Origin of the sequence: Streptosporangium sp. NBC_01639, assembly GCF_045209755.1 — a bacterium.
Taxonomy (GTDB): Bacteria; Actinomycetota; Actinomycetes; order Streptosporangiales; family Streptosporangiaceae; genus Streptosporangium.
In genome coordinates this window covers 1,198,437-1,256,107 of record NZ_CP109272.1, presented here as the reverse complement: position 1 = coordinate 1,256,107, position 57,671 = coordinate 1,198,437, and the positions used below count along the sequence as shown (strand labels likewise).

At 68.9% G+C, this 57,671-nt stretch carries 49 protein-coding genes (2 of these 49 cut by a window edge); 26 read left to right on the top strand and 23 right to left on the bottom strand.

Going from position 1 to position 57,671, the window contains the following annotated elements:
• From OHA77_RS05600 to OHA77_RS05560, 9 genes are all read left to right on the top strand, one after another.
• Nucleotides 1-573, top strand: the final stretch of a protein-coding gene (locus OHA77_RS05600; RefSeq protein WP_406316610.1) for a TOMM precursor leader peptide-binding protein. The gene continues 1,698 nt to the left of window position 1, outside the view; 573 of the gene's 2,271 nt are visible here — the last part of the coding sequence; its start codon lies beyond the left edge, outside the window; it ends in the stop codon at nucleotides 571-573.
• A gap of 464 nt (nucleotides 574-1,037) precedes the next feature.
• Nucleotides 1,038-3,311 (top strand): sensor histidine kinase, encoded by a 2,274-nt coding sequence (locus OHA77_RS05595; protein ID WP_406316609.1) that lies wholly within the window; start codon nucleotides 1,038-1,040, stop codon nucleotides 3,309-3,311.
• Nucleotides 3,312-3,405: 94 nt separating this feature from the next.
• A complete protein-coding gene (locus OHA77_RS05590) occupies nucleotides 3,406-3,813 on the top strand; it encodes a hypothetical protein (RefSeq protein ID WP_406316608.1) in 408 nt (135 codons plus the stop codon).
• Between the two features lie 53 nt (nucleotides 3,814-3,866).
• Nucleotides 3,867-4,505, top strand: a complete 639-nt coding sequence (locus OHA77_RS05585; protein ID WP_406316606.1) for a hypothetical protein — start codon at nucleotides 3,867-3,869, stop codon at nucleotides 4,503-4,505.
• A gap of 153 nt (nucleotides 4,506-4,658) precedes the next feature.
• Nucleotides 4,659-5,264 carry a response regulator transcription factor gene (locus OHA77_RS05580; RefSeq protein WP_326821737.1) on the top strand — a complete coding sequence of 202 codons (606 nt, stop codon included), beginning with the start codon at nucleotides 4,659-4,661 and terminating at the stop codon, nucleotides 5,262-5,264.
• A 51-nt stretch (nucleotides 5,265-5,315) separates the two neighbouring features.
• Complete coding sequence (locus OHA77_RS05575; protein WP_326821738.1) at nucleotides 5,316-5,876, top strand: DUF5987 family protein; 561 nt, start codon at nucleotides 5,316-5,318, stop codon at nucleotides 5,874-5,876.
• A complete protein-coding gene (locus OHA77_RS05570; protein ID WP_406316604.1) occupies nucleotides 5,873-7,531 on the top strand; it encodes an FAD-dependent oxidoreductase in 1,659 nt (552 codons plus the stop codon). Before OHA77_RS05575 ends, OHA77_RS05570 begins: the two co-directional genes overlap by 4 nt.
• Nucleotides 7,528-8,565 (top strand): carboxymuconolactone decarboxylase family protein, encoded by a 1,038-nt coding sequence (locus OHA77_RS05565; RefSeq protein ID WP_406316602.1) that lies wholly within the window; start codon nucleotides 7,528-7,530, stop codon nucleotides 8,563-8,565. Before OHA77_RS05570 ends, OHA77_RS05565 begins: the two co-directional genes overlap by 4 nt.
• 21 nt (nucleotides 8,566-8,586) lie before the next feature.
• A complete protein-coding gene (locus tag OHA77_RS05560) occupies nucleotides 8,587-9,390 on the top strand; it encodes a TIGR03084 family metal-binding protein (RefSeq protein ID WP_326821741.1) in 804 nt (267 codons plus the stop codon).
• 369 nt (nucleotides 9,391-9,759) lie between these two features.
• On the opposite strand, the gene OHA77_RS05555 is transcribed toward OHA77_RS05560, so the two are convergent.
• Nucleotides 9,760-10,512, bottom strand: coding sequence for an alpha/beta fold hydrolase (locus tag OHA77_RS05555; RefSeq protein ID WP_406316600.1), 753 nt, complete (start codon nucleotides 10,510-10,512; stop codon nucleotides 9,760-9,762).
• 1,016 nt (nucleotides 10,513-11,528) lie between these two features.
• On the opposite strand from OHA77_RS05555, the gene OHA77_RS05550 reads away from it, so the two are divergent.
• Nucleotides 11,529-11,723, top strand: coding sequence for a hypothetical protein (locus OHA77_RS05550; protein ID WP_406316599.1), 195 nt, complete (start codon nucleotides 11,529-11,531; stop codon nucleotides 11,721-11,723).
• Between the two features lie 82 nt (nucleotides 11,724-11,805).
• Here the strand turns inward: OHA77_RS05550 and OHA77_RS05545 are convergent, their stop codons facing one another.
• From OHA77_RS05545 to OHA77_RS05535, 3 genes are all read right to left on the bottom strand, one after another.
• Entirely contained in the window at nucleotides 11,806-12,159 is a 354-nt protein-coding gene (locus OHA77_RS05545) for a hypothetical protein (RefSeq protein ID WP_406316598.1), read from the bottom strand.
• A 298-nt stretch (nucleotides 12,160-12,457) separates the two neighbouring features.
• Nucleotides 12,458-13,744, bottom strand: coding sequence for an acyltransferase family protein (locus OHA77_RS05540; RefSeq protein ID WP_406316596.1), 1,287 nt, complete (start codon nucleotides 13,742-13,744; stop codon nucleotides 12,458-12,460).
• Between the two features lie 111 nt (nucleotides 13,745-13,855).
• Entirely contained in the window at nucleotides 13,856-15,010 is a 1,155-nt protein-coding gene (locus OHA77_RS05535; protein WP_406316594.1) for an epoxide hydrolase family protein, read from the bottom strand.
• A gap of 191 nt (nucleotides 15,011-15,201) precedes the next feature.
• Here OHA77_RS05535 and cmdF point away from each other — a divergent pair, with 191 nt between their 5' ends.
• The 11 genes from cmdF (at nucleotide 15,202) to OHA77_RS05480 (ending at nucleotide 26,883) form a co-directional block, all read left to right on the top strand.
• Nucleotides 15,202-16,797, top strand: a complete 1,596-nt coding sequence (gene cmdF / locus OHA77_RS05530) for a tyrosine 2,3-aminomutase (RefSeq protein ID WP_406316592.1) — start codon at nucleotides 15,202-15,204, stop codon at nucleotides 16,795-16,797.
• Between the two features lie 29 nt (nucleotides 16,798-16,826).
• The gene (locus OHA77_RS05525; protein ID WP_406316590.1) at nucleotides 16,827-18,197 is read left to right on the top strand and encodes a condensation domain-containing protein; all 1,371 of its coding nucleotides are present in this window, start codon (nucleotides 16,827-16,829) and stop codon (nucleotides 18,195-18,197) included.
• 19 nt (nucleotides 18,198-18,216) lie between these two features.
• Nucleotides 18,217-19,728 carry an FAD-binding protein gene (locus tag OHA77_RS05520; protein ID WP_406316588.1) on the top strand — a complete coding sequence of 504 codons (1,512 nt, stop codon included), beginning with the start codon at nucleotides 18,217-18,219 and terminating at the stop codon, nucleotides 19,726-19,728.
• 128 nt (nucleotides 19,729-19,856) lie between these two features.
• Nucleotides 19,857-20,198: a YciI family protein gene (locus OHA77_RS05515; RefSeq protein ID WP_326821750.1), complete on the top strand. Its 342-nt coding sequence runs from the start codon at nucleotides 19,857-19,859 to the stop codon at nucleotides 20,196-20,198.
• A 504-nt stretch (nucleotides 20,199-20,702) separates the two neighbouring features.
• Nucleotides 20,703-22,286, top strand: coding sequence for a 4-hydroxyphenylacetate 3-hydroxylase N-terminal domain-containing protein (locus tag OHA77_RS05510; RefSeq protein ID WP_326821751.1), 1,584 nt, complete (start codon nucleotides 20,703-20,705; stop codon nucleotides 22,284-22,286).
• 25 nt (nucleotides 22,287-22,311) lie between these two features.
• Complete coding sequence (locus tag OHA77_RS05505; RefSeq protein WP_406316585.1) at nucleotides 22,312-22,596, top strand: phosphopantetheine-binding protein; 285 nt, start codon at nucleotides 22,312-22,314, stop codon at nucleotides 22,594-22,596.
• 46 nt (nucleotides 22,597-22,642) lie between these two features.
• A complete protein-coding gene (locus OHA77_RS05500) occupies nucleotides 22,643-22,771 on the top strand; it encodes a hypothetical protein (protein ID WP_326821753.1) in 129 nt (42 codons plus the stop codon).
• Between the two features lie 42 nt (nucleotides 22,772-22,813).
• Complete coding sequence (locus OHA77_RS05495) at nucleotides 22,814-23,257, top strand: SgcJ/EcaC family oxidoreductase (RefSeq protein WP_326821754.1); 444 nt, start codon at nucleotides 22,814-22,816, stop codon at nucleotides 23,255-23,257.
• 831 nt (nucleotides 23,258-24,088) lie between these two features.
• Nucleotides 24,089-24,520, top strand: a complete 432-nt coding sequence (locus OHA77_RS05490) for a nitroreductase family deazaflavin-dependent oxidoreductase (protein WP_326821755.1) — start codon at nucleotides 24,089-24,091, stop codon at nucleotides 24,518-24,520.
• Nucleotides 24,521-24,656: 136 nt separating this feature from the next.
• A complete protein-coding gene (locus tag OHA77_RS05485; RefSeq protein WP_326821756.1) occupies nucleotides 24,657-25,658 on the top strand; it encodes a methyltransferase in 1,002 nt (333 codons plus the stop codon).
• A 1-nt stretch (nucleotide 25,659) separates the two neighbouring features.
• Nucleotides 25,660-26,883, top strand: coding sequence for a cytochrome P450 (locus OHA77_RS05480; protein WP_406316581.1), 1,224 nt, complete (start codon nucleotides 25,660-25,662; stop codon nucleotides 26,881-26,883).
• A gap of 292 nt (nucleotides 26,884-27,175) precedes the next feature.
• Here the strand turns inward: OHA77_RS05480 and OHA77_RS05475 are convergent, their stop codons facing one another.
• The 10 genes from OHA77_RS05475 to OHA77_RS05430 form a co-directional block, all read right to left on the bottom strand.
• Nucleotides 27,176-27,988: an alpha/beta hydrolase gene (locus OHA77_RS05475; RefSeq protein ID WP_326821758.1), complete on the bottom strand. Its 813-nt coding sequence runs from the start codon at nucleotides 27,986-27,988 to the stop codon at nucleotides 27,176-27,178.
• A gap of 101 nt (nucleotides 27,989-28,089) precedes the next feature.
• Nucleotides 28,090-29,640: a benzoate-CoA ligase family protein gene (locus OHA77_RS05470; protein WP_406316579.1), complete on the bottom strand. Its 1,551-nt coding sequence runs from the start codon at nucleotides 29,638-29,640 to the stop codon at nucleotides 28,090-28,092.
• A 3-nt stretch (nucleotides 29,641-29,643) separates the two neighbouring features.
• Entirely contained in the window at nucleotides 29,644-29,862 is a 219-nt protein-coding gene (locus OHA77_RS05465) for a DUF6052 family protein (RefSeq protein WP_326821760.1), read from the bottom strand.
• Nucleotides 29,849-31,108, bottom strand: coding sequence for a phenylacetate--CoA ligase family protein (locus OHA77_RS05460; protein ID WP_406316576.1), 1,260 nt, complete (start codon nucleotides 31,106-31,108; stop codon nucleotides 29,849-29,851). Before OHA77_RS05460 ends, OHA77_RS05465 begins: the two co-directional genes overlap by 14 nt.
• 109 nt (nucleotides 31,109-31,217) lie before the next feature.
• Nucleotides 31,218-32,975, bottom strand: a complete 1,758-nt coding sequence (locus tag OHA77_RS05455; RefSeq protein WP_406316574.1) for an FAD-dependent monooxygenase — start codon at nucleotides 32,973-32,975, stop codon at nucleotides 31,218-31,220.
• Nucleotides 32,965-33,783 (bottom strand): tryptophan synthase subunit alpha, encoded by an 819-nt coding sequence (locus tag OHA77_RS05450; RefSeq protein ID WP_406316572.1) that lies wholly within the window; start codon nucleotides 33,781-33,783, stop codon nucleotides 32,965-32,967. Before OHA77_RS05450 ends, OHA77_RS05455 begins: the two co-directional genes overlap by 11 nt.
• Nucleotides 33,771-34,484 (bottom strand): alpha-hydroxy-acid oxidizing protein, encoded by a 714-nt coding sequence (locus tag OHA77_RS05445; RefSeq protein ID WP_406316570.1) that lies wholly within the window; start codon nucleotides 34,482-34,484, stop codon nucleotides 33,771-33,773. Before OHA77_RS05445 ends, OHA77_RS05450 begins: the two co-directional genes overlap by 13 nt.
• Before the next feature lie 64 nt (nucleotides 34,485-34,548).
• Entirely contained in the window at nucleotides 34,549-37,782 is a 3,234-nt protein-coding gene (locus tag OHA77_RS05440) for a non-ribosomal peptide synthetase (RefSeq protein WP_406316568.1), read from the bottom strand.
• Between the two features lie 119 nt (nucleotides 37,783-37,901).
• Nucleotides 37,902-39,293 carry an FAD-dependent oxidoreductase gene (locus OHA77_RS05435; protein ID WP_406316566.1) on the bottom strand — a complete coding sequence of 464 codons (1,392 nt, stop codon included), beginning with the start codon at nucleotides 39,291-39,293 and terminating at the stop codon, nucleotides 37,902-37,904.
• The gene (locus OHA77_RS05430) at nucleotides 39,293-40,543 is read right to left on the bottom strand and encodes an acyl-CoA dehydrogenase family protein (RefSeq protein WP_406316564.1); all 1,251 of its coding nucleotides are present in this window, start codon (nucleotides 40,541-40,543) and stop codon (nucleotides 39,293-39,295) included. Before OHA77_RS05430 ends, OHA77_RS05435 begins: the two co-directional genes overlap by 1 nt.
• A 182-nt stretch (nucleotides 40,544-40,725) precedes the next feature.
• Here OHA77_RS05430 and OHA77_RS05425 point away from each other — a divergent pair, with 182 nt between their 5' ends.
• Nucleotides 40,726-42,078 (top strand): extracellular solute-binding protein, encoded by a 1,353-nt coding sequence (locus OHA77_RS05425; protein WP_406316562.1) that lies wholly within the window; start codon nucleotides 40,726-40,728, stop codon nucleotides 42,076-42,078.
• Between the two features lie 80 nt (nucleotides 42,079-42,158).
• Here OHA77_RS05425 and OHA77_RS05420 read toward each other — a convergent pair whose 3' ends face one another.
• From OHA77_RS05420 to OHA77_RS05410, 3 genes are read right to left on the bottom strand one after another with little or no spacing between them, the layout of a single operon-like run.
• Nucleotides 42,159-42,881, bottom strand: coding sequence for a DUF2306 domain-containing protein (locus tag OHA77_RS05420; protein WP_406316560.1), 723 nt, complete (start codon nucleotides 42,879-42,881; stop codon nucleotides 42,159-42,161).
• A gap of 21 nt (nucleotides 42,882-42,902) precedes the next feature.
• Nucleotides 42,903-44,006, bottom strand: coding sequence for a DUF2855 family protein (locus OHA77_RS05415; RefSeq protein WP_406316558.1), 1,104 nt, complete (start codon nucleotides 44,004-44,006; stop codon nucleotides 42,903-42,905).
• A 19-nt stretch (nucleotides 44,007-44,025) separates the two neighbouring features.
• Nucleotides 44,026-44,844: an SAM-dependent methyltransferase gene (locus OHA77_RS05410; RefSeq protein ID WP_406316556.1), complete on the bottom strand. Its 819-nt coding sequence runs from the start codon at nucleotides 44,842-44,844 to the stop codon at nucleotides 44,026-44,028.
• Nucleotides 44,845-45,177: 333 nt separating this feature from the next.
• On the opposite strand from OHA77_RS05410, the gene OHA77_RS05405 reads away from it, so the two are divergent.
• The 3 genes from OHA77_RS05405 to OHA77_RS05395 all read left to right on the top strand — a co-directional run bounded on the left by OHA77_RS05405 (nucleotide 45,178) and on the right by OHA77_RS05395 (nucleotide 49,770).
• A complete protein-coding gene (locus OHA77_RS05405; RefSeq protein ID WP_406316554.1) occupies nucleotides 45,178-46,734 on the top strand; it encodes a methyltransferase domain-containing protein in 1,557 nt (518 codons plus the stop codon).
• A gap of 39 nt (nucleotides 46,735-46,773) precedes the next feature.
• Complete coding sequence (locus OHA77_RS05400; RefSeq protein WP_406316553.1) at nucleotides 46,774-48,021, top strand: cytochrome P450; 1,248 nt, start codon at nucleotides 46,774-46,776, stop codon at nucleotides 48,019-48,021.
• 366 nt (nucleotides 48,022-48,387) lie between these two features.
• Complete coding sequence (locus tag OHA77_RS05395) at nucleotides 48,388-49,770, top strand: FAD-binding oxidoreductase (RefSeq protein WP_326821774.1); 1,383 nt, start codon at nucleotides 48,388-48,390, stop codon at nucleotides 49,768-49,770.
• A gap of 157 nt (nucleotides 49,771-49,927) precedes the next feature.
• On the opposite strand, the gene OHA77_RS05390 is transcribed toward OHA77_RS05395, so the two are convergent.
• Both OHA77_RS05390 and OHA77_RS05385 read right to left on the bottom strand, forming a co-directional pair.
• A complete protein-coding gene (locus tag OHA77_RS05390) occupies nucleotides 49,928-51,109 on the bottom strand; it encodes an acyl-CoA dehydrogenase family protein (protein WP_326821775.1) in 1,182 nt (393 codons plus the stop codon).
• Nucleotides 51,110-51,169: 60 nt separating this feature from the next.
• Nucleotides 51,170-52,048, bottom strand: coding sequence for an LLM class F420-dependent oxidoreductase (locus tag OHA77_RS05385; RefSeq protein WP_326821776.1), 879 nt, complete (start codon nucleotides 52,046-52,048; stop codon nucleotides 51,170-51,172).
• Nucleotides 52,049-52,466: 418 nt separating this feature from the next.
• Here OHA77_RS05385 and OHA77_RS05380 point away from each other — a divergent pair, with 418 nt between their 5' ends.
• Nucleotides 52,467-54,020 carry an MFS transporter gene (locus tag OHA77_RS05380; RefSeq protein WP_406316551.1) on the top strand — a complete coding sequence of 518 codons (1,554 nt, stop codon included), beginning with the start codon at nucleotides 52,467-52,469 and terminating at the stop codon, nucleotides 54,018-54,020.
• Nucleotides 54,021-54,116: 96 nt separating this feature from the next.
• Here OHA77_RS05380 and OHA77_RS05375 read toward each other — a convergent pair whose 3' ends face one another.
• The 4 genes from OHA77_RS05375 to OHA77_RS05360 form a co-directional block, all read right to left on the bottom strand.
• Nucleotides 54,117-55,499, bottom strand: coding sequence for an FAD-binding oxidoreductase (locus tag OHA77_RS05375; RefSeq protein WP_406316550.1), 1,383 nt, complete (start codon nucleotides 55,497-55,499; stop codon nucleotides 54,117-54,119).
• A gap of 385 nt (nucleotides 55,500-55,884) precedes the next feature.
• Nucleotides 55,885-56,463: a flavin reductase family protein gene (locus OHA77_RS05370; protein ID WP_406316549.1), complete on the bottom strand. Its 579-nt coding sequence runs from the start codon at nucleotides 56,461-56,463 to the stop codon at nucleotides 55,885-55,887.
• A gap of 1 nt (nucleotide 56,464) precedes the next feature.
• Nucleotides 56,465-56,950 (bottom strand): acyl-CoA thioesterase, encoded by a 486-nt coding sequence (locus tag OHA77_RS05365; RefSeq protein ID WP_326821780.1) that lies wholly within the window; start codon nucleotides 56,948-56,950, stop codon nucleotides 56,465-56,467.
• Nucleotides 56,947-57,671, bottom strand: the final stretch of a protein-coding gene (locus OHA77_RS05360; protein WP_406316548.1) for an SDR family NAD(P)-dependent oxidoreductase. It continues 5,131 nt past the right edge of the window; 725 of the gene's 5,856 nt are visible here — the last part of the coding sequence; its start codon lies off the right edge, out of view; the stop codon is at nucleotides 56,947-56,949. The genes OHA77_RS05365 and OHA77_RS05360 overlap by 4 nt, the downstream gene beginning before the upstream one ends.

Here is a 57,671-nt window from a genome sequence, read left to right as displayed (position 1 = left end):
CGTCTCTGGGTGCTCGACCTCAGCACCGACCTGGGGATCCCGGCGATGGCGGCGATTTCCCAGCGGGTGGACAAACCGGCCGAGGACATCATGCTCGGGTTCGGAGCCCATTTCGATCCGCGAGTCGCGGTCCGGCGGGCTCTCACCGAACTCGGCCAGCTGCTGCCCGCCGTGGCAGGGGTCAAGGCCGATGGGACCGGGTACGGCGTAGCCGATCCGCATCTCCTGGATTGGTGGCAGTCGGCGACGACGGCGGCGCACACCTACCTTCCGCCCGACCCGCTGCAATCGTCACGGCGCAGGTCCGACTATCAGTACGTGCCCCGCGCCGATCTGCGCGACGACATCGACCATATTCGCAGTGTGGTCAGTCGGATGGGATCCGAGCTTCTCATACTGGACCAGACGCGCCCCGATATCGGCATGCCTGTTGTGAAGGTCATCGTTCCCGGCCTCCGGCACTTCTGGGCGAGATTCGCCGAAGGCAGGCTCTACGATGTGCCGGTCCGTCTCGGCCGCCTCGAGAAGGCGATCCTGTACGACGAGCTCAACCCGATTCCTTTGTTCCTCTGACGGAATTCGCGCCAGGAGCGGTATACATGCCGGCGTCCATGGAGGCGGCATGGTTCGCGCCGTGGTCTTCAGAGGATGTCTTCCTCGAGTTCCAGGATGAAGGGTTGATCCTGCGCAGCCGGTGGAAGGATGTCTCTGTGCCCATGCCAGGGCGGTCCATGATGGGGTGGTAACAGGTCAATCCGCTGCCACGCCTCAGCGGTCAGCTCATGTCTCACCGCTAACGATAATCTGACAACGCCAGTCGTGATCACTTGTCAGAAACGCTCTAGTTCGGTCGATCGGCCTGATATAGCCTGATCTTCGACTGAGGCGGCGCAGATTCGCCAGAGTCGGAGGGGGCGGGAATGGCCAAGAGTCTCGTGGCGCGAGCGCGAGATGTCCGATTAAACCGGGTTTTCTCCTTGGCCTCCCGATTACGGCGAAATGGTGGCTTTACCGTGCCGGCGCCTCGGCTGGCGCTGATGGTCACCGCTGGAGTGCTCTTCGGGTTCGCCTTGAATGCGATCCTGAACACGATCAACGGCGTGGGCCAGGAATCAGAGCAGGTTCCCGGGGTGCTGGCTTTCGGCGCGTGTATGGCAGTGGTGTTCGGGTTGCAGATCGCGCATTCTTTCGGACAGTCCTGGCGCTGGCCGCTGATCGTCCGAATTGCCTCTGTGACGACGCTGGCGGCCGTTGTATTCGCCCCCGCCCTGTGGATCGGTCCGCAGGCCTCCGCCATGGTCCCGCTCCTGGCGGCGTCCGTGCTCCTTGTGGTAACCGCCCCGTACAACTGGTTCTTGTACGCTCTGGTGTGCATCGCCAACCCTGTGCTGTTCTTCATGTACGGGCTGGGCACGATCAACATTGTTTTTGTTTTTGCGTCCACCCTCGTGAACGGCCTGATTTTCTACGGTCTGAGTTTCCTGGCCACGCTCGCAGAGGAGTTGGAAGGCGGCCGCAGCTCGCTGGGCCGGATAGCGGCGGCCGGCGAGCGGGTGCGCATCGCCAGAGATCTGCATGACGTGGTCGGACACGATCTGCTGGCGTTCACTCTGAAGAACGAACTCGCGCACCGGCTGCTGCCGGGCTCGCCGGAACGGGCCAAGGAGGTGATGTGGGAAACCCTGTGGATCGCTCGCCGGGCGACCGCGGCCCTGCGGATGATTCCGATAGGCGACCAGAAGCTGTCGTTGGCAGGAGAGGTCAGATCGATCGAGTCCACGCTGTCGGCGGCGCAGATCGACGTTCGGATGGACGTTCGCTGCCGCGACCTTCCCGAAGCAGTCGATTCGGTGCTGGCCGTCGTGCTGCGGGAAGCGGTGACCAATGTGTTGCGCCACAGCAAGGCGAGGCAGTGCGATATCGAAGGCGGCATGCGTGACGGTCTCGTATGGCTGAGTGTGGCAAACGACGGTGTCGACTCCGACATGGGTTCGTCGGGCGGCAGCGGACTCGACAATCTGACCTCGCGGCTGGCTGAGGTCGCCGGACAGGTCAGGGTGAGCCGGGAGGACGACTGGTTTCGTCTCGTCGCTGAGATCCGGCTGTCCGACGTACCGGCCAAGGCACCGGCTCCGCGACGTGACCTCGGTGGCGGGAACCTCTCCGAGCTCTCCCGGCAGAACTCTGTCAGGTGGGCGCCTGGAGCCGCCAATCTCCTGACATTGGCAGTTTTGCTGGGTTATATCCCTATCTTGATCACGAACATTCTCTGGCGGAACCCCGTAGGTTTCACGTTGGGTGTGGGGATCTGCCTGGCCGCCCTTTTCGTCACCCAGTTCGCGCACACGTTCTTTGGTCCTCGGGCCTGGCCGACCCCTGTCCGTGTGGCGACACTTTCGATCCAGGCGGTGGCGTCGTTCCTCCCGATGATGTGGGTGGGCGCGCTGTGGGGGGCGATGGCGGCCTTCCTCGCCGGGTCGATCCTGCTGGTGCTGCGGGGAAGCCGGCGATGGGGGCTGTACGCGGCTGTGGGGGGAGCCGTCCTGGTCGTCGCCCTGGCCACCGGGGACGAGACGGCGCTGCTGGGATATCTGGTGATCTCGACCCTGCAGACCGGGCTGGCGATCTATGGGCTCACGTCGCTGTCGGCGGTGGTCGCGGAGCTTCAGGCGACAAGGAGCGAGATCGTACGCCTGGCCGTGACGCAAGAACGGTTGGGGGTGGCCCGCAAGGTGAACGACCTGCTGGACCGTGATCTTTTTACGATCATGTGGAACTGCGGTGTGGCCCGCAGCCTCATGCTGACCGAGCCGGGACGTGCGCAGGAGCACATCATGGAAGTTCTGACGGCGGCGCGCCGGCTGGTGGCCGAGGTGCGCTCCACGGCGAGCGGGTATCGGCACGTTTCGTTGGCCGCGGAGGTCGAGTCGACCCGTGCGGCGTTGTCGGCAGCGGGAATCGAGGCGCGGATGAACATCACCTGCGGTCGGCTCGCAGAGGAGTCCGACGTGGCGCTCGCCATGGTGCTCCGTGATGCGATCACCAGCGTGGTACGGCTGAGCGGCGTGCGCCGTTGCGTCGTCGCGGCGACCCGCGACGACGGCGGCGGTGTGCGGCTGCGTGTCTCCCACGACGGCGCAACCCTGACCGAAAGCGACGAGGACGCGTTGGAGCATGTTCGGGTGCGCGTGGAGACTGTCAACGGCAACTTACAGGCGGAGACGGCAGGAGAGTGGTTCTACCTCACCGCTCATTTACCTTTTGCTTCCATGCCCGCTCTGTCAGACTCTTGTGAGACACGGGATACATAATCCTTTTTAATGTTAAGCAGGGCGGGGCAGGACGATCGAGACAGTGACGATGATCCTCGCTGACCAGGCCACCACGGCGGGGCAGGATGGTCGGGTGACCGATGAGCAGCCGGGGCGGCCCAAGCGGCGGGTGTTCGCCAAGGCTTACCAGGCGCGGATCCTCAAGGTCTTCGACGCCCTGCCCGAGGGAAGCGCCAAGCGAGGTGCTCTGCTGCGCGCCGAACGGGTCTGCCACTCCCACGTCGAGCACTGGAGAAAGCAGGCCGGGAACGAAGTGTCGGCCGCTTCGACCGGTAAGCCGAAGAAGGACGCCGGATCGGAGGAACCGGCCCGGCGGCGGACCGGGAAGAAGAAGCTCAAGGCGTCCCCGACCAGATGCCCAGCGCGAAACGACAAGCTCACCGGAAGGCTCGGAAAGACCGGTACCGCTCTGGATATCGCGGGAAAAGCATTCGCGCTGCTGGAGGACATCTCAAGCAGCGCGGACTCCGACAAGGGCTGATTAAGGCCATCGATACATATTTTTCCGATCTGGAAGTCGACGGACCGAACCAGGTGGGGTCCTGGGGCATCACGCAGCTGAAAGGCGTGGCACGCGGCGTCTGCTATTTGCTGTACGCCGTCATCGATATTTTCTCGTGCAAGGCCATATGGTGGGGGATCCGGCCGGCCGAAACCGGCCCCCTTGCCAAGGAGTTCCGCGAGCACGCGATCGAGGCCGACAGAGTCCTTCCCAGGTCGGTCCAGGCCGGCCGGGGTGCCTCGATGACATCGAACACCGTCTCCGGTCTGCGCGCACCGCTGGGAATCGACCCGTCCCATTCGCGGCCACGCGTGTCCAGCGGAAATCCACATCCGAAAGCACAGACCAAGACGCCCGGTATCGGCGTGCGTTTCCTGGGGGCATTCGGATCCATCGAAGACACCGGCGTCTTTTGCGGCCGGTTCTTTCGATATTACAATATCGAGCATCGTCATTCCGGTATCGGAATGCGCACCCCGGCATTGGTGCATGAGCGCTCCGCGGCCGAGATTGATGCCAAGCGGGTCGCCATCGTGAGCGCGGCCGCCCTGTCCCACCTGAACGGTTCCGTGGCCGGCGCCCCTGCCCGCCGTCGATGTCCTCCCGGGTGTGGATCAACAGACCGGCAATCACCCTCCAAGCCGAGATCCCAGCACAAACGCCACAAGTAGTCTGATGTCTCAACAGGTTTGACGCCTCCTCGGCCGGACCTGCGGTCGGTATGTCAACAACCTTCCTTGACTGGCTGGGGCGATACGTAGAACCAACCTGGAGGGCGGCAGGCAATGGAGTGGGGCCGGCCCGGGGGATGATTGGTGGTTTAGATGCTGAAGCTGCTTCTCGCAGAAGACGTGCGGATCGTGCGTGAGGCTCTGGTGGCACTGCTGGAGAGCGAACGCGACCTGAAGGTCGTGGCCGAGGTGGAACGTGGTGACCAGATCGTCCCTGTCGCACTGGAGAAGCGCCCCGATGTGGCGATCATCGACATCGACCTGCCGGGGATCGACGGCCTCACGGCGGCGCACGAGCTCCATCAGCGGTTGCCGACATGCCGTAATTTGATCTTGACAGGACTGGGCCGGCCTGGAACTCTCCGGCGGGCCCTGGCCGCATCGGTGTCCGGGTTCCTGCTGAAGGACACGTCGGCGAACCGTCTGGCCACGGCGGTCAGGGAGGTCGCCGCCGGAGGGCGGGTCATTGATCCACAGCTTGTCCTGACCGCCTGGGAGGCGGGCGAGAACCCGCTGACACAACGCGAAATCCAGGTTCTCCGGCTCGCCGCGAAAGGCGCGGAGCCACCGGAGATAGCAGCCAGCCTCCACATGTCGCCAGGGACCGTACGCAATTACCTTTCAAAGATCGTGGTCAAGCTCAACGCGCGCAACCGCGTGGACGCCATCCGCATCGCCACCGAAGTCGGCTGGTGCTGACCGGGCTCGTAAGGAGATGCGCGACATTCTGGGTGCTCGGACGATGAAGGCATGGATTCGGACGGAACTCATGAGCGCACGCTCACCCTGGAGGCGTTCGCGGACACGGTCGTTCCCGGCGAGAAACGGTTTCCCGGCGACGTGGCCATCGCGGGGGCCTCGGCGGGCGGCGGCGCCGTCGCGGCAGGCGCGCTGACACTGCTGGAATGGGATTCGGCGGGCCTGGACAAGGCGCTCGACGACTACGTAAGGGATCTCAACGCGCACGCGCGGCAGTACGCCGCGGAGCATCGGCTGTCGCTCGATCCGACGCTTCCCCCGTTCACCGCCCTGCCGTTCGAACGGCGTACCGAGCTGGTCACGCTCGTGACCGCGCCCGGTCACCCCGAGAAGGAGCTGTGGGTGCTGCTCGCGCTCTTCTGCTACATGGCCTACGACTCCGCCGCGCACATGCACACGGCCGACGCGATCGCCGCCGGCCATCCCGGGCTCACCTCGATGGGGATCACACCTCCCGATCCCGATGGCCTGTGGCGGTATCCCAAGAATTCGTACGGCCGGCCGCTGGCTCGCCTACACCCGGACACGACAGCATCAGGGAGCCTGCGATGACCAGCGTGGAACGGACCGACGTGCTCGTCGTGGGCAGCGGTTTCGGCGGGGCGATCGCCGCCTATCACCTCGCGGCCGGCGGCGCCGACGTCGTGATCCTCGAACGCGGGCCGTGGTTGGCGGAGGAGGAGTTCGAGCACGACTACAAGCTCGGGTCCTCGTACACGCGGATCTTCGATTTCACCGTGGGCGACGGTATGAACATCCTCGGGGGCAACTGCGTCGGCGGTGGCAGCGTCGTCTACTTCGCCGCCATGCCGCGCGCCCCCCGGTTCATCTTCGAGCGGCACGGCGACATCGGCCGGCGGATGTGGCCGGCGAGCATCGACCGGGACGCGCTCGAACCGTGGTACGACCGCGTCGCGGAGGCACTCCCGGTCAGCACGCAGGGATGGGAGGACGTCTCCTACCCCGGCGGCCTGTGGGCCGCGGCCTGCAACCATTCCGGCCGTACCGCGAACCCGGTGCCGGTCGCGATCGACAACGACACGTGCGTCCAGTGCAACTGGATGATGGCCGGGTGCCGGTTCGGCGCCAAGCGCTCCCTGCTCACCAACTACCTTCCCGCGGCGATCGCGCACGGGGCCGAGGTGCGGCCCCTCCACGAGGTGCAGCGCATCTCGCGGACCGACGACGGCGGCTACCGCGTGCACTACGACATCATGGACGGCGAGGACTACCGGCTCCGCGGTGACTCCGGCACGATCGACGCCAAGATCGTCATTCTCGCGGCCGGCGCCGGCGCCACCCCCGTCATCCTGCAGCGCAGCGAACCGGTTCTCGGCCCGATGCCGCACGCGGTGGGACGCTACTTCTCGGGCAACGGGGAGCGGCTGGTCACCGCCGTGATGAACGAGGAGCGCGTGCGCGACGTCCTCGGGCTGGATCGCGGGGACGGGACGGTGTACGAGGCGTTCCACATCGGCAAGGGACCGTGCGTCGCCAACTGGGACCGGCTGGACGGCTCCCTGCCCGAGTTCAGCCGCTACTCGCTGGAGCAGCTCTACTTCCCTCCGGGCCTCGGCACGATCCTGGCCCAGGTGCCCGGCGGCATGGGGCCGGTACCGGGGCCCTCGTGGTTCGGGTTGTCCAAGAAGGAGATGCTCAAACGCTGGAAGTCCTGGCTGATCATCTTCGAGATGATCGAGGACGCCAACGAGGGCGTCTTCGGGCCTCCTCCGCCCAGCGGCAACGCCGTACGGATCAGCCAGCAGATGCTGGGGCGGGGGACGTTGCGCTACGACCCCAAGCCCAGCACGCTACGGGCCTGGGCGCAGGCGGACGCCGATGCCAAGGAGATCCTCGAACGTGACGGGCTGGCCCACGCCGAGGCGTGGTCCAACGACGTGGTCGGGGCCTACACGGTGCATCCGCTGGCCTCGTGCCGGATCGGAGACGACCCGGCCACGTCGGCGCTCGACGACCGTCACGAGCTGCGCGGTCATCCTGGGATCTTCGTCACCGACGGGTCCGCGGTACCGGGCGCGCTGACGGTCAACCCGGCCATGACGATCGCCGCGCTCGCCGAGCGCGCGATCCCCGGCATCGTCGACGCCGCCCGGGAACGGGGCGTCGAGGTGCAGTACGGCGCGCCCGCTCCTGACGGCGGCACCAGCGGACGGCTTGGCGTCATGAACATCGTGGGCAGACGATGACCGGGCTCTTCGCGCGCTTCACCCGGCGCAGGGGACTGGGACAGATTCAATATGTCGACCCGGTCCCGCCCAGCGCCGCACACGGGCTGGTCGCGGACGTCTACACCCAGGTCGAGCGTGACTTCGGGATGCTCGCGCCGCCGGTCGCGCTGCACTCGCCCGCCCCCGAGTTGCTGGCGGCCGCCTGGGCGATGGTGCGCGAGACCCTGGTGGTCTCGGGGGCCGTGGACCGCGCGGTCAAGGAGGCGGTGGCGACCGCCGTGTCCCAGGAGAACTCGTGTCCGTACTGCGTGGACGTGCACGGCATGATGGCGCACGGGCTCATGACGGAGCGCGATGCCGCCGTCGTGAACGGCGGCAGGACCGAAGAGATCGCCGATGCCGCCATCCGCCGTGCGGTGGCGTGGGCCAGGGGCAACCTCGACGAGGCTCCCGTACCCGCCGAGCAGGCCCCAGAGCTCTGGGGCACCGCCGTGACCTTTCAATATCTGAACCGCATGGTCAACGTGTTCCTGCCGGATGGGCTGTTCCCCGCCGGCGTAGCCGTGCCGCGCCGCCTGATCGGTCTGCTCGCGCGGCCGCTCGCACGCAAGGTGTGCGCGCCGGGTGCGTCGGTACAGCTGCTTCCCCCGGCGCCGCTCCCCGACGACCTGCATTGGGCGTCGGAGAGCGCAGCCGTACGGCAGGCGTTCGCCGCCGCCTATGCGGTGATGGAGGAGGCCGGTGTCAGGGCGGTGCCGGATGACGTGCGCGAGCTGGTGCGTGGCCAGCTCGCGCTGCGCGGTGGGCAGCCGCCCGGCCTCAGCCGGAGCTGGGCGCAGGAGGCCGCCGCGCGGTTGCAGCCCGCCGAGCGCGCCGCCGGCCGGTTGGCGCTGCTGACGGCGATCGCGGCATATCAGGTGGATGCGACGGTGATCGATGACTTCCGCAGGGACGGGGCGGACGATCGAAAGCTCATCGAGCTCACCGCGTGGGCGAGTTACATGGCCGCCCGGCACTGGGCGAGCGCGAGAGCGCAGACGGCGCAGAGGTAACGAGACAGAAAGGGCTGACGCATGAGCGAACTACAGAATGTGATCCAGGATCTCAGCGCGGAGAGCGCGGAGCTGGATCGGCTCCTGGCCGACCTGCCGGCCCCGCGATGGAAGGAACCGACGGCCGCTCCAGGCTGGACGGTCGCTCATCAGGTGGGGCACCTGTCGTTCATATTCCGCATCGCGGGGCTGGCGGCGTCCGACCCTGACGCGTTCCGGGTGATGGCGGAGCCCATCGAGGGCGGTTTCAACGAGGCCGTCAACGCGGCGTTGGCCGAGTACATCGCGCTGCCGCCCGCGGAGCTGCTCGCGCGTTGGCGGGAGGAACGAGCGGCCGGGCTCCGCGCCCTGGCCGCGGTGCCGGATGGGCAGGTGGTCCCATGGCTGGTACGGCCACTGCCGCCCGAGATCCTCGGCTCGGCCGGAATCATGGAGACATTCGCCCACGGCCAGGACATCCTCGACGCGCTGGACATCCCGCGAGAGCCCACCGACCGCCTCCGGTATCTCGTCATCTTCGCCGTGCTGACCTGGGACTTCGGCTACGAGGCACGGGGCATGACCCCACCGGACGTGCAGTTCAGGTATGAACTGACCGCACCGTCCGGTGAGCTGTGGGCGTATGGCCCGGAGACCGCCGATCAGAAGATCGTCGGCTCGGCGCTCGACTTCTGCCTGCTGGTGACCCGGCGCCGGCACCGTGACGACTGTGACGTCACCGCGGTGGGACCCGACGCCGACGCGTGGCTGGACATCGCTCAGGCCTACCGCGGGCCTGCGGGACCGGGCCGCCAGCCCGGTCAGTTCGCGAGAATCCCAGCGTGAATCCGTGAACCGCGGTGGGAGATGCCCCGCACCCGTCGACGACGACATGGTCGAGACGCCGAGCGGGTGCGGTCGTTCTCATAGGGTCAAAGGAGCAGCCGCCGTTTGTGTCCTCCTGTAGCACCGCTCTGCCGGGGCGGGAACGGCCGTGGTGAGACGGCGGCGCCGGCCGTCCCACGTGCGGACCTGATACTCGGTCAGGCCGAGCAGATCCCCGCCGGTCTCGTTGTTCTCCCCGACCTTCCATCGCGGCCCGGCGACACCGGTGAGCTCGGCGACGGGCGGGTCGGCCACGGCCTGGGGCAGGAAGAACGCGACCTCGGCGGGCTCGCTGACGCTCCGGTGGATCGGCCGGCCGGCGACCGGTGTTCAGTCGAACGCCGCCGTGCCGGCGCTGGGCGCTCCCACTCTGCGGTCCACCTCCAGGAGAAGCTCGGAGAGCTCGCCGGGAGCGGAAAGCATCGGCCAGCGACCCGTCTTCAGCGTACGGAAAGTCCATCCTGGTTCGTCGCGCAACCGGCCGATGTCATCGTCGATGCTCCCCGTGAAGTGGTCCTTCTCGCAGACGACGTAAGTCGCCGAGTGAGTCGCCGGCGGCCGCGTGAGGGTTACCGGATCGGATATCGAACGGCAAGGGTGTCCGACGAAGCGATCGAGCAGCCACTGCGCGTCCCGGTGGGACAGATCCTGCCCGGCCGAAATGGCGGCGACGGGCGGTGGGGGGAGCCGCCCGTCGTTGTCGTCGATGAGGCGCAGCTCTTCCGCGCGCAGACTGTCCGGAAAGACGTCGAGCATGGATTTGCCGTCATGGGCGACGAACGCCTCCACGTACACGGTATGGGCCACGCGCTCCGGCGCCCGATCGACCACGCTGCCGGCGACGATGCCACCGTAGTCGTGGGCGACCAGGATCACGTCGTTCAAGCCCTCCTCGATGAGGACCGACAGCACGTCATCGACGTGGTCCGCGAGGGTGATGTTCTTCCTGTCGGCGTCGGAGGGGGACAGGCCGGACAGCGTCACAGCGAGGGTGTGGTGGCCCGCGGCGCGCAACTGCCGCTCGATCTGCTGCCATATCCATGCCCCGGCCCACAAGCCGGGAATGAGTACATAGCTCCTCATGCCGCGCCTTTCGAGAGCATCACCGTGGCTGTATCTCCGGCACGCATCGCATCGTTTCGCCATCGTGACTTCCGGGGCGGACGAAGGGCAGAGGCGGGTCGCATCGGATTCGGGCCCCCGCGTGGAAAGGCTCCGATCCGGGAGCGCCACTCCGCCGCGGCCTCCCGAGGACATGCCGCAATACGGCGATACCCGATCGCGCGGACGATCTCCATAGCGCTGAGATCGGCGCGGAGGACCTCGGTGGGGAGATCCTGGGCGTCCGCCCACCATACGTGGCACTCGTACTCAGCGAGCAATTTGATATCCATGAGTGAATCCCTGATATTTATGAAAGTTAGACGGCTCCGTGTCAAAGGCCGCCGCACTCGGGTGGCTGCGAGTCGGGTCCGTTGGAATTGACGCTATTTTGTCGCGAACTCGATGATCCGCGCTGCCGTTATCTGAATTAATTTTTTCGGCTTTCGTGGAGTTGCTTTGATTGCCTGATATGCCTTGGGCTACGAGGAGAGGCCCGTATGCCAAAGCAATATCCCCCGAATTTCGGCGCAAGGTCCTCGACCTGCTGGAGGTCGGTCGCACCGTGCGACGGCTGTCGATCGATCTGCAGATCAGCGACCAGACGATCAGCAACCGGCGCGAGCAGGAGTCGCCGGATACCGGGCGGAAGCCAGGTCCGACCTCTTCCAATCGTAGGGAGCCGATCGCCGCCTGATGGCGGAGCGTCGAGTTGGCGACCGAGCGAGCCGTCACCAGGTACGCCGCCGAGCCGCGGAGAGAGGCGCTGCCCCCCGGAAAAAGGCGGTTCGAAGCCATCGCGGTGCTGGCCGCCGAATGGCTACCGGTCCAGCTCTGCCGCCAGATCATGGATGTTCCGGAATCCGGCTCTACGCCTGGCGGACTCGTCCGCCCTCGGTGCGCGCGCTGCGGCACGCCCGGTTGACCGGGCAGATCCGGCAGGCGCACGCCGCCTCCGGTGGCGCCTACGGTGGCATGCGGGTGCATACGAACTCATGGTGGGGCGCGATGTCGCGTTCGGGCGTGTGGTGGGCCGGTCCGTCGACGCGACGCAGACCGCCGTCCTGGTCACCAGCGCGCCCGGCATGGCGATCGGCGACCGCACACCGTCGGCCGGAACACTGATCCACTCCGATCACGGGGTGCAGTTCACCTCCTGGGCGCATTCCCAGCGGCCAGGGCATCCAGCCTGATGCCATCCGATGGGGTCGATCGGTGACTGCTACGCAGGCGCCGTCATCGATTCGTTCTGGGGACGAATGTAAACCGGACCGCTCAACGCATGTGAGGGAAGACCCGCATCGAGCCGGCCAGTGCGATCTTCGAATACCTGGAGATCTTCCACGACCGGCAACGACGCCACCGCGCCCTGGTGATACTCATCCCGATCGAATGCGGGATGTTCCATCCGAACATCCGGTCGGTCTGAAAGCCGACCAACCTGACTCCACGGAACACGGGACACATCAGGCGCAGGTAGCGCAGCAGCCGGTCAAGCGCGTCTAGGTCGGCGACGCACGCGTCGGCCGGCTTCGCCGCGGTACGCCGGCCCACGGGGATATGGTCGGCGACGCCGATGTCGTCGCCGCCCGCACCCCCGTCGGCGTGCCCGATCCGGCCATCGACCACAGCCGCTCGGTCGTCCCGTCCCGATCACCGATCATGCCAGCCTCCTCGCCCTACCAAGAATGTGATCATTCTTCCGGCGTTGCGACTGCCGGATCTTCTTCACGATTGCGGAGATGATCAGCCGGCCGTCATGATCCAGCACGCAGATGTACGTGCCGAGGCCGTTTCGAGCGGTGCCATGCCGGTGCCGCTTCCGGATGGATGCTTGCCCGTTGCGGGGAAAACGACGAGCCCGGTAGGGCTGCCGGGTGTGGACAGTCCTACCGGGCTCACGAGTCGACCAGCCGCTCGGGATCGGTCAGAGGGTCGCCGTCGGCACGCCTGACCGGAGGAACCGGTCACCGAGGCGGGCGGCCGGCCGCTCGATGAGATAGAAGCTCAGCGTGGACAGGATGATCGTGATGGCCAGCACCTCGGCGATCAGCTGCCAGAACCCGATCGTGCCGATCACCATGAACATCGGTTGCGGTGGGGTGCCGAACAGGTTGCCCATGCCGAACGCGAAGTACATCGCCGGGAAGTGCCACAGGTAGATGCCGAACGAGATGCGGCCGAGGAACCGCATCGGGGGGTTGCCGAGCAGCGCCTCGATGAACCGCGACCGGGCATCCGGCGCGAACAGCGGGACCGTCAGCAGCACGGCGAACAGCAGGAACAGCACCTGGTCCATCAGCGCCTGGCTCAACGGCGGGTAGTCGCCGTCACCGGCCACCGAGAACGGCTTGACGCAGTTGAGGACGTAGACCCCGAACGCGGCCACCCACCACGACAGAGGCCACTTCGCGGCCAGCCGGTAGATCGCGGGCTCCCGCCCGGTCGCCTCATGGTAGGCCGACAGCGCGGCGAACATCATGCCGATCGCCATCAGGCCGAGGAACCCGGGCGGCCAGAACATCTGGACCGGGTACGGGCCCATGAACGGCAGGTGGACGTACACCTCCCACGCGAGGCCGAGCACCACGATCGGGGACAGCGACCAGAGGATCCGGCGCAACTGCTGCGCCGGGTCGCTGACCCGCCGGGCGTACTTGTTGATCAACCAGGCGGCCACCGGAAGCAGCAGGTAGAAGGTCAACTCGGCATCGACGCTCCAGGTGATCTCCAGACCGGGGATCATGGCGTTCTTGGTGTCGACGAACCACTGCAGCAGCAACATCGGCCGGAGGACATCCCACAGGCTGTCGATCGTTTCGAGGTTGATCAGCAGCAGTGCGGCCAGGGTGACCGTCCAGTAGGCAGGCAGGATGCGCAGCAGGCGCCGTACGAAGAACGGCTTCAACGCCGGCCGCTGCCCTCCGCTGAACGTCGCCCTGACGAACGGGCGGTACAACAGCAGACCCGACAGCAGGAAGAACGGCGCCAGTGACACGGTCAGGCCGACGGACAGCCAGTTGAAGACCGGCCAGCCCTTGTGGTCGCCGACGTCCATGACACCGCCGGCGTAGGTGACGTGCGTGAGCAGCACCGCGAGGGCGGCGAAACCGCGGATGCCGTCGAGTACCGGTACCCGGACCTTCGATTTCGGAACTTTATTCTGCTGCCCTTGGATCCCCTCGTCAGGGGGGCCCGCTAGCTCGGCGACCATCGGCGTGCTCCTTTATGCAAAGGATGGAGAACACGGATTCGTCTGGTCATTCAAGGCGGCGAGCCCCTGTACGGCATCTCCTAAAATGCTCGAATTTTTACGGATCTAGAGTCAAGGAAGCGAGCGGACGAACCCCCGGATGTCGTCAACGAGGAGTTCGGGTTCTTCCAGAGCCGCGAAGTGCCCGCCGCGGTCGAACTCGGTCCAGTGGGTGATGGTGGGAATGTCCCGGTCAGCGAGGCGGCGGAGCGGCAGGAACAGGTCGTGCGGGAAGACGGCGACACCGACCGGGACCGACTGCGGTGGCGGCACGGCCCCCGAGACCGCGCGCCGGACATCCTCGGCACCCTCGTAGTAGAAGTGCGCGGACGACCCCGCGGTGGCGGTCAGCCAGTAGAGCGTCACGAGGGCGAGGATGCGGTCGCGGTCGATCGCGTCCTCGGGCAGCTTCGCCGCCGGGTCGGTCCACTCCTGGAACTTCTCCACGATCCAGGCGAGCTGGCCGACCGGCGAGTCGGTGAGGCCGTAGCCCAGCGTCTGCGGCCGGGTCTGCTGGATCTTCATGTAGCCGGACTGGTCGGCGTCGAACCGGCCCAGCTGCGCCAGCCGCCGCTGGTCGGTCTCACTCAGGTCGGCGAGCTCGGCCGGGTCGCCGGACGGGAAGGTCATCAGCATGTTGACGTGCACACCGAGGACGTGTTCCGGGTCGACGAGACCGAGCACAAGGGAGATCACCGCCCCGGCGTCCCCGCCCTGCGCGACGTACCGGTCGTAGCCCAGCCGGCGCATCAGCTCCGCCCAGGCCCGTGCGATGCGGGGCACGTCCCAGCCGGTGTCGCGCAACGTGGAGAATCCGTAGCCGGGAATGGAGGGGATGACCAGGTGGAACGCGTCCGCAGGGTCGCCGCCGTAGGCAGCCGGGTTGGTCAGCGGCCCGATGACGTCGGCGAACTCCGGGAACCCGCCCGGCCAGCCGTGCGTGAGCAGCAGCGGGGTGGCGTCGGGCTCCGGTGACCGGATATGCAGCAGGTGCACGTACTCGCCGTCGATCTCGGTGCGGAACTGCGGGTACCGGTTGAAGTCCGCTTCGACCGCGCGCCAGTCGAAGGACGTCCGCCAGTACTCCGCCAACTCCTTCAGATAGTTCGGCGGCACACCCCGCTCCCAGCCGAACCCGGCTAGCTCGGGCGGCCACCGGGTGGCCTCCAGCCGACGGTGCAAATCGTCGAGCTGGGCCTTGGGAATGTCAATGCGGAACGGTTCCACGGCGGTTCCTTCCATGCGTGCCGAACGACGAGGAAGAGCGAGCGGGTCTTGTCTGGAAATCATCGCCGGACCGCGGATTTGCGTTCAACTTCTGATGTGCGACCTGAGTGCGCACGCCCAGAGAAGCCGCCCGGAGACCGGCCGGGGCACCATTGGCGCAAGCATTACGGACACCTTGACGGGGGGAAGAAATGGTTGAGGATGACGCAACCGTTGACTTCGACGGCGAGAAGTTGGACATCGAGAGCATCCGACGGGTCGCCGAGGACCGGACGCCCGTGACGCTGGGCCAGTCCACTTTGGACCGGGTGACGACGAGCCGGAATCAGTTCGAGGAAACGGTTCAGCGGGGCGTCCCCGTATACGGGGTCACGACCGGCTACGGCGAGATGATCTACATGATGGTCGGCACGTCCAAAGAGGTCGAACTGCAGACCAACCTGGTGCGCAGCCACAGCGCCGGCGTCGGACCGCTGTTCGCCGAGGAAGAGGCGCGGGCGATCGTCGCGGCGAGGCTGAACGCCTTCGCCAAGGGCTACTCCGCGGTCCGCCCCGAGCTGGTCGAGCGCATCGCCCTCTACCTCAACCTGGGAATCACCCCGGCCATCCCGGAGATCGGCTCGCTCGGCGCGAGCGGTGACCTCGGCCAGCTCTCGCACATCGCGACGGCGCTCATCGGCGAGGGCTACGTCCTCAAGGACGGTCAGCGGACCGAGACCGCCTCAGTGCTGCGCGAGCACGGCATCGAGCCGCTGGAGCTGCGGTTCAAGGAGGGCCTCGCGCTGATCAACGGCACCTCGGCGATGACCGGCCTGGGGTGCCTGGTGCTCGGCCGGGCGCTCAACCAGGTACGCCAGGCCGAGATCGTCACGGCCCTGGTGGTGGAGACGATGCAGGGCTCGATGAGCCCGTTCCAGCCTGAAGGCCACGACATCGCCCGGCCGCACCGCGGCCAGATCGACAGCGCGGCGAACATGCGGGCGCTGCTCGCCGGCACGCGGCTCGCCGTCGAACACGCCGACCTGCGCCGGCAGGCGAAGGAGCAGACGACCGGCGAGATCTCGCGCACCGACGTGTGGATCCAGAAGGCCTACACGCTGCGGGCCATCCCGCAGGTGGTCGGTGCCGTACGGGACACCCTGTACCACGCTGTCGAGACCGTCGAGACCGAACTCAACTCGTCGAACGACAACCCGTTGTTCTTCGAGGGCAAGGAGGTCTTCCACGGCGCCAACTTCCACGGCCAGCCGGTGGCGTTCGTGATGGACTTCACCACCATCGCGCTCACCCAGCTGGGTGTGTTCTCCGAGCGGCGGACCAACCGGCTGCTCAACCGGTACCTGTCCGGGCTGCCCGAGTTCCTCGTCGCGTCCGGCGAACCGGGCCTCAACAGCGGGTTCGCCGGTGCGCAGTACCCGGCGACGGCACTGGTCGCGGAGAACCGGACCATCGGCCCGGCCAGCACGCAGAGCATTCCGTCCAACGGGGACAACCAGGACGTCGTCAGCATGGGCCTCATCTCCGCGCGCAACGCACGGCGGGTGCTGTCGAACAACAACTACATCCTCGCCGTCGAGTATCTCGCCGCCGCGCAGACCGTGGACGTGTCCGGCCGTTACGACGGGCTCAGCCCGGCCGGCAAGGCGACCTACGACATGGTGCGCTCCATGGTGCCCACCCTGGAGCGGGACCGGTACATGGCCGACGACATCGAGCGGGTGGCCGCGGCCCTGTCTCGCGGGGAATTCCTCGACGTCGCCCAGCAGGTCGGCATCGAGCTGCGTTGAACCGCTGATCACGAAAGGCGCTCCCAGCGATGACCAACACAAAGCCACAGCCCGTATCGGCGACGGAGCGGGTCCCGGTGTCCTTCGCCCAGCAGATGCTGTGTGTGTTCGACGCCGGCGACCCGGACTCCGGGCCGTTCGGTCCCCGGCACAACATCACCTGGGGTTGGCGGATCCGCGGCCCGGTCGACACCGGCACGCTGGCGGAGGCGCTCGACGACGTCGTGGCCCGGCACGAGGCACTGCGCACGAGGATCGTGCGCGACGGTGACGACCTGTACCAGACCATCGCACCGCCGAGTTCGGCACAGGTCTCCGAATTGGACCTTTCGGACACTGTTCCGGAAGCGCGGGACCGGCGCGCCGAGGAGCTGATCATCGAGCTTGAGGGCGGCAGGTACGGCATCGAGCCGCTGCCGCTGCTGCGCGCCGTGCTCGGCCGGTTCGACGAGCAGGACGCGGTGCTGGTGCTGATCGCGCACCACGCCGCGGTCGACGGCTGGTCCATGCAGGTGCTGATCGGCGACCTCACCGCCGCGTACGCCCGCCGGCGCGGGCACGCCGTCGCCGATCGCCCCGAGCCCGCGCAGTACCGGGATTACGCGGTCTGGGAGCGGGAATCGGCGACCGAGGCCGCGCCGCCCGCCTCGCGCGCGTACTGGCGCGACAAGCTGCGCGGCGGGCAGATGGTCACGGCACGGATGGACCACCCGCGCTCGGCGAACCTGCCGAAGAACACCTCGGTGCTCCGCTATGCGATAGACGCGGACCTGGCCGCCGCGGTGGCCGCCGTGTCGAAGGACAGCCGCAGCTCGCCGTTCATGGTCCTGCTCGCCGCGTACAACGTGCTGATGGCCAGGCGGAGCGGGACCGGCGACATCGTGGTGCCGACCATCGGGGCCAACCGCAAGCAGACCCGGTTCCAGGACACGGTGGGGAACTTCACCAACTTCATCCCGCTGCGCACCGACCTGACCGGCTGCGCCACCTTCCGCGACGTGCTCGACCGGACCCGCTTGACCTGCATCGAGGCGTACACCCGGGAGATCCCGTTCTTTCTGGTCCTGGGGGAGGCGCCCGAGCTGATGGCCGGGGCGGCCGCCGACGACCAGGCCCTCATCGCCTTCCAGGTGCTGCAGCTGCCGTTCGTGCTGGACGGCGACGCCGTCGGCGACCTGGAGCTGCGCAACATCCCGCGGCGGCTGTCCCAGGAGAGGGCGACCGAGATCCCGGACGGCGCGTTGTGGCAGCTGGACGTTGCGCCGTCCGGCGAGATCAACGCGTACCTGGGGTTCAACAGCCACAAGTTCACCGAGATCACGATGCGCACGCTGGCCGACGAGTTCAGCCAGGTGCTCAAGGACGGGGTCCTCGACCAGCACGCGCCGCTGCGGATCTGACGAAGGACGAGGAGTTGACGTGAACGAATCGGTACAAATCCCGCAGTTCGGGCCGGCCACCATCGCCGCGGACGACCCGCGCTATGAGAGCCTGCTGCGCGGCACCAACCACCGGTTCGTCGCCAAACCGGACCGGGTGTGCGTGGTGACGAGCACCGAGCAGGTGGTCGCGGTGGTCGGCGCCGCCGTCGGGAGTGGTCTCCGGGTCACGGTGCGCAGCGGCGGGCACGGTTTCGAGGGGTTCTTCGCCGCCGAGGGTGGCGTCCTGCTCGACATGTCGGAGATGACCAACGTCTACTACGACCCGTCCCGCACCGCTTTCGCCGTCGAGCCGGGCGCCCTGCTCGGCCACGTCTACCGGGTGCTGTTCAAAGGCTGGAACGTGACGATCCCCGGCGGGGAGTGCACCGAGGTCGGCGTCGGCGGGCACTTCGTCGGCGGCGGCTACGGTCCGTTGTCGCGCCGGCTGGGCGCGGTGGTGGACTACCTGTACGCGGTCGAGGTCGTCGTGGTCGACGCGGACGGCGCCGCGCGCGCGGTGGTGGCCACCTGCGAGCCCGACGACCCGCACCGCGATCTGTGGTGGGCGCACACCGGCGGCGGCGGCGGCAACTTCGGCGTGGTGACCCGCTACTGGGTGCGCTCACCCGGCGTCACCTCGACCGACCCCGCCGAACTGCTGCCGAAGGCGCCCAGTCGCTGGCGCATCGGATTCTGCATGTGGCCGTGGGAGTCGATGACCGAGGAGTCGTTCACGACCCTGCTGCGCAACGTCGGCACCTGGTTCGAGCAGAACAGCGCGCCCGGCTCGCCCCATGCCCGACACTCCGCGTCGTTCTACTCGTCGCACCGCTCCGGCGGGGCGCTGATGCTCCAAGCGATGATCGACGACGAGGTCCCGGACGCCGCGGCGCTGCTGGACACCTACTTCGACACGGTGAGCGAAGGCGTCGGCGTCGAGCCGACCCGCACCCAGGTGGTGCGGCCGTGGCTGTACTTCGCGGCCTACCCGAACTGGGGCGACCCGGGCACCCAGGACATCCGCCGAATCAAGATCAAGGCCGCCTACCTGCGTAGGGGGTACACCGAGCGCCAACTCGCCAGCATCTGGCAGCACCTCACCGGCGAGGAGGGCGTGCAGAACCAGTTGATCCTGATCGGCTACGGCGGCCAGGTGAACACCGTGGCCCCGGACGCCACCGCGACGGCGCAGCGCGACTCGGTGCTGAAGGCGGCCTACATGGCGGTATGGGGTGACGAGGCGGAGGACCACACGCACCTCACCCGGCTGCGCGAGTTCTACCGTGACGTGTACGCCGACACCGGCGGCGTGCCGGTGCCGAACGAGGTCAGCGACGGGTCGTACATCAACTACCCGGACGTCGACCTGGCGGACCCGACCTGGAACACATCGGGAGTGCCCTGGTCCACCTTGTACTACAAGGACAACTATCCACGGCTGCAGCAGGTCAAGCGACGCTACGACCCGCGCAACGAATTCCGCCACGGCCTGTCCGTCGAACTGCCCTGACAGCCGTGTCCGCATGGCGGCGCAATCCAGAAGATGCCAGCCGGCGGCGACCCGGACTAGTAATGTACGGGACCGGCTACCTTCCGCAACAGATCATATGCTGATCGGGAAAAGAAGGAGGGCACAGGATGCCTGAGTTCGCAGTGCTGATTTACGAGAAGGAAATTGCTTTCGAGGATATTCCGCAGGAGGTCCTCGAGGCACACGGGGAGGTTCCCGACAAGATCGAAAAGGCAGGCGGGAAGCTCGCGGCGGGCTTCGCCGCGGACTCCGCGTCGGCCGCCCGTTCGGTTCGGGGCGACACGGTGACCAAGGGCGCGTTCCACGACGCTCCCCAGCAGCTCTCCGGGTTCTTCATCGTCGAGGCACGCGACATCGACCACGCGGTGGAGCTGGCCAAGTTCGTGCCGATCGTCGACGGCGGTGTCGAGGTGCGTCCGCTGCTCGAAGGGCCGCCCGAGGAGGAGTAACCAGGCTCGCGACCCACGTGAGCTGCGGCCAACCCGGTGGAACCGGATGATTGCACCGGGTTGGTCCTTCTTGACCCGATGCCGGGCAGCACGAAGACTCGGCTCGGAACGTCAGATGACAGAGGTCACCAGGAACCGGGCTGGTGCTCTCCGTCCGCAGCGTCGGCCACGGCGCGGCGGGCTTCAGCACCGACGTGTTCTCAGCGAACCGCCGCGGTTCGGGGGAGAAACCCCGGTAACGGTGCAGACCCCGTGACCGCGAGAACGGCGCTGAGCGGCGCCGCCCCCAATTGAGCGGCCCGATGGCGCCCCCGACGTCGACGATGTGGTCGTGTCCGCCGGCCGCCGCCATCGGCGCACCCCGGCCGCGGCGCCCCCCATCTGCCTCACCGGCGCGTCCGGTGCCCCGGCGGCTCTCGCCGTACCCCATCTGTGAAGAACGACGGGAATTTCCTGCTGTCGTAATCGAATTCGCGAGCGAGCGTCTCACCGAAAGGACGTCCGATGGCCGAACAGGAGCACGATCCTGCCGGGGTCGCCGATCAACCGACGGGGCCGCGTCCATTCACCGGTGCCGAATACCTGGAGAGCCTGCAGGACGACCGTGAGATCTACATCTACGGCGACCGCGTCAAGGATGTCACCACGCACCCGGCGTTTCACAATCCGGCCAGGATGGTGGCCCGGCTGTACGACGCGTTGCACGACCCGAAGACCAAGGACACCCTGACCCGCCCGACCGACACCGGAAGCGGCGGGTACACCCACCGGTTCTTCACCACGCCGCACAGCGCCGAAGACCTGGTGGCCGACCAGCAGGCGATCGCCGCGTGGGCGCGGATGAGCTACGGCTGGATGGGGCGCAGCCCCGACTACAAGGCCTCGTTCCTGGGCACGCTCGGCGCGAACGCCGAGTTCTACGCGCCGTACGAGGACAACGCACGGCGCTGGTACCGGGAGTCCCAGGAGAAGGTGCTCTACTGGAACCACGCGATCGTGCACCCGCCGGTGGACCGCAACCGCCCGCCCGACGAGGTGGCCGACGTCTTCGTGCACGTGGAGAAGGAGACCGACGCGGGGCTGATCGTCAGCGGTGCCAAGGTGGTGGCCACCGGGTCGCCGCTGACGCACTACAACTTCGTCGCCCACTACGGTGTTCCGTTCAAGAAGCGCGAGTTCGCGTTGGTGGCGACCGTGCCGATGGCGGCGCCGGGGGTGAAGCTGATCTGCCGCACCTCCTACACCGCCGCGGCCGCCGTGATGGGCAGTCCCTTCGACTACCCGCTCTCGTCGCGGCTCGACGAGAACGACACGATCTTTGTGCTGGACAAGGCACTCATCCCTTGGGAGAACGTGTTCATCTACGGCGACCTGGGCAAGGTGCAGACGTTCACCGGCCGGTCCGGGTTCCCCGAACGGTTCACCTTCCATGGGTGCACGCGGCTGGCGGTGAAGCTGGAGTTCCTGGCCGGCCTGCTGGCCAAGGCACTGGAGATCACCGGCTCGGACGAGTTCCGCGGGGTGCAGGCCCGCCTCGGCGAGGTGCTGGCTTGGCGCAACCTGTTCTGGGCGTTGTCCGACGCGGCCGCGCGCAACCCGGTGGACTGGGTGAACGGCGCGGTGCTGCCCAACCCGGCGTACGGGATGGCCTACCGGTGGTTCATGCAGACCGGCTACCCGCGGATCAAGGAGATCGTCCAGCAGGACGTCGCCAGCGGTCTGATCTATCTCAACTCCAGCGCGGAGGATTTCGCCAACCCGCGGATCCGGCCCTACCTCGACCGGTTCCTACGCGGCTCGAAGGGCACGTCCGCGGTGGAGCGGGTCAAGCTGATGAAGCTGCTGTGGGACGCGGTGGGCACCGAGTTCGGCGGCCGGCACGAGCTCTACGAACGCAACTACGCCGGAAACCACGAGAACGTCCGGACCGAGCTGCTGTTCGCGCAGATCGCCAGTGGTGAGGTCGACGGCTACAAGGCGTTCGTCGATCAGTGTCTGGACGAGTACGACCTGTCCGGCTGGACCGTGCCGGACCTGTCGTCGTTCGACCACCTGCGCGGCGTCCGCAACGGTCTGTTTCACGGCTGACATCGACGGCACAGGAGATCATCGCATGACGAACGAGAACAGAACCGGGCTCGACCAGGCCGAGATCGAACGGCGGGTGACGGGGATCTGGCGGGACGTGCTGGGCGCGCGGCCGGATCAGAACGACGTGACGTTCTTCGAGCTGTCCGGACAGTCCATCGCCGCGGTGCGCATCACGGCGCGGGTCGAGGACGAGGTCGGGGTGCTGGTCGACATCGGCGAGCTGTTCGAAGACCCGGACCTGCCCGCGTTCGTGGCCCTCGTACTGGCCAAGGCGCAGCCGGATGGCCAGCAGAAGTTGCCGGCCTGACCGTTCCGGCGCCGGTCCGAGGGGTGGTCCGCAACGCGGGAGATGTGTGCGGCACCGGTCGGACGACACCATTGAACAGTGGGGCAAGGAATTCGAGGTCCTGACCATCCTCGACAGCAGCGCCGAGCTGATCGCGTGGCTGCGCCGGCCCGGCTCTGGTGCCGTCGCCGGCTGACCCGTCCCGATCCCTTACCGTCATCGCGGCGAAAGGAACACCATGACCACGACCATCCCTTACGAGGCACCGGCCGCCCAGCAGGCGGCAGTTGCGGCGGTCGCCCAGCAGATGATCGCCTCCTGGGCGCACCACGACGCCGACGGTTTCGCCAATCTGTTCACCGAGGACGGCACCATGATCCTGCCCGGTGTGTTCCGGCAGGGTCGTGATGACATCCGCGCCTACTTCAAGGACGCGTTCGACCACACCTACAAGGGCACCCAGGTCACCGGGAAGCCCATCAGCCTGCGGTTCTTCGGCCCCGACGTCGCCCTGCTGCTCTCCTACGGCGGCGTGATCGCGGCGAGCGAGAGCGAGGTCTCCGAGGCGCAGGCCGTCCGGGCGTCCTGGTTCGTCGTGCGAGTCGACGGCAAGTGGCTGCTGGCCGCGTACCAGAACAGCCCGGCGAAGCGGAGCCTGCCGGCACCCGGCACCGATGCCTGACCATCGCATCGATGAGGGCGTACACCGCCGTTCCTGACGGTGCGCTCCCGCGCCCGGGCGGTCGGCACCACCCACCGGTGGAACCGACGGTCTCCCTGCGAAGGGCCACTCCTGAGACGGCCGGACTGAAGTTGACGGGATCTCATCCGACCTTGGCGGTCGAGCGGGATCTTGTCGTTTCGGGGGCCCGCCCGTGCTGGGGGTAGGACGGACCGTCGTCGCTCCGTGACTTCGGCGAAGTCGTCCGGACGGGCCGGGCGGCTGTCGTTCACGATGAACGGCGGCCGGCAGCGGGCCGGCCCGGTGCCGGGCAGGCCGCCGGCCGTGGCGTGTCCATCGCGAAAAGTGGGAATCGCAGAGCGACATCCTTTGTTCCGGCTCGTTCCCGTAATCTCCTCGGCGATATGGCGGCTGGGAACCGCCATCGGAGAAAAGGCGCCGTGACAGGCGGTCGTCGCTGACGATCGAACACCACCGGTGTCCGCTCGGGCGATACCGGCCGGCGACCTGAGCCGGGGCTTCATGGTGCCGTTTTTTCGCCGCCGATCCGCAATGGAGAATGGGTGAGCGAGAGGCTGAGCACTCTTTTTCCAGCCTGATGACCTGGGCGAATATCTGGATTGCCGTCATCGGCGGCCGGTACCCGGTTCGGGTGTTCCGCCGCCGTGGATATGAGCATGGAAGATGAAAATCCGACTATGCCGGTAATCACATGTCGAATGACTTGTCAAGCATTAGTTTTGTCACTGAAAAAAGGAGCTTGAGGCCCCATAAAGCTGGTCATAAGGTAGATCTTGCTCGAGCAAGAACCTTTCGACCGGGATGGTGCAAATGACAAGCAGTGAAGGCGAGTTCGCGGCGTACAACAAGCCGATCATTGAAGAATTCCGAGCCAACAAGGGCATAGTGGGCGGTGCGTACAAGGGGCTGCCCCTCGTGCTGATCACCACGAAAGGAGCCAGGAGCGGCAGGGACCGGTTGAGTCCGGTGTCCTACATCCAGGACGGCACCCGCATCGCGATCGCCGCTACGAACGCCGGTTCTGACAAGCATCCAGCGTGGTACCACAACCTTGTCGCCAACCCGGACCTCACGGTCGAGATCGGGGACGACAAGTACGAGGCGACCGCCGTGGAGGTCAAGGACGAGGAGCGCGACAGGCTGTGGGCGGCGCTGGTCGAGTCCAATCGACGGCTCGGTAAGTACAAGGCCATGACGAGCCGGGAGATCCCCCTCTTCGTCGTCGAGCGTAAAGCCGGCTGACCGACCGGACCACCGGGAACCCCTGGATTCCGGATCGTCCGGTTCCCGACCGGCGCATCCCGCACGATCGGAGATGAGCCGGTCGGGAACGGTGCCGAATAATTGATCTCGAGTTTCCGACGGCGAGGAGGCTGGCATGATAGGCGATCTGGACGGGACGGCCGCGAAGTTGTGGTCGATGGCCGGACTGGGCACTCCCATGGCGATACGGGTGGCGGCCACGCTGCGCGTCGCCGATCACATCGTCGCCGGTCGGCAGACGGCGGCGGAGCTGGCGCAGGCGTGCGACGCCGACCCGGACGCGCTGGACCGGTTGCTGCGCTACCTGGCCGTGCGCGGCGTGTTCGAGCGTGACGAAGCCGGCCGGTACACCCTCACTCCGCTCGGCCGGCCGCTGTGCGACGACCACCCGTCCGGGGTGCGCGCCTGGTTCGACACCGCGGGGATGGGCTGGGGCGAACTGTCCTTCGTGGAGCTGCTGCACAGCATCCGCACCGGTGAGGCGGCGTTCCCGCAGCGCTACGGCCAGCCGTACTGGGAGGCCCTGGCCGCCGACCCGGTGCGTACCGCGTCGTTCAACGACCTGCTCGGTGCCGACGTGGCGGCGCGCGCGCCCGGCATCGTGACCGGCTTCGACTGGGCCGCGCTCGATCACATCGTGGACGTCGGCGGCGGGGACGGTTCGCTGCTGACCGCGATCCTGACCGCGAACCCCGCACTGCGTGGCACGGTGGTCGACCTGGCCGAGGCGACGCAGAGCGCCGAGAAGGCGTTCGCCGTCGCCGGCCTCGACGACCGCGCCGACGCCGTCACCGGCAGTTTCTTCGACCCCCTGCCGTCGGGCGCCGACGCCTACCTGCTGTCCCTGATCCTGCACGACTGGGCCGACGAACCGGCGACCGCGATCCTGCGCCGCTGCGCGGAAGCCGCCGGCGCGACCGGACGGGTGCTGGTGATCGAGTCGATCGGCGAAGGCGAGGAGCGGCACACCGGGATGGACCTGCGCATGCTGTGCCTGTACGGGGCCCGCGAGCGCGGCGTCGCCGAGTTCACCGCACTCGCCGAACGCGTCGGCCTGCGCCGCGTCGCGGTGCACAAGGCCGGCCCGTCGGCGATCATCGAGCTGCGGGCGGCGTGATTTGGAGCCGCTCGCCGCGTTCGAGGTGCTGGGCACCGCCGAAGGCCGGCAGGACCCGTACCCGTACTACGAGGCGATCCGGGCGCACGGCAACCTGGTGCCCCTGAAGAAGGGCAGCCTGATCGCGGTCGGCTACCGCGAGTGCGCTCAGGTCCTGCGGGAACCGGCGCTCCAGGTGCAGGACGGCACCGCGTTCGACCGGGTTTATCCGGACTGGCGCTCCCATTCGTCGGTGCGCGCGTTCACCGACTCCATGCTCTACAGCAACCCGCCGAAGCACGCCCGCCAGCGCGGCACGGTCAACACCGACTTCACACCGCAGCAGGTGGCCTGGCTGCACCCGGTGATCGAGGGCATGACCACGCAGCTGCTGGACCGGATGGCCGATCTCGGCGCCGACGGGTCCGCGGTGGACATCATGGACGAGTTCGCGTCCCGGCTGCCCATCGCCGTGGTCAGCGCCATGCTCGGCTTCGACGCGGACCGCCAGGTGTGGTTCCGCGACATCTCGTCGGCGATCGCGGTGTCCACCGACGGCTTCACCAACCCGGCCGCCCTGGCCACCGCCGACGCCGCCATGGACGAGCTGGCCGACCACTTCGGCGACGTGATCACGCGCAAGCGCGCTTGTCCGGCGGCCGACATCGTCAGTGCGCTCGTGCAACTGCACGACGCCGATCCCGCCAAGCTCAGCCACGACGAGCTGATCGGCAACATGATGCTGCTGCTCACCGCCGGCTTCGAGACGACGGCGTTCCTCATCGGGGAAGGGGTGCGGATGGCCATCGGCAATCCGCACTACGCCACCCGCCTGCGCGCCCAGCAGCCGTTCGCCGCGGCGTACGTGGAGGAGATCCTGCGCTTCGAGCCGCCGGTCCACGTCACCAGCCGCTGGGCCACCGCTGAGGTGACCGTGTTCGGCCGGCACATTCCGGCCGGCTCCCGTGTTGTCGTCGTGCTCGCCGCGGGCAATCGCGACCCCCGTCGCTATCCCGACCCCAACCGGTTCGACCCCGATCGCGCCAACAGCCAACCCCTGAGCTTCGGCGGCGGCGTTCATTTCTGTCTGGGCGCGGCCCTGGCCCGGCTGGAGGCTCAGATCGTCCTGCCCATGCTGGCCCGGCGCTTTCCGCACATCGCGCTCGCGGACACCGCGACCTATCGCGACCGGTGGGTGATCCGTGGCCTGCGCACGCTCCCCGTGGCCACCGGCCGCGCCGCCTGAACAACGCGTTCGGCCGTCTTCACCGTCCGCAGTCGCGTTCGGCCACCCGCGGCCACCCCGGTCGTCTCCTCATCCACCGCTTCGCCGAATGTGACCTCGTCGGCGGTGGCCCGGGCTGACGCGGTACGCATCCCCGCCCGCGCCGGTCATGGCGCGGCCGGTGCGGGCGGGGGATGACATGTCAAGCGTGACCGATTTCGCCGCCTACGTGCGAGTGGCCGGCGAGTTTCGCCCTGCCACCGGCGGCACGGGCACAGGCTCCCCGTAGCCACCGGTCGCGAGCACCGGAGTGTCAGCCGGCGAAGTACTTCTCCACGACCGAGGCGAGCACGCTCGCATCGATCTCGTGGGTCTGGCCTTCGAGGCCCTGGACCTCGGCGGTCGGCAGAAGCTCGTTCAGCGCCTTCGCGCCGTTGTGCACCCACTGCTCGCTCGCGCCACCGTAGAGGACCAGCGTCGGCACGGACAGTGAGCTCCACCGGTCGGTGGGCAGCGGCTTGCCGGACATGAGGCCGTCCATGATCTCGCCGTCGTAGGCCACCGTGTTGCCGACCGCCTCCATCGCCCCGAAGAACGGCTCGGCGCGCATCCCCTCGACCATCTCCGGGGGGAGGAAGACCGTCTTGGTCAGCGCGTGGGCGATCGCGTCGCCCTTGCGGCCGTCCGCGATGATCTCCTTGGCCACGGCGAGGTAGTCGTCCGGGCGGGGCGGGTGGCTGTCGTCCACGATGAACGGCGGCTCGTAGACGGCGAGCTTGGTGATGGGCAGGTCGCTGGCCGCGGCGTCCAGGGCCAGCACCGCGCCCGAGGACAGGCCCACCACGTTCGCGGACCCGCCGGCCTCCTTGATGACCGCCGCGAGGTCCTCGATCTCGCGCGCGATGGCGTACGGTGCGGCGTCGCCGCTGTTGTCGCCGCTGTTGCCGCGGCCACGCCGCTCGTAGGTGTAAACGGTGTACTTGTCCGCGAGCAGGCTCGCGAACTGCGGCGCCCAGGGGTCGATGGCCCGGTAAACGAACGCGCCGTCCACCAGAACGACCGGCGGGCCCTGGCCGACTTTTTCGAACGCTATGACAGTGCCGTCGCTCGACGTGACTGTGCTCATAGGGGGTGCCTCTTTCCAATTCGGTACGGACCCTCGGCGAACTAGATTGTCCGCCAGGGTGGGGTGCCGCATCTTCCAGATTGCTGTCGTGTGGCTGTCACTCAGCTGAGTGATCGTAATGTGTTGCGGTCGATCTTGCCCGTCGGCGTCTCCGGCAGTGCGTCCACGAACCGGATGTCCCGCGGGCACTTGTGCGGGGCGAGCCGGGCCCGTACGTACTGCTGCAGGTCAGCAGGGGAAACGGGTTCGCCGGCCACCACGAATCCGCGCGTGCTGGTCAGCCCGTCCGTTGTGGTGTAGCCGATCACCGCGCACGCTACCACGGCGGGGTGGGTGGCGAGGCAGTTTTCGATCTCTGTGGGCGCCACGTACAGTCCGCTGACCTTCAGCAGGTCGTCGGCCCTGCCCTGATAGAAGTAGTAGCCGTCCGCGTCACGGCTGAACAGGTCGCCGGTGCGCAGCGTGTTGGGCGCGGGGAAGGTCTGCGCCGTCTTCTCCGGCGCCTTCCAGTAATCGATCGCCACCGGTTCGCCGGTCACCTGCAGGACGCCGATCTCGCCGTCCGGCAGCGGTTCGCCCTCGTCGTCGGTCACGGTCGCCTCATAATGCGGGATGATCTGACCGAGGCTGCCGATCCGGACCTGGCCGGGCCGGTTGCAGATGACCGCGTTGTAGGACTCGGACGATCCCACGCAGTCGAGCACCTCGACGCCGAACGTGTCCCGCCAGCGCCGGTGCAGATCGGGGGAGAGCTGCTCGCCGGCCGAAAGGCACAGCCGCACCGAGCTCAGGTCGGCCTTCAGGGCGTCCGGGTGGGCCAGCATCGCGTTCATCATCGTCGGCACGTTGACGAGGATGGTCGGCCGGTGCCGGGCGGCCAGCTCGAAGATCCGCTCCGGCGTGTTGCGCTCGGGATGCAGGATCCCCGCCGCGCCGACGCCCATCGCGTACAGCGCCACCAGGTCGCGGGCCCAGCCGGAGAACAGCTTGGGCACCGCCAGCACCACGTCGTCGGGCTGCAGGTCGAGCACGCCCCTGGCGAACCACAGGTGACTCAGCCAGGGGCTGCGCGCGACGTGCCGGCACGCCTTGGGCTTGCCGGTGCTGCCGGTGGTGAGCTTCCACATCACCACGTCGTCCGCGTTCGTCGGGGTGGGGGCCAGCTCGGTGGGCTGCGCCGCGACCAGCGTCTCGAAGTCGTGCTCGTCCGCGCGCAGCCGGCCGCGGGGCAGCCCGGAGACCATCATCCCGGACGCACCGCCGGACCGCAGCGCCTCGACTGCGCCGCCGTCGGTGACCACGATGGACGGCTCAAGGTAGCCGAGGTGATAACGGTATTCGTCGGGGGTGAGGAAGCTGTAGACGTCGACGGTGATCGCGCCGATCCGCTGCGCGGCGTACCAGGTGGCCATGTACTCGACGCCGTCGCGCAGGGCGATCAGCACCCGGTCGCCCTTGCCCACGCCGAGGCCGCGCAGCGCGTTGCCCACCTGGTTGACCAGCGTGCGCAGCTCCGCGTAGCTGATCGGGCCGGCGGTGGTGATCAGTGCGGTGCGCTCGCCGGGGATCGGGTCGAGGAACCGCTGCGACAGGTTGTGGTTCGACTCGTCGTCCGGCCGCGCGAAGCCGATCTCATCAGTGGTGATCGCCATGTGTTACCCAGGTTCCTTCTCGTTTCCGTCCCCGAGCCAGCGGTGGGTGTACATCTCAAACTCAAGTGCCTGCCCGTCCAGCGCCACGTGCACCTCGGCGACCGCCGCCCGGGCGGCGGCCCGCACCGCCGGCACCGCGCAGGTCGCCGCGAGCTCGTGCAGCGTCGCGTAGCACTCGCGTAGCTGCTGCTGCTCTCGCGAGGTCAGTTCACCGCTCGTCATGGAACCGCGCCGCCTTCGCTTCGAATCGGGGCAGAACGCCAGGTTCTACCAACTCGATGAGCGGCTGCAACCCGATCGTGCGTTTTATCTCCGCGCCGATCCGCTCGCCGAGCGCGGCGACCACCGGTTCGGTGTCGTCGTCCGGCTCGATCCGCAGCACCATCACGTCCAGCCCGCGATCGGACCGCAGCACGGTCTGGAACTCGCGGACCTCGGTGAAGCCGCGGACGACGTCCTCGACCATCACCGGAGTCACCGAGATCCCGCGGATCTTACGCATGTCGTCGGTGCGGCCGAGGATGCCGCCGTCGTACCAGTCCCAGGTGCGCCCGCAGCCGCACTCGTGCCACGGCCGCTTGACGACGACATCGTCGGTCCAGTAGCGGAAGACCTGGAAGCCCTCGCGGCCGAGGCCGGTCATCACCCGGACGCCGCGTTCCCCGTAGCCGACCGGCTGCCTGGTCTCCGGGTGCAGTACCTCCTCGATCACGCCGGGCTCGATGATGTGGCACACGCCCTGCTTGGCCGGGCACTCGAACATGAACACGGTGGCGAGTTCGGTCATGCCGGCGACGTCGAACACCTTGGCGCCGAAGCCCTCGCTGATCATCTTGGCGGTGGCCGGCGGCCGCGGCTCAGCGCCGGTGATCACGATCTGCAGGTTGCCGTCGGCGGCCAGGTCGACACCCATCTCCTTGGCGGTCTCCAGCAGTCGCAGCGCGTAGGTGGGGGTGCAGCCGATCACCTCGATCTGGTTCTCGACCAGCAGCCGGACGCGGGCGGCGGAGTCCATCGATCCGGTGGGCAACACCATGCAGCCCATCCGCATCATCGCGTCCTGCATCCCCCAGAACCCGATGAACAGGCCGTACCCGAAGGCGACGCAGCCGCGATGCTGCGGCCGCACGCCGACGGCGTGCAGCATGGTGCACCACATGTCGACCGCCCAGGTCCAGTCCCGGACCGTGTCGAACGTCCGAAGCGGAGTGTTGCCGCTGGTGCCGCTGGTCTGGTGGAACCGGATCCCGGCCGACGGGTCGATCGAGGGCAGCACGCCGAACGGCGGCGCCACCTCCTCGGCGGCCACCAGATCCTTCTTGTGCACCAGCGGAACCCGCCGAACGTAGTCCTCGAAGGACCGGATGTCCCCGGGGATCCGGTCGGCCCAGAACTTGGAGCTGCGGGCCCGCGCCAGCGCGCGTTGCAGCTTGTGCCACTGCCATGCCGCCAGTTCCTCGCGGGGCATCGTCTCGGTACGCGGATTCCAGAACGGCTGGTCGTGGCCACTGATCAGTCTGCTGATGGGACTGCCCGCCTCTCTCTCAGGGCGCTCCCGGGAGCGCTTGAGTCACTCATCACGCCTCCCCGGCGTCGGATTCGAAACGCAGCACGCACAGATCCGACCGGCCGGCCGCGATGGCGGTGTCCGCCGCGTCGAGCGTGCGCAGGCCGTCGTCGACGATCACGGTGAGGCCGGTCTCGTTGCGGACCGCGTCGGCGACCTGCAACACCTGACCGGGCGGCGGTGGGTCGCCCGCCGCCGCCCGCAGCAACACGACGTCCACTTCGGAGCATTCGAGCACGTGGGAGAGCGCGACGGTCTCCGCGGTCCGGAGCGCGCCGCCGCAGCCGGCGGCCAGGCCCAGCACCACGCCGACCGGTTGCCCGGCCGGCCAGCGCGCACGCAGGGCGGACAGCTCCCGGCCCGGTGGATCGACGAGCAGGTCCGCGACCGGATGCGCGGTGAGGTCAAGCAGGGCGAGCTGGTAGCCGGCGTCGCACGCGGCGGCGAGGTCCGGCTCAAGCCGGTCTACGCTCACCAGAGCCGCGGCGGGTCGGCCCGGCGTGGGCGGCGTGCCGATCACCAGGCCCGCCCCCTCGGTCGGGATCGTGGTGACGACCCGGTTGGCCAGCCGCAGCCCACCGATGCCGGCCGGGGCGAACACCGGCGACGGGGCGATCTCGGTCGGCGTGCCGGTGGCCCGGCCGTGGAACCAGGCGTTGAACCGGCGAATGAAGTCCGGGTCGCGTTTGGCGATGTCGGCGAACGTTATCCGCCAGGACCGGGCGACCAACTGGTAGGCGAACTGGATCGGCTCGAAGTCCAGGTAGCGCCGCACGTTGTCGAAATACCATTCGGACAGCCGGGCCGCGTCCTGGAACCGCTCGACCCGGTCTCGCCGGACCTTCTCGTACATCGCGAGGGCGTCCGGGATCCTGGCCGGCTGGGCGCGCAGCTGGGTGGCCAGCGCGATCGCGTCCTCGAGGGCCAGCCGGGTCCCGGAGCCGATGGACCAGTGCGCGGTGTGCGCCGCGTCGCCGATGAGCACCACGTTGCCGGCGTGCCAGCTGTCGCAGCGCAGGTGGCGGAACCGGGTCCAGGCCGGCCCCCGGCGCAGGATCGGCTTGCCGTCCAGGTGAGCGGCGAACACCTGCTCGCAGAACCGCAGTGACTCCTCGACGTCCATTGCGGACAGACCGGAACGCTGCCGGGTTTCTTCGGAGACATAGATGATCAGTGAGCTCCACGACTGCCCTGACGGGTAGACGTAGCCCTGGAACAGACCCCACTCGGTATCGACGAAGAGGTAGGCGAACGTGGGCCGGGCCGCCTCGATCCCGAACCAGCCGTACCAGAACGACCCGTGTTCGACGTGCGGGCCGATCTCGTGTTCGAGCTGAGCGCGCACGACGGAGTTGGGCCCGTCGGCTCCGACGACGAGGTCGGCGCCGGCGTGATCGGCGAGGTCGGTCACCTGCTGTCCGTAGTGGAGCTTGGCGCCCAGTTCGGTGGCCCGCTCGCGCAGGATGGACAGCAGCGCGTCCCGGCCGATGCCGTGGAACCGGTTGCCCTCCACCAGGTACAGCGAGTCCCGGCAGCGGATCTCCACCTGGGTCCAGCTCACCCCGGCGCGCTCGATCGCCTCGAACGCGCCGGGGTCCGCCCTGGCCAGCGCGTCCAGCGATCCCTCCGGGAAGACCACCGCCCAGCCGGCGCTGGCGTCGGGTTCGTTGCGTTCGAACAGCCGGACGTCGTCGACGAAACGATCGCGGCGCAGCAGGATGGCCAGGAACAGTCCTGCCGGGCCGCCACCGATGATGTCAACGCGCATGCCCGCTCCTCGGCAGGTCGGTTCCGGAAAGGACGGTGGCGGCCTTCCAGCGCCGCACGGCGGACCTGGTCCACGGCATCCGCGTCGCCGGTTCGGCCGCGGCCAGGCCGCGGTAGAGCTCACTGCCGATCACCACGCCCGCGGCGTACGCCGAGGCCGCGCGGATGTCGTGTTCGTCGCGGATGCCGAACCCGGCGAGGAACGGCTTGGTGGCTCCCAGCGCCGCCGCCCCGGCGGACCGGCCGACCTGCGCCGGGTCCAGCCGGGCGCCGGTGCGCTCGGCGAGCGCCTGGTAGGTCAGGTGCCGCGCGGTGTCCTCCAGCCGGCGCCGCCGCGCCGCGTCGGTGCCGGGCGTGACGAGCGGGACCGCGCTCAGACCGGCGGCCGCCACCTGACCGGCGGTGAGCCGACCATCCGGATCGGTCAGTACCAAACCGTCCACGTCGGATTCGGCATTCAGTTCGAGCAGCCGGTCCACGCCGAGGTCGGCGACGGTCTGCGGATACACCAGGGACAGCAGCGGCGTGTCGGGCAGGCCGGCGCGCAGCTCCCGCACCAGCTCCCAGAGCCGGCCGGGTGGACACTGCCGGGCGCGGTCGAACGACAGCGCGATGTCGGCGCCGCGCGGCCGCGTCCCCGGTGTCGGGAGACCGAGTTCGAGCACGTCGGCGCCGGCCGCCACGGCGGCGACGGCGAACTCGAGTGAGTCGGTCAGCGGGTCACCGAGCGTCAGGTAGAGAACCAGCAGCCGCTCCTGTCGCGCGCCCGCGGCCTTCAACCGGGCGCCGAGCCGGTCTAACGCGGGCAAAACCAGGCTCCGTCCCGTAGTTCGCGCACCAGCGCGGCCGGGTCGTCGCTCTTGGCCAGCGCGGTGCCGATGAGCACGGCCTCGGCCCCGGCTGCCGCGGCGCGTGCGACGTCGTCGGCGGTGAAGAAGGCGCTTTCGGAGAGGACGAACACGTCGGGCGGCACCTCCGGCATCAGTGTCTCGGTGATGCGAACCGTGCCCGGATCCATTTCGAGGGCGACGATGTTGCGGTTGTTCACCGCGATGGCGACCGGGTCGAGTGCGAGCGCCGTTTCCAGGTGCCGCCGGGTGTGCACCCCGAGCAGCACCTCGAGACCGAGCTGCTCGGCGTGATCGCGCAGCCGCTCCAGCTGGCCGGCGGGTGTCGTGTTGACCGAGAGCTGTATCGCGTCGAAGCCGACCGCGACCGACTGGTCGAGCTGGCTGGGGGTGCAGAAGAAATCCTTGCGCAACAACGGAAGCCCGGTCCGCGCCCGGATCCGCGCGGCCAGCTCCATACCGCCGGCGAAGTACACCGGATCGGTGGGCGTGCTCAGCGCGGCCACCCCGCCGTCGACGAGGGTGTCCAGGTAAACGTCCAGCCGGTCCAGGTCGATCAGATTGCCGTCGCGAGGCGAGCGAACCTTCACGTCGGCCAGCACCGCGGGCTGTCGAGTCCGCCGAGCGGACTCCAGCACCCCGTACAGGCTGCGACCGTTCATGGTTCTCCGCTCCCTCCGGCGACGCCATGATCTTCACACCGCGATCGCCGGGGCGGCATCTTCCTTAGTGCCCTATATGCCGGTGATCCGGAAAGATGCCCGTCGTGGTGGTATACGACTCCACCCTGGCCGCCAACCCGGCCAGGGTGGAGTCGGCGAAGAACTCCGGGATCGCGATGCCGACGCCGAACCGGCGGCGTACCGCGTGCAGCAACCGGGGGACCAGCAGGGAGTGCCCGCCGGCGGCGAAGAAGGTGTCGTCGGCGCGCTGCGGATGCACGCCCAGCTCGGACCAGGTCGCGGCCATGGCCCGCTCCGCCCATGACTCCGGCTCCGGTCCGGCGCCGACCTGGCCGGGGCCGGGGTCGGGCAGCCTGCGCCGGTCGATCTTGCCGCCGATGTTGCGCGGCAGGCCGATCAGCGTCCGGAACGTGATCGGCGGCATCGCCTTGCCGAACCGCGCGCGCAGGGCGGCCCGCCAGTCGGTCGCCGTCCCGGCCGCGGTTCCGTCCGGGCCGCGAACCGGCACGACGTAGGCCACCAGCCGGGTCACCATCCGGTTCGCGTCGGTGACGGCCACCACGGCGCACTCGGCGACCGAGTCGTGCGCGGTCAGCGCGGCCTCGATGTCGCCGAGCTCCAGTCGGATGCCGTTGAACTTGACCTGGAGATCCTTGCGCCCGCGAAACTCCAGCGTGCCGTCGAAGCGCCGCCGGCCGAGGTCCCCGGTCCGGTAGCAGGCACCGCCGATGCCCCACCCGCCGGTGTCGGCGATGGGCCGGAACGGGGCGAGATCCCCGGCCGCCGGGCCCAGATAGCCGGGGGTGGCGTGGGGACTGCGGATGACGATGTCGCCCGTCACGCCCGCGGGACAGGGCCGGTCCTGGTCGTCGAGCACGAGGACCTGCCGGCCGGGAATGGACCGGCCGACCGGCATGACGCCGCGCACCTCGTCGACGACCTCGTGCCAGGTGGCCAGGATCAGCTCGGTCGGGCCGTACAGGTTGATCAACCGCACCGACGGCAGGGCCGCACGCAGGCCGTCGGCCAGTTCCCCGGGCAGCGCCTCACCGGCGAGCAGGAGGTGGTCGAGGTGCTCGGGCGCACCGGCCCGATCGCCGACCACCCGGAGGATCTCCCGCGCGAAGCTCGGGACGGTCTGGAAGTGCGTGATCCGCTCGGCGGCGAGCCAGTCAACGATCTTCTCCGGGTTGGCCCGGATCCGGTCGGGCACCGGGCACAGCGTCGCGCCCGCGACCAGCGCGGCGAACGCCTCGCAGAGGCTGGCGTCGTAGCCGGGTGCCGCCCACTGCGCCATCCGGGCCCCGGGGCCGATCCGGAACTCGCCGGCGAACCAGGTGACGAACTGCGCCAGCGTGGCGTGGGAGTGGGGGATCCCCTTGGGGCGTCCGGTCGATCCGGAGGTATGGGCGACGTAGGCGCGTCCCTCCGGCGTGCCCCGCACAAGGGTGGGCGCAGTGGCCGGGGCGGGCGGTGCGGCGGCGTCGACCACCTGGCCGTCCAGTTCGTCGGCGTACCACTGCGCCAACGCGTCCGGGCCGGACGAACCGTCGATCACCAGGCAGGCCGGCCGGACGTCGGCGAGCATCGTCCTGCCCCGCTCGCCCATCTCGTCCGCGCCGAGACAGACGAGATGGGCGCCGGCGTCCAGGACGCCGAGCACGGCGGCGATCTGACGTGGTCCGGTCGGCATCCGCACCACGACCGGTTTTCCGGACACCGCGCTGTGCCCGCCGCCGGACACCCCGGTGAGTGCGGCGGTGATCTGCGCGGCGTGGGCGCAAAGCTCCGCATAGGACACGCGCGTGCCGCCGAACGACAGTGCGGGAGCGTCCGGCGCGCGCTCGGCGACCCGGTGCACCAGCGCGTTGACCGGCTCGGGCCCGGCGGGACCGTCCGCCACGCGGTCGGCGTCCCGGATCGCGGCGCTCAGCCGTTCCCGGCTCTCCAACGGGAGTGCGTGCACCGGTAGGTCGGGGTCGGCGAGGGCGGCGGTCAGCAGGGTGCGCAACTGTTCCAGGATCAGACGTGCCGACGCCGCCTCGAACGCGTCGGCACGATACTCAAGGGTTCCGGTGGCCGCCGACCCGTCCGCGTCGACGGTCAGTGTGAGGTCGGCGAGGGTCGCGCCGGCCCCGGTCGGTTGGCGCGTCACCCGCGCGCCGGCCAGCCGCAGCCGGGGTTCGGGCGCCTTGACCACGAACATGGTGTCGCACCACGGGATCCGGAACGGCACCCGGTCGACGTCGAGTGCGCGGACCAGTTCGTCGAATGGTAGCGCGCGGTGTGCGAGTGCGTCCGTGACCGCGGCGTCCACCCGACGCACCAGCTCGCGGAAGGTCAACCGGCCGGTGAAGTCCGTGCACGGGACGAGCAGGGTGTCGAACGGGCCGACGGTGCCGGCGAACTCGGGCACCGGGCGCACGGACGCCGGCATACCGACCGCGACCCGGTCCCCGCCGCCGTAGCGGTGCAGCAGGATCTGGAACGCGGCGAGCAGGACGGTCCGCGGTTCGGCGCGCTCCATCGCGGACAGTTCGGCAAGCGGCCGCCCGAGCCGGGCCCCCCAGTCGAACGGCTCGACGCCGGCCGGTGCCGACAGGGCCGGTGGACGGACGTGGTCCACCGGCAGGTCCGGCACCGCCGGCAGCGGCGTCAGCGTGGCGCGCCACCAGTCCAGCAGGTGCCGATGATCCCGGGCGCGCTGCCGGCGCGCATGGTCGGCGTACTGCCGGGGCGGGGCCGGCAGCGGATCCGCCGGCCCCGCCCCGTCCACAGCGGACGCGTAGCCGGCGGAGAGCTCGTCGACGACGATCGAGATCGACGCGTCGTCGGCGACCGCCCGGTGCACCACCAGCGCGACGACGTGCTCCTCGGCGCCGAGCCGCGCGACGGCCAGCCGGGCCGGCGGCCCCACCGCCGGCCGCAACGGCGTCGCGGTCAGCCCGGCGCAGAACGCCCCGGCGGCCGCGTCGGGCTGATCGGCCGGCTGCGACGCGAGATCCACGAACGACCACACGTCGTCGGCGACGTCGCCGGCGATCCGCAGCACGGGCCGGCCGGCCCGCTCGACGATCGTGCAGCGCAGGCTCTCGTGCCGGCGGACCAGCGCCCGCCATGCCGCGCGCAACCCGTCGACGTCCAGCCGCCCGGCCACCCGGTACGCCCGGCACACGGTGTGCACCGGCGAACCGGGCGACAGTTTCGCCAGCCACCACAGCCCGTCCTGCACGCTGGAGGTGGCGGCGAACCGCTCCGTGCCATCGTTGGATCCCATTCGCCTGCCCTGCCGTCACATCGCGGTCGCGTCGACGTCGTACGGACACCGCCGCGCAGCATCCGGTGATCACCTCTCGGCGACCGGCCGGCCGGAACCGCCGGACCGAGTAGCCGTGGTCAGGCGGCGCGCGTGGCCTGCACGTCGTCCGGACCGCTGTTCAGCCGCGGTAGGACAGCCGGCCCTGACGGCTTTCCGTTGCGCAGCACGCGAAGCATCATGCTGGGACGCATGAGCGCGGTCGGCGTCTCGACCATGCCCGCCACCCGCATGAACGCCCGGGTCACCTCGGGGTCGCGGGTCGCGGCGGCGTGCACCTTGGCCACGTACGCGTTGCTGATCCGGACCTTCAGCGGACGGGGGCCCTCCACCTCGGGATAGCCGAGGTCCCCGCCGACCGACATGTCCCACGGCACGTCGATGACGCGGGAGATGTCGCGGTGGAAGCCGTCCGCCTCGAGCACGCCGCGGGCCAGGTGGTCCCGCAGAGTCACCGCCTCGAGCGCCGCGACCGTCATGCCCTGGCCGTACGCCGGGTTGAAGCTGCAGGCCGCGTCGCCCAGCACCAGGAAACCTCTGGGGAACCGGGTCAGGCGCTCGTACCGGCGGCGGACGCTCGCCAGGAAGCGGAAGACGACCGCGTCGGAGAGCGGTTCAGCGTTCCGGACAACGTCGTAGATATCCGGCACCGGAAGGGATTTGGTGAATTCCAGGAACCCGTCGGGGTCGGTCGGCGCGCTGTCGCCGAGCACGCCGGTGAGCGACAGCGCACACTTGCCGTCCTCGATCCGGGAGAAGAACGCGCCGCGCGGCGCCGCGGGTGACGCCACCGGGTTGATCGACAGGTCGCCGTTCAGAATGGACTCGTCGGGAAGCCGGTAGGTCCTGCTCGTGTAGCTGATGTTGATCTTGACCCGGTCCTCCTGCGGTCGCTCGTAACCGAGCTCTTCCAGCCAGACCGGTGTCCGCGAGCCGCGGCCGGTCGCGTCGACGACGAGGTCGGCGTCCAGGACCTCCTCGACGCTCCCCTCAGCGCGGCGGTGGATCCGCACCCCGGTCACCAGGGCGTTGTCCCGGGTCGTGGTGACGCCCACGATGTCGGTCAGCTCGATCAGCGTCACGTTGGGCAGGGCGCTCACCCTGGCCCGCACATGGGACTCCAGCATGGGCCGGGTGGCCGACACGCAGATCAGCCCGGTGGGGCTCGGCTTCAGCTGGGTGCCGTTGAAGAACCAGCGAAGCTCGCCGAGGTCGCCGGTCGGGATGCCGGCGGCGATCGCACCCGAGGTGAAGCCGGGGAACAGCTCCTCCAGGATCTGCTGGCCGCGCGCCAGCAGCCCATGCACGTGCCGGCCCTGCGGCACCCCGCGCCGGGCCGTGGTCACGCCGGTCAGCTCGTCGCGGTCCACGATCAACACCTCGGCGAACGACTCGGCGAGCACTCGGGCCGCGAGCAGCCCGGCCATACTTCCGCCCAGCACGATCGCGCGCTGACCTACCTGGTGGCTCATCACGGCAACTCCTCAATGTCGAAGCGGGCCTTGGCCAGCTCACGCTGGGCCTTGGCAGCAAGAAAAACGGTGAAGCCCGCATGGGTGTGCAACATGGACATGTCCCGCCAGACGCGCTCAAGCCGCTCGCCCCTGCGTACCGCGCTGGAACCCGCGGTGGGCAGCAGATGCTGCTCGACGGCACGCCAGCACAACTGGACCACCTGGTTGCAGATCGTGGCGATGCGCATCTCGAATTCCCTGGTGAACGTGGCCGAGCCGTGCTCGCAGGCCTGCTGCCACTGCTGCGCCGCGTTGATGATGGCGGCCTCCGCGGTGGCGATCAGGCCGGTGGCCTCGCCGTACCAGTACTGGTAGTCCGGGTCGTGGGTGCGTTGGACGACGGGTGGGAACAACGTGGTGCGGCTGCGCATCAGGTCCTCATAGGAGTCCAGGGCTCCCTTGGCGATGCCGATGGCGAGCGCGGCGCTCTCCAGGTTCATGAAGCTCAACGGCCCGCCGCCGTACTGCGGGTTGCCGTGCAGGCGCAGTCCGGGCGTGCCGCCGGCGACCGAGAACTGGCTCATGTGGCCATCGAGGGTGAAGTGGTCCGGGATGCGGCCGTTCAGGATGGTGATGCTGTGCGATCCGCTGCCGCGCAGGCCGAGCTGCTGCCCCCAGTCGTCCAGTCGGCGCCACTGGCTGCGCGGCGCGATGAACATCATCGGCGTCGGCGGCTCACCGGCTGTCCCGGAGACCAGGGCGTGGCCGACGAAGTGCGTCGCGTAGGGCGAGCCGGAGCAGTAGCCCCAGGTTCCGTTGATCACCCAGCCGCCGTCGTCGGCGCGCTCGGCGGTACCGGCCGGCATGACCGTCGCGGGGCAGATGAAGTCGCCGGCCGCGAAGATCTCCTCCTGCGCCTGCTCCGGGAACATCGTGGCGACGGCGAGCGCGTGCGCGGCGCCGAGGGTGTACATCCAGCCCGTCGACGGGCAACCGCGGGTCAGCGCCATCGAGACGCGCAGGAACGTGTCCACGCCGAACTCGTAGCCGCCGTAGCGGCGAGGCACCAGAATGCGGTAGAAGCCTGCCTTGGTGAACGCCTCGTGGGTATCCGACGCGTAGAAGGTGCGGTCCTCGGTCTCCTGCTGGCGTTCGACAAGTGAACCCGCGATCGCCTCCGCCCTGGCGACGACGTCCGCCGGTTTCGGGCCCGGTTCAGGCGGGCGAGGAAAGCCGTGTTCTCCAAAATTCGCGGCGAGAACTGACATTGACCGCACATCCTTTACTGGAAACGACGGTGCCGGTTCAGCGTCACAAAACCGCGACAGCGACTGCATCTCCTAAATTGCCGCCAGCAGGGAGATGCCGACGACCGGGGCCGATGCCAGCATGGACGCTGGAACCGACGCGCGCGCCGCGCGCCGGCCGCTCTCGCTCAAGTGGAGGTGTCATGCCCTCGGACGCATCGACAGGCTCACCACCGTTCGTGATCGACGCCGTGCTGTCCGAATATCCGTTTCCGGCTTTTCTCGAACCGGTCAGGAAGCGGGCCGAGGAATTCGAACAAGCACATCCGGAATACCGGGTCAACATCCGGGGCTGCTACTACGAGGATCTACCGGCCGAGGTGTCTCGACTGGCGCTGGCCGGCACGCCGCCGACGATCGCGTCCTACTACTCCGGCGCGTCCCAGCAGGCGATCGACACGGTCACCCGCGACGGCCGGCCCCTTTTCACCCCGATCGGCGGCCAGATCGCCGGCCGTACGGAGATCCTCGGCGAGCCGGTCATCCTCGACGACCTCATCGCCGCCTGCCGCGGCTTCTACACCAGCGGCGGTGAGATCGCCGCGGTTCCGCTGACGCTTTCGACGATGCTCCTCTACACCAACACCACGATGCTGCGCGCGGCGGGCGTCACCGCGGTGCCGCGGACCTGGGCCGAGCTCACCGCGGCGTGCGAGGCGATCGCCCGGCTCGACGGCGGTCCGGAGTTCGCGGTCACCTGGCCGGACGACGGAAAGCTGTTCCAGCATGCGGTGGCCCAGCAGGGCGGCCTGTTCCTGGACAACGACAACGGCCGGTCCGCGCGCGCCGGCACGGTCGATCTCACCTCCGCCGAGATCATGTCCTATGTGCACTGGTGGCGGCAGCTCAACGAGCGCGGGCGGTACCTCTACACCGGCGCGTTCGAGGACTGGATCGGCACCGGCAAGGCGTTCGCCGAGCAGCGAGTGGCGTTCAAGTTCGGCTCCTCCTTCGAGATCGCCGGCATGACCGAGATCGCCCGGGCGGGCGGATTCGACGTGTCGGTGAGCAGCCTGCCGCACAACGAGCGGATCACGCCGGTCGGCAACTGGATCGGCGGCGACGCCATCTGGCTCGCCGGCGGTCTGGATCCGGCGCTGCGGGACGGGGCGCTGGCGTTCATCCAGTATCTGAACAGCCCGCGCAACGGGGCCGAGTGGCACAAGGCCAACGGTTCCACGCCCGCCACCTACGGCGCCGTCGCGGTGCTGGAGGAGGAGGGGTGGTTCGCCGAGCAGCCACGGCACCGGGTGGCCACCGACCAGCTTGAGCGGACCGACGGCTCACCCGGCTCGAACGGACCGGTGTTCCCCGGCTCGCACGGCATCCAGACCGCGATCATGGCGGCGATGGAGGACGTGCTGCTGCGCGGCGCCGAACCGCTTGCCCGGTTCACCCGGGCCACCGCCGAGGCGCAGAAGGCACTGGACGCCTACAACGACACCTGCCTCGGCTCCGGACCTCGCGACGAGAGCTGGTTGCTCGTCGGCACCTGACCCGGCACACCAGGCCGCAAAGGACGGTGGCCCGGACGCTCTCAGCGGAAGAGCGATCCGGGCCACCGTCGCCGTGGGTGTCAGTCGCGCACCAGGCCGCGCGCCGGACCCTCGACCGGCCGTTTGGCGGTCCGGTACAGGAACCACTGGACCAGCATCAGGTTCACCACCCAGCCGACCCAGCGGGCGGCCTCTCCGAGGTAGGTGAAATCCATCTCGATCCCGAACCCGAAGATCACCTCCGCCATCGCCCGGCCCCACAGGTTGTTCATCACCAGCGCGAAGCTGTACAGCATGAACCGGCGGTGCAGGGCGTACCGGCCGGTGCGCACCGCCCAGAACCCCACCAGCGTGGTGATGACCCACAGCGAGGTGGACATGAACGCGCCGACCTGGCCGACCACCGGGGCGAAGCCCAGGATGGCCAGTCCGAGGAGTCCGCCGATCACGGCGGAGGGCACGTAGATCCGCCCGCTGATCCGGTGCACCGCGGGGTACCGCCTCCGCAGCCACGGCCACACCTGCAGGCAGCAGGTCACGATCGCGACGGTGCTGAGACCGATGTGCGTGAGCAGCAGCGGGTAGTACGCCGGGAAGCCGTCATGCGCCGGAATCGGCGCCTCGGCCTCCGGGGTGCCGGCGAACGGCACCGCCTGCAGGTAGAGGAACGCGGCTGTCGCCAGCCACAGCGGGATGATCCACGGGCGTCGCCAGAACGGCTTCGCGTCGCCCTGCTTGACAGCCGTCGGCGATGGTGACTTGTCCGGCTGGTCAGGCCGGTCCTCATCAATGGACAGTGACACGGTAGTTCCTCCGACCGTCTCTTATGGACTAAGCAAATAGGACACACCGGGCGGTTGCGGCTCGGTGAGCAGAGCGCGGAACACCTCCGCCACCGCCGCCGGGCCCTGCTGCCGGCGGATGGTGAGCCAGTCGGTCGTCGACTCCAGGAACCGCTGCTCGGCATCGTGGTAGCGGGCGTAGAAACGCTCCTCGCCCTCGTCCGCCACCGCCTGCTCCTCCACGGCCGGGGTGAAGAAGATCTCCGGCTCCGGCTCGGCCAGGTCCGGCGGCTGCTGCACCGACTCCGGATGGGTGTAGCCGACCAGCGCGGTGTGCGCCAGCTCGCCGGGGAACCGCTCGTAGATCGCCGAGATCCGCCGGTGCTCACCGGTGAAGTCGACGAACACCGCCGGCGCGGGGACCGAGACCGAGTCGAGCGTGTCGTAGCCGGCCACCATGTCGTAGCAGCCGAGGCCGGCGACGAAGTCGACGTTGGCGGCCGAGGTGAGTCCGATGGTCGGCAGATCGCCGTGCCGGGCCAGCAGGTCGGCCAGCCCGATGGCGGTCCGGCTCGACGCGCTGGTGATCAGCACGGACTTGACTCCCTGTTCGGTCTGCCCGGCAACGAGATCGGCGAGGTGGAACGACGCGGGGAAAATCGGCCGGAACACGGCCCGGTGATCGTCCAGCGCGTCCGGTTCCGCCGCGCGCTGGAACGTCCGGTACCAGCTGGGCAGGAATTCGCGCTGCGGCGCCGTGTCGACGAAACCGCGGGTGGTGAGCCGCGCCGCGACTGTGTGGTGCGTGGCCATCGGTACGAAGCCGAAGTACCGGCTGCCGACGGGGATGTCGGTGTTGCGTGAGTCGGTCACCCGCAGGAAGGCCCACACCGGCACCCGGCCGTATCCCGCCGGGCCCGGGAAGGCCGCCCAGAACGGCAGCTCCGAGTCGCCGAGCCGGGCGTAGGTGACGATGTTCATGGTCAGTGCGAATTTCTCGACCGCGAGCCGTACCTCACCCGGTGCGAGCACGGGGTGAGGTACGGGCCGGACCTCGGCGGCCGTCAGGTCGTCACGCCGGACCAGCAGGTCCCAGCTGTCGGCCGCTTCTCCCTCCAGAGCCGGGGAGTGCCGTCCCTTCAGCATCTGTACTCCAATGCGGGTCTCACCGGTGAGGTTTTCTCGCCGAGACGATGACGTAGCCGATCTGGTCCTTGCGCGGGGTGAAGAAGCCGTGGTGCAGCCGGGAGAACTCGTCGACCGCGTCCGCACCGAACTTGGCCGTCACCTCGTCGCGCATGCGCAGCGCCGTCTCCAGGTATTTGGCCTTCTGGCCGAAGACCCGCGGACCGCACTCCGTGTACTCCTCGATCTCGAAGCCGGCGGCCCGCACGTACTCCAGCCACTGCGGCAGCATGGGCAGCCTCGGCAGCTTGAGGGTGTCCATGAACGTGGCCACCCGGGTCATATCTCCCTTGGCCGTCAAGCTGAAGTCGGAGAAGGAGATCCGGCCGCCCGGACGCAGCACGCGGTACAGCTCGGCGAGCACCTGGTCGAGGTCCGGAGCGTTCTGCAGCGACTCGAGCGCCAGCACCGCGTCGAACGTGGCGTCCGGATAGGACAGCGACATGAAGTCGTCGTATTCGAATGTCACCGCGTCGCCGACTCCGCCGGCGATCGCACGCTGCACCGCGCGGTCGATCTCGAAACGGCTCACCGTGATCCCGGTGACCCGCACACCGAACCGCGTCGCCAGGTAGACCGCGGTCTCACCCGGCCCGCAACCGGCGTCCAGAACGTGTTCGCCGGCCTGCAGGCCAAGGGTGTCGGTCACCTTGCGGGTCATCCGGTGGACGGCCTCGGTCAGCGACGCGTCGTCCTTGCGGTCGTACCAGTACCACATGTGCAACTGGCCATTGCGCAGTTCGTCGCCGATGGGCGAGCGCTTGTCGTAATGCTCGCCGATATTCGCTGTCTCGCTCATATGCCCATCCGCGTCGCCGGTGTTGGCCAGGACATCGTGGCTGCCGACCGGTCATGGTCACATCTTTCGGGTTGCGGTCTTTACCCCCGGGGCGACACCGAAGAAGGCACATCAACAAAAGGCGCTCCGTGGGGGAGCGGCCCCGATCCGGACGAGTTCGACCACGCCGGGCCCCTCGGGTGAACCGGGCCGGACGCCACGAACCCGGTCGGTGAATCCGAGGAGAACGGCGGCCCGGCCGAGCCGCATACCGGAAGATGTCCGGCCGCCATCGGCGGTGTCACGATCCTATTGGCCCGGCCTGCCCATTGCCTTTCTTGGGAGGAATGCCTGATGAATGCTCCCGTAACCCACTCGACCATCGCCGAATTGGTGCGTTCGTTCACCAGCGCGACACCCGACGGCCTCGACGCGGCGTTTCAACGACTTGTCGGCGCGCTGTGGAACGAGGGGAAGCTGACCGACCTCGCCCTGGAGGCGACGCCGGCGGTGGTGACCGCGCTCGACGGGGTCGGTCCCGACCGCCAAGGGCACCTCGCCGTCCTGCTCGGCCTGCTCGCCGAGGCGGAGTACCCGCGACTCGACGGGGAGGTGGCCACCGCCGTCCGCGCCGGCCTGGACCGTTACCTGGACCTGGTGCGCGGCGGCACGAGCAGGCAGCCGCTGACGCTCGCGCTGCTCTACCTGCTGGCCCACTTCCCCGCCGACCGGGACCGCATTCTCGCCGTCACCGGCGAACTCTCCCTTGAAATCGAGGAGCGGACCCGGCTGGAACGCGGACTGGCCGAACTCGACCCGCAGGACCCCGATCTCGGCCGGGTGTGGCCCGCGCCGTCGGTGTGGGCGGGCGACGACAAGGCCGCGGCCTTCGCCAAGGCCGCGGCGCGGGGCCTCACCCCCCAGCAGATCGTCACGAACTGGGAGAACGACACCCGGACCCTCTGGGCGTACACCGGTGCCTTGGCCTACTGGGCGGTACGCAACGGCCCGCCCGCCCCGGTGGCCGTCCGCACCGTTCCCGAGCAGCAGACCATCAAGCAGGCGCCGGTCCGGCAGACCGACGAGACGTTCGGCTCGCGCGCCGCGCTGCTGCGCTGCCCCACCTGCCACGGCCCGATCGAACTGCACGAGACCGGCGCCCGATGCACCACGTGCGCCACCACGTACCCGAGTGCCAACGGGATCCTCGACCTGTCCGCCGGCGTCCGTGACGACCAGCCGACCCACGAGGCGACCTCGGACCTGCTGCAGAAACTGACCGAGATGCCCACCATGGGCCTGGTGTACGAGGCCGTGCAGCGCCCTGCCTACCTGCGGTTGGCGGGCAGCAACTTCGGTGACGAGGTCACCCCGGCCGACGAGGACGCCTACCTCGCCGAGACCCTCCGGTCCACCGAGGGCCCGGTCGTGGACGTGGCCGCCGGGGCCGGCCGGTGGACCGCCGTGGTGGCCGAGGCCGTCGGTGCCGACCGGCTGACCGCGGTGGACATGCTCCTGCCCATGCTCAACGTGCTGCGCGGCCGGCTGCCCGAGGTGCCCGCCGTACGGGGCAGCGCCCTCAACCTGCCGTTCGGCGACGGCACCGTCGGCGTGATCACCCTCTGGAACGCCCTGCAGGCGTTCCCCGACGACGCTGCGACGGCCATCGCCGAGATCGGCCGCTGCCTGCGTCCCGGCGGCATCTTCACGATGATGACGTACCGGTGGAGCGATGACCCGATCGCCCGCTACTTCCAGGCGTCGCACTTCTTCCCCAGCCGCCCGGACGGCCACCTGCTGTTCGAGCTCAACCAGATCCGGCAGTGGCTCGCCGACGCGGGACTGGTGGTGCGCAAGGAGTCGTCGAGCACCGGGACGTTCGTGTTCGTCACGGCCGAGCGCACAGCCTGACTCGTTCCACAACAGCCACCAAACAGCGGGAGATGTCCGATGGAGAAGCGCTGCCCCGTCCTGGATCCGACTGGCCAGGACATCCACCACCAAGCCGACACGCTGCGCGCGCAGGGCTCCGCCGTCCAGGTGGAACTGCCCGGAGGCGTGCTCGTCTGGTCGGTCAACAGCTACGCCGTGAGCAAGCGGCTGCTGAGCGACCCCAAGGCCAGCAAGAGCGCCCGCAACCACTGGCCGGCGTTCGTCAACGGCGAGATCCGGCCGGACTGGGAGATGATCAGCTGGGTGGCGATGGACAACGTGTCCACCACCTACGGCGCCGACCACCGCCGGCTGCGCCGGCTGATCGGCAAGGCGTTCACCTCACGGCGGACCGAGGAGATCCGTCCGCGGGTGGTCAAGCTGACCACGATGCTGCTGGACGCCCTGACCACCGTGCCGCCCGGCGAGGTGGTGGACCTCAAGGAGCGGTTCGCCTACCCGCTGCCCGGCATGCTGGTCGCGGACCTGATCGGCATGTCCGAGGAGGCCCGGGTCGCGACCGCGAAGGTCATCGACATGATGGCGGACACCACCATCGGCCCGGAGCAGGCTCAGGAGGTTCTGCTGGGCTGGCGCACCGCCATCGCCGACCTGATCGCACTCAAGCGGGCCCAGCCCGGCGAGGACATCACCAGCGACCTGATCGCCGCCCGGGACGAGGACGGCTCACGGCTGAGTGAGCAGGAGCTCGCTGACACGATCTTCGCGATCCTCGGTGCGGGTTCGGAGACCACGATCAACTTCTTCGACCAGGCGATCATCGAGCTGCTCAGCCACCCCGAGCAGCTCGAACTGGTCAGGTCCGGGCAGGTCAGCTGGGACGACGTCATCAACGAGGTACTGCGGCTGGAGTCGCCGATTGCGAACCTGCCGCTGCGGTACGCCGTCGAGGACATCGACCTGGGCGACGTGACCATTCCCAAGGGGGACCCGATCCTGGTCAACTACGCCGCGATCGGCCGCGACCCCGCGCTGCACGGCGAGTCGAGGTGCGCCTTCGACATCACGCGACCGGACAAGGAGCACCTGTCCTTCGGCCACGGCCCGCACTACTGCCTCGGCGCGGGTATCGCCGTCATGGTGGCGACGGTCGGCCTGTCCACGCTGTTCGAACGCTTTCCCGACCTGAGCCTCGCCGTTCCGGTCGAGGAGATAAAGCCGCTGCCGACGTTCATCTTCAACGGTCACCGCACCCTCCCGGTCCGCCTGACCGCGGTCGACAACAGCGTCGCCGAGGCCGCCTGACATCTACCGGAGAATCCCGGACCGCCTCGGTCGCGTGAATTGTTCACCGGGCGGCAGTTCGCCCGGAGGATGTCCCGGGTTCCACGGAACCCGGGACATCCTCCGGGCGTTTCTCGGGGGGCCGACCGGCCGGGTGGTGACGGACGGCATCTCCACCTCCTGGGGCGAGGGTCGTCCGCGGTCGAGGCGACCGGCCGACGAGGCGTCCGCGCCTCGCCGCGGACCGGCCGGCAGGCCCCGCATCGTGGAATCGACGGCAGCCGGGGTGAATCTCAAGAAGCCAGTTCCGCATCTTCAAAGATGCGATGATCGAGGCGCTCCCGCTTGAGTCGTCTCTGAATCCCGCCTGAAGAAGGAGTTCGTCTCGTGACAACAACCGCAGGAACCGAGTCCCTCTCCGTCGATCGCCTCGATCCCGAGCTGTACGGGCAGATCATCAAGCCCGGTGATGCCGAGTACGACAAGGCGCGCACCGTGTACGCCGGCGGAATCGACCACCGGCCGGCGGTCATCATCCGGCCGGCCGACGCCGTCCAGGTCTCCCGGATCGTCACGCTCGCCAGGAAGACCGGCGAAGAGCTGTCGATCCGCAGCGGGGGGCACAGCAGTGTGGGCCACAGCATCTCCGACGGAGGCATCTGTCTCGACCTGGCCGCGATGAAGGGCCTGGATATCGACGTCGAAGGCCGGACGGCGTGGGTGCAGACCGGCATGACGACCGGAGAGTACGTCGTCGCGATCGGCGAGCACGGTCTGGTCACCGGCTTCGGGGACGCCGACACCGTGGGCATCGGCGGCATCGCGCTGGGCGGCGGCGTCGGCTATCTCGTGCGCAAGCACGGCCTCACCGTCGACGATGTACTCGCCGCCGAGATCGTCACGGCTGACGGGGAGATCCTCGATGTCGACGAGGACAATCACCCGGACCTGTTCTGGGCGATCCGCGGTGGAGGCGGGAACTTCGGTGTGGTCACCCGGTTCAAGTTCCGCCTGCACGAACTGGAGAGCATCTACGGCGGCCTCTTGGTGCTGCCCGCGACCCCCGAGGCCATCGTCGCCTTCGTCGCGGCGTCCGACGCGGCCCCCGAGGAGCTGTCCACGATCGCGAACATCATGTCGGCCCCGCCGGTGCCTTTCCTGCCCGAGGAGCTCCACGGCACGCCGGTCAACTTCGCCATGATCTGCTACGCGGGCCCCACCGAGGCCGGCGAGCAGGCTCTCGCGCCGTTCCGGGCCATCACTCCGCTGGCCGACATGGTGGAGACCATGCCGTACTCGGGCATGTATCCGCATGAGGAGGAGGAGCACCCCGTCGCCGCCTCCACCAACATGTTCATCGACTACGTCGACCTCGCGGTCGCCGAGAACATCGTCGAGCGCCTCGGGTCCTCGACGGCGCTGATGGCCGCGACGCAACTGCGGGTCCTGGGCGGGGCCATGGCACGGGTGCCCGCCGACGCCACCGCGTTCGCCCACCGCAAGAGCCGCATCATGGTCAACCTGGCCGCCGTCTACGAGGACCCCGCCGAGGCCGACCACCACGCCGCCTGGGTGGCCGACTTCGCCGCCTCACTCAAGCAGAGCGACAACGGCGTCTACGTCAACTTCCTGCTCAACGAGGGCGAGGAACGGATCAGGGCGGCCTATCCGGGCGGCGTCTACGAGCGGCTTGCCAAGATCAAGGCGAAGTACGACCCCGCCAACCTGTTCCACCTGAACCAGAACATTCCGCCGGCAGCCGATCGCTGAGGTCGCATCCCCGGAGCAGGACCGGCCCGGTGGGGCCGGCGAGGCGATTCACCTCGCCGGCCCCACCACGGCTCGCGGGCTGGAGCGCGCTCCCGTCGGATGCCTTGCGGGCTGGAGCGCGCCCCGTCGGATGCCTTGCGGGTTGGAGCGCGGCCTGTCAGATGTAGAGCGTGTTGGGTTCGAGGCCGCACAACACCCGGCCGTAGAGCTCGGCGTTGGTGTTGGGGTTCAGCAGCGCGTGCGTGCTGACGGCCTGCACATCGCGCGCGATGCGCTGGATCGGCACGTCGAGGTAGATCGACGAACCGCCGCTGGCCGCGGCCAGGATGTCCACCGCCTCCTTGGCCAGCCGGACCACCGTACCGAGGTCGGCGCGGGCGCGGGCGCGCTCTTCGAGCTTCCAGTCCGAGCCCTCGACGGCCTTGGTGTCCACCAGGGTGGCCAGGCGGTGGGCGTGGAACTCGGCCTGGTCGATCTTCTGCGAGGCGTCGGCCACCTGCAGGTGAGTGATCGGCGCGTCACGCTGGTTGTCGTAGCCGGTATAGGTGATCTTCCGGTTGGGCAGCCGCTTGAGGAAGGTCTCGCTGGCGGCCCGCGCGAGGCCGAGCACCGGGCCGACCGAGGACGCGGCGGCGGTCGGCAGCAGCGGGACCCGGTAGATCGCCGACTCGGCGTTCCGCTTCGAAGCCGTACGGCCCTGCAGCACGGTGGGCAGCGGCAGGACGCGCTCCTGCGGGATGAACACGTCCCTGGCCACCGTGCTGACGCTGCCGGTGCCCTTCAGCCCCGCGGTGTGCCAGTCGTCCACGATCAGCAGGTCCGAGATCGGAACCAGCGCCATGATCGGGTACGGATCGCCGTCCGGCGGCACGAGGATCGCGATGATCTCCTGCCAGTTCGAGTGGTGGGCACCGCTGATGAACTGCCACTTGCCGGTGACCACGACGCCACCGTCGGCGGGGGCGGCCATCGCGCTCGGGCTCAGCGTGCCGCACACCCGGGTGTCCGGTGCGGCGAACACCTCGTCCTGCACCTCGTCCGGGAACATGCACGCCATCCAGCCGGGAATCCAGTACACCGACGCCACCCAGGCCGCCGAGCCGTCACCGCGGGCGAGCTCCGCGGCGACGTCGACGAGTGTGCGGGTGTCCACTTCGTATCCGCCGTAGTGCTTCGGCCGGCGCAGCTTGAACATGCCCGCGTCGTTGAGCGCCTCCACCACCTCGTCGTGCAGCCGGCGGTTGTCCTCCGCCCAGCGCGCATGTCTTTGCAGCAGCGGCACCAGTTCGGCCGCGCGGTCGACGAGCTGCTCCCGTGTCGGAATGACAGTCTTGGGCACCATGTCCTCCTAGAGATGGTCAGACCTAGAGATGGTCAGACGAAAAACTCGTTCGCGCGGTCACACGTCGGCGACGGCCGGGATGACCTTCTCGCCGATGATCTCCACCTGCCGCACCAGGTCGGTGCCCGACAGGATGCCGATCGCGGTCTGGATGCCGGCATCGGCCCACCCGCGCAGGTCGCCGGTCAACGCGGCGACGCCGGTCCCGTCCGTACCGACGGTGAACGGGAAGACGACGGTCTTCTCGATCGCGTCGTAGTCGCGGTCCTCCTCGGCGCAGTACGTGCGCAGCAGGTCGAGCTTCGCTTCGAAGCCCGGGCCCGGGTAGATGTTGCAGGCGTCGGCGTAGCGGGCCACCAGACGCAGCGTCTTGCGGCCGTCACCGCCGATCATGATGGGCGGGTGCGGCCGGGTCAGGCTCTGCGGCAGGTTCAACGGTCGCTTCAGCCGGTAGTGCGCGCCCTCGAACGGGCGCTCGTCGCCGCGTTCGCCATGCCACAGCCGAAGGCAGATCTGCAGCGCCTCCTCGAGCATCTCGAACCGCTGCACCAGTGGCGGGAACGGGAAACCCATGCCGGTGGCCTCGTCGGCGTACCAGCCCGCGCCGATGCCGAGCATCGCCCGGCCGCCGGACAGCACGTCCAATGTGGTCACCATCTTGGCCAGCAGCGCCGGCTCCCGGAAGTGGACGCCGGCGACCACCGGCGCGACCCGGCACCGTCGCGTATGGGCGGCGATGGCGGCGAGCGTGGTGAAGCACTCAAGCTGCGGCTGCTCCGGACCGCCGGCGTGCGGTCCCTGCCAGACGTGATCGCCGACCCCGATCAGGTCGAACCCGGCGTCATCGGCGACTCGGACGATCTGCTTGAGTGTGCGGCCCAACTCGGCCGGCCCGCCGTCCCAGCCGAACTCCGCGAACTCCAGGCCAATCTTCATGACGTCTGATCTCCTTGCTGCGCACCGGAAAGTGGTGATTGGGGAATCGCGAGCAGGCGTTTCGTTTATGGTGTCAGCCGGTGCGGGGCAAGGCTTCTCTCCCCATGCGAATCTGACAAAACACACCAAAAGATGAGTCCTAAAGGGCGGTCGGCGATGATCGGGTTCACCACTGTCGAGCGACCTGGGATTCGTCGCCGGAAAAGACAGCATTCCAGAAGATGCCGGTCGGCTCTTTGTCCTGTAGTTGAATGTCTTGATACGAAGCTGACGCCCGGCGAGGAGCATTTCGAACAATGCCGTCCTTCAGGCAAACGGTTCCGAGCCGAGCCGTGGGGGATGAGTGTGCCGCCCGTGGCCGCCCTCGCCGCAGTTCAATGATTCGCCGCGTTCACCCAGTTTGGAGAGGATTGAGAATATGACTTCCGTGGACGTATCCGAGAAGGCGGGAACGCGCGAGTGGGTCGGCTTGGCCGTGCTGGTGCTGACCGCGATGCTCATCTCGTTCGACTTCTTCGTGCTGCTCCTGGCTCTTCCGCAGCTGAGTGCCGATCTGGGCGCCGACGGCGTCCAACAGCTGTGGATCATGGACATCTACGGCTTCTTCGTCGGTGGCCTCCTGATCACGATGGGCGGCCTCGGTGACCGGATCGGTCGCCGGAAGCTGCTGCTGATCGGTGGCACCGGGTTCGCCCTGGCCTCCGTGCTCACGGCGTACTCGACCAGCCCGGAGATGCTGATCGCGGCCCGCGCGCTGCTCGGCATCTTCGGCGCCACCTTGGTGCCCTCGACGCTGTCGCTGCTCAGCCACATGTTCAAGGACCCGAAGGAGAGGGGCCTCGCCATCGGCATCTGGGCGGGGGCCTTCACGGTCGGTGCGATCCTCGGCCCGATCACCGGCGGCATCCTGCTCGAATACTTCTGGTGGGGTTCGGTGTTCTTGATCGGCGTGCCGATCCTGGCGCTGCTGCTGATACTGGGCCCGAGCATGCTTCCCGAGTTCCGCAACCCCGACGCCGGCCGGCTCGACCTGGTCAGCGTCTTCCAGTCGCTGGCCGCGATCCTGCCGTTCATCTACGGCGTCAAGGAGACCGCCAAGTACGGCCTGCAGCCGCTGCCCGTGCTGGCGCTGCTCCTCGGGATCGTGTTCGGCGTGCTGTTCGTCCGCCGCCAGAACCGGTTGACCCATCCACTGCTCGACCTGAGGCTGTTCAGCATCTCGAACGTCCGGGTCGGGCTGCTCGGCCTGTTCGGGTACAGCCTGCTGACCGGTGCGGTGCTGCTGCTGATGTCCCAGTGGCTGCAGTCGGTCGCCGGGCTGTCGGCGTTCGAAGCGGGCCTTGCGCTGGTGCCCGGCATGATCACATCAACGCTCGCCTCGATGGCTGCTCCGATTCTCGCTCGCAGGTTCCGGCCGGCCTACCTCATCGGTATCGGCTTGCTGATCACCGTCGTCGGGCTGGTGGTCATCACCCAGGCAAGCTCCTCGGCGCCGCTGGTCATCGGCGCCTTCGCCGTCTGGACGATCGGCGGCGCACCGGTCGAGGCGCTGGGCATCGGGCTGATCCTCGGCGCCACGCCGCCGGAGAAGGCCGGGTCGGCGTCGGCGCTGCCGCAGGTGTTCAACGAGATGGGGTCGGCGCTGGGCTTCGCCCTGCTGGGTACCGTCGCCACGGTGATCTACCGGGTGAAGTTGACCGGCGCGGTCCCGGCGGAGGTGCCGCCCGCGGCCGTCGCGGCGGCGCAGGAGAGCGTGGCCGGCGCAAAGGCCGCGGCGCAGACGCTGCCCGAGCAGTTGGGTGAGGCGCTGCTGGGCCCGGCGCGCCTGGCGTACAACAGCGGCATGCACGTCGTCGCCTTGATCGCCGCGGTGCTGCTCGCCGCCGTGGCCGTGCTCATCATGGTCAAGCTGCGGCACGAGCCGCCGCTGGGTGCGGCAGAGGGCGAGGGCGCGGCCACCGAGGCGGCGTAACCCGGACCGCGGAAGGCGGCGCCCCGGCCGGTCGGCCGGGGCGCCGCTTTTCGTACGGACCCCGGCCGATGGTGGGATCCGCGGGCACCCTGGGCGTCACCACAGCGCCGTGGCGTTCGGAGCGATGTCCCCGCGGAACAGTCCGTCCGGGTCGACCCGGGTGCGGACGAGGTCGGCCCGGCGGACCGCGAGAGCGTCCAGGTGCCGCTGCGGCTGTGCGAAGCTCTCCACGAACGAGGGGACGGTCCACCCGGTGTCCCACGGCCGCAGGGCCGCGCGGACCTTCGCCTGGTGCTCCCCGAGCGCTCGTGCGGTCGGGGCGTCGACCGGGACACCCGAGCCCGCGTAGCAGTAGGGCGCGTCGAGGTGGTCGAGTGCCCCGCCGTCCGGGCTGGGCTCCGCGAACGCCCCGCCGAGGTGCCGCAGACCGGCGACGATCAGCGGTGATCCGGAACCGGGACCGAGCAGTCTCAGGAACTCCGCGACCCCGTCCCCGTCCAGATCGGACAGGAGCATGTGGTCGCCGGCGAACGGGACCGGGTCCGTCGGATCCATGTGGACCTCCAGGGCCCCGGACAGCGACGTGACGGCCCAGGTGTTCATCACCGGGGCGGCTACGGCCAGCAGCGGCTCCAGCAACCGGTCCGTCATGCGCCGCGCGGCCGCCGGGTCACCGGTGGCCGGAACGAGAACGGCTCCGTCGACGGCCAGCGTCGAGCCGACAAGGGCCGGGGGTACGTCCGGCAGCGGCGGGAGGTTCATCAGTCGCAGGGAGGTGGTCACCTCACGGGGCGCGTCGCGCGTCCACTCCAGCCAGCGCGTCAGCAGGGGTTCGGCGTGCTCTGCCGTCCAGTAGGTGGTACCGGTGACGACGCCGGCGGCCGCGAACAGCTCGACCTCGACGGCCGTCACGATGCCGAAGCCGCCACCCCCGCCGCGCAGGGCCCAGAACAGGTCGGGATCATGGGTCGCGTCCACCCGCCGCAGCTCCCCGTCGGCTGTCACCAGCTCGATCGCCCGGACGCTGTTCACCGCCAGCCCCAGCTGCCTGCCGTACGGGCTCAGCCCACCGCCGAGGAGAAAGCCGACAGCTCCCACGGTGGGGGAGGAGCCATGGGGTACGGCAAGGCCGTGCGGCGCGGCGGCCTCCACCACCGCGCCCCAGCGCGTGCCGGAGGGGATCCGGGCCAGGTGGCGGGAGGCGTCGATCTCGACGTCGCCCGCCAACTCGGCCCTGATCAGCAGCGAGCCCTCCATCGGGCCGGTCGCGGCCGCGGCGTGGCCCGTGCTGTGGACGCGCACGGGCAGCCCCTCGGCGCGGGCATGGCTCAGCGCGGCACGGATCTGGTCGAGGGTCCTGGCCGTCACCGCGGCAGCCGGCCGAGCCGGCGCGGCGAGATTGAAAACCTGCGTTGCTGCTTCGTAGGCCGCCTCGCCCGGCAGTGAGACGGTCGTTCCAAGTCCATCGAACGTGGTCATGGGCGCATCATCGCACCGCCGCAGATCGTGAATCTTCTTCTCGCTTGCCTGATCAGGAAGGCCGCAGCGGCCCTGTTGCGGCTCGCTGAACCACTTCCCGGGTGCTGCTCGCCGAGGTCACCCAGGCGGGACGGCGCGCCGATGGAGACCATCCGTGGGTAGGCGGGTGGGTCTCCTCGGCGTTGCGGTCGTCACGACCGCAACGCCGAGGAGACCCGTGACACATGCCCACGCGGGGGAGACGACCCGGTGCCACCGGTGACGTGCACCGGCGTGCGTACCCGGTGCCACCGATGACGCTCATCGGTGTGCACGGCCCTGGGTACCCGGTGCCACCGGTGACGCTCATCGGTGTGCACGTGTACCTTGATGCCGCTCCGCGCGGCTACGCCGGTTCCGCCGGATTCCCCGGCGCCGCGAGCCGGTGGTAGGCACCGGAGAAGAACAGCAGCGCGGCCCGGTCGGTTCCCCGGCTCGACGTCAGCACCTCGCCGAGGAAGATCGAATGGTCGCCGCCGTGATAGACCTCGGTCAGCCCGCACTCCACCCAGGCCAGCGACCCGACCAGCAGCGGCGCACCCGTCTGCGGGCCCGGCACCCAGTCGACCCCGTCGAACTGGGCCATGCCCTGCGGCCGGGTCCGGTCGGCGAAGTATTTGGCCAGGTGCTGCTGGTCGGCCGCGAGGAGGGACACGCCGAAACTGCGCGTGGACAGGATCGCCTCGTGGATGCGCGCCGGCCGGGCCACACAGCACAGCGCCAGCGGCGGATCCAGCGACACCGAGCAGAACGCGTTGGCCGTCATGCCGTGCCCGCGCTCGCCACCGGTGGTCAGCACGGTCACGCCGGTGGCGAGCTTCGACAGCACCTCGCGCAGCGACGCCGAGACCATCTCGTCCCCTGATCCGCTCGTAGACTCCGCCTGATCCCGCCGCAGCGGGACCAACAGCTGTTCCCCCGACATGTCACTCTCCAGCCACCGTCGACGCCGTCGTCCCCGCGGACACCCGCCGGGCGAACTGCGTGCCGTGGTACGGGGCCAGCGCCTCGCGCAGTTCGGCCGGCACCCGCTCGGGGACCGTCTCGTTGTTCGGCCCGCGCATGCACGCGATCCGCTGCTTGCCCCGGGCCACCAGGTTCTCCAGCCCGTCCTTGAGCCATACGTAGTCGAAGCTGAACTCGATCTGGGTCTGGGTCAGCTCCTCCAGGCGCATGCGCACCGACAGCTCGTCGAACGCGGTGATCTCGGCGAAGAAATCGCACTCGGCCTTGAGCGTGAACAGCTTCAGGTCGCTGTGCATGATCTCGGCGAGCACACTGGGCACCTTCTCCTTGAGGAACTTCTCCCGGCAGTGGCCCTGCCAGCGCAGGTAGTTGACGTAGTACACGTTGCCGACGAAGTTGGTCTCCTCGAAGCCAACGCTGTGGCGGAACTCGTAGTAGTTGCTCATCTTGCGTCGGTTTCCTCTCCCGCCAGCACCGCGAACACCACTGAATCAGCCTGGTGGCTCAATGTGGTTACCCAGGTGGCCACTTTCACGTCACCGGCGGACAGCTCCACCCAGCCGTCCGGGTGGAGCCGGTCCACGACCAGCGTCCGTGTCGTGACCCCGGCCTTGCGCAGGCACTCCAGCGCGGTCCACATCCGGGTGCCGGCCACGTCGGCGTTCTCACCGGACTCGGCCATCACCAGGTCGCGGACGCGCCGCAGCCCGTCGCCGAGCAGTCCGGCCCAGTCCTCCTCCGTACGGTGCACCACCGTCTCCACGTCGCAGCCGAGCCGGCCCGACCCGGTCACCACCAGGCTCACCCCGGCGCCGTGGGACGCCGAGATCGCGGCGCCGTCCAGCTCCGGCTTGCCGTCCGGCCGGTGCCGCACCGTCACCGGGCCGCCGAGGGCGCGGCCGGCGGCGAGTTCGGTCTGCGCCTGCCGGTCGGCCTGCGCGCCCGGCCGTACCGGCTCGGGGTCCGGTTCGACGATCACGGCGCGACTGCCGCCGAGCACCCGCTCCAGCGTCCGCTCCAGGTAGCCGCTGAGCATCGCGGGCACCCACGGGCCGGAGCCGTCCTTCTTCCGCACCGCTCGCAGTGTCAGGCCCTGCCAGCGTTCGACCACCCGGCCGGACGGGTCGAGCACGTCGATGTCGTAGACGTAGCTGTCACCGTCCTGCG

Bases quoted from the DNA above. Each gene is read 5' to 3' on its own strand.
- OHA77_RS05405 (WP_406316554.1), top strand. From the start codon at position 45,178: ATGAATGCTCCCGTAACCCACTCGACCATCGCCGAATTGGTGCGTTCG.
- OHA77_RS05370 (WP_406316549.1), bottom strand. From the start codon at position 56,463: ATGTCGGGGGAACAGCTGTTGGTCCCGCTGCGGCGGGATCAGGCGGAG.
- OHA77_RS05570 (WP_406316604.1), top strand. From the start codon at position 5,873: ATGACCAGCGTGGAACGGACCGACGTGCTCGTCGTGGGCAGCGGTTTC.
- OHA77_RS05470 (WP_406316579.1), bottom strand. From the start codon at position 29,640: ATGGCGATCACCACTGATGAGATCGGCTTCGCGCGGCCGGACGACGAG.
- OHA77_RS05555 (WP_406316600.1), bottom strand. From the start codon at position 10,512: ATGAGGAGCTATGTACTCATTCCCGGCTTGTGGGCCGGGGCATGGATA.
- OHA77_RS05365 (WP_326821780.1), bottom strand. From the start codon at position 56,950: ATGAGCAACTACTACGAGTTCCGCCACAGCGTTGGCTTCGAGGAGACC.
- OHA77_RS05560 (WP_326821741.1), top strand. From the start codon at position 8,587: ATGAGCGAACTACAGAATGTGATCCAGGATCTCAGCGCGGAGAGCGCG.
- OHA77_RS05485 (WP_326821756.1), top strand. From the start codon at position 24,657: ATGATAGGCGATCTGGACGGGACGGCCGCGAAGTTGTGGTCGATGGCC.
- OHA77_RS05525 (WP_406316590.1), top strand. From the start codon at position 16,827: ATGACCAACACAAAGCCACAGCCCGTATCGGCGACGGAGCGGGTCCCG.
- OHA77_RS05380 (WP_406316551.1), top strand. From the start codon at position 52,467: ATGACTTCCGTGGACGTATCCGAGAAGGCGGGAACGCGCGAGTGGGTC.
- OHA77_RS05415 (WP_406316558.1), bottom strand. From the start codon at position 44,006: ATGCTGAAGGGACGGCACTCCCCGGCTCTGGAGGGAGAAGCGGCCGAC.
- OHA77_RS05505 (WP_406316585.1), top strand. From the start codon at position 22,312: ATGACGAACGAGAACAGAACCGGGCTCGACCAGGCCGAGATCGAACGG.
- OHA77_RS05445 (WP_406316570.1), bottom strand. From the start codon at position 34,484: ATGAACGGTCGCAGCCTGTACGGGGTGCTGGAGTCCGCTCGGCGGACT.
- OHA77_RS05430 (WP_406316564.1), bottom strand. From the start codon at position 40,543: ATGTCAGTTCTCGCCGCGAATTTTGGAGAACACGGCTTTCCTCGCCCG.
- OHA77_RS05410 (WP_406316556.1), bottom strand. From the start codon at position 44,844: ATGAGCGAGACAGCGAATATCGGCGAGCATTACGACAAGCGCTCGCCC.
- OHA77_RS05580 (WP_326821737.1), top strand. From the start codon at position 4,659: ATGCTGAAGCTGCTTCTCGCAGAAGACGTGCGGATCGTGCGTGAGGCT.
- OHA77_RS05375 (WP_406316550.1), bottom strand. From the start codon at position 55,499: ATGACCACGTTCGATGGACTTGGAACGACCGTCTCACTGCCGGGCGAG.
- OHA77_RS05575 (WP_326821738.1), top strand. From the start codon at position 5,316: ATGGATTCGGACGGAACTCATGAGCGCACGCTCACCCTGGAGGCGTTC.
- OHA77_RS05435 (WP_406316566.1), bottom strand. From the start codon at position 39,293: ATGAGCCACCAGGTAGGTCAGCGCGCGATCGTGCTGGGCGGAAGTATG.
- OHA77_RS05565 (WP_406316602.1), top strand. From the start codon at position 7,528: ATGACCGGGCTCTTCGCGCGCTTCACCCGGCGCAGGGGACTGGGACAG.
- OHA77_RS05510 (WP_326821751.1), top strand. From the start codon at position 20,703: ATGGCCGAACAGGAGCACGATCCTGCCGGGGTCGCCGATCAACCGACG.
- OHA77_RS05385 (WP_326821776.1), bottom strand. From the start codon at position 52,048: ATGAAGATTGGCCTGGAGTTCGCGGAGTTCGGCTGGGACGGCGGGCCG.
- OHA77_RS05540 (WP_406316596.1), bottom strand. From the start codon at position 13,744: ATGGTCGCCGAGCTAGCGGGCCCCCCTGACGAGGGGATCCAAGGGCAG.
- OHA77_RS05515 (WP_326821750.1), top strand. From the start codon at position 19,857: ATGCCTGAGTTCGCAGTGCTGATTTACGAGAAGGAAATTGCTTTCGAG.
- OHA77_RS05495 (WP_326821754.1), top strand. From the start codon at position 22,814: ATGACCACGACCATCCCTTACGAGGCACCGGCCGCCCAGCAGGCGGCA.
- OHA77_RS05465 (WP_326821760.1), bottom strand. From the start codon at position 29,862: ATGACGAGCGGTGAACTGACCTCGCGAGAGCAGCAGCAGCTACGCGAG.
- OHA77_RS05595 (WP_406316609.1), top strand. From the start codon at position 1,038: ATGGTCACCGCTGGAGTGCTCTTCGGGTTCGCCTTGAATGCGATCCTG.
- OHA77_RS05440 (WP_406316568.1), bottom strand. From the start codon at position 37,782: ATGGGATCCAACGATGGCACGGAGCGGTTCGCCGCCACCTCCAGCGTG.
- cmdF (WP_406316592.1), top strand. From the start codon at position 15,202: ATGGTTGAGGATGACGCAACCGTTGACTTCGACGGCGAGAAGTTGGAC.
- OHA77_RS05460 (WP_406316576.1), bottom strand. From the start codon at position 31,108: ATGCCCCGCGAGGAACTGGCGGCATGGCAGTGGCACAAGCTGCAACGC.
- OHA77_RS05425 (WP_406316562.1), top strand. From the start codon at position 40,726: ATGCCCTCGGACGCATCGACAGGCTCACCACCGTTCGTGATCGACGCC.
- OHA77_RS05490 (WP_326821755.1), top strand. From the start codon at position 24,089: ATGACAAGCAGTGAAGGCGAGTTCGCGGCGTACAACAAGCCGATCATT.
- OHA77_RS05400 (WP_406316553.1), top strand. From the start codon at position 46,774: ATGGAGAAGCGCTGCCCCGTCCTGGATCCGACTGGCCAGGACATCCAC.
- OHA77_RS05475 (WP_326821758.1), bottom strand. From the start codon at position 27,988: ATGAGCACAGTCACGTCGAGCGACGGCACTGTCATAGCGTTCGAAAAA.
- OHA77_RS05455 (WP_406316574.1), bottom strand. From the start codon at position 32,975: ATGCGCGTTGACATCATCGGTGGCGGCCCGGCAGGACTGTTCCTGGCC.